Source organism: Synechococcus sp. RedBA-s (assembly GCF_024345495.1).
Lineage (GTDB): Bacteria > Cyanobacteriota > Cyanobacteriia > PCC-6307 > Cyanobiaceae > Regnicoccus_A.
In genome coordinates this window covers 1-53,974 of record NZ_JAGQBF010000017.1, presented here as the reverse complement: position 1 = coordinate 53,974, position 53,974 = coordinate 1, and the positions used below count along the sequence as shown (strand labels likewise).

Sequence of the window (53,974 nt, the reverse complement as noted above, 5' to 3'; positions counted from 1 at the left end):
TGGTACTGCTGGTCTGGTCCCTGATCAGTCTCAGCGGTGTGGTGGACCCCCTGTTCCTGCCCAGCCCGCTGGCGGTCTGGCGGGCGGCGGGCGAGCAGGTCCAGGCGGGAATCCTGGTGGCTGATGCGATCGCCAGCATCCGGCGGGTGTTCCTTGGCTTTGCGCTCTCGGCGGCGCTGGCTCTGCCCCTCGGCATTGCCATGGGCAGCAACCCGTTGATCTGCCGCCTGCTGGAGCCCCTGCTGGGGCTGATCCGTTACATGCCGGCGCCGGCCTTCATTCCCCTGCTGATCATCTATTTCGGCCTGGGGGAATTGCCGAAGGTGCTGCTGATCTTCATCGGCACCTTCTTCTTCAACACGTTGATGATCATGGATGCGGTGAAGTTCGTACCTCAGGAGTTGCTCGAAACCGCCCTCACCCTCGGCGGCAGGGGCCTGCCGATCCTCACCCGTGTGGTGGCCCCCTACATCGCCCCGCAGGCGATTGATGCCTACCGCATCAACATGGCCTCGGCCTGGAATCTGGTGATCGTGGCGGAGCTGGTGGCCGCCAACGAAGGCCTGGGCAAGCGCATCAGCCTAGCCCAGCGCTTTCTGCGCACCGATGAGATTTTCGTGGGGTTGATCGTGATCGGCCTGATCGGCCTGCTGATCGATCTGGGGTTCCGCGCCGTGCTGCGGCGTAGTTGTCGTTGGGCCAGCTGAGATGCATCTCTCCGTCAATGGCGTCAGCAAGAGCTTCGGTGACGGCCGTCAGGCCAAGTTGGTGCTCGACGACATCAGCTTTTCGATCAAGTCCGGCGAATTCGTGGCTTTGGTGGGCAGTTCCGGCTCGGGCAAGTCCACGGTGATGCGCCTGATCGCCGGCCTGGAGCGCCCCAGCGCCGGAGTGATTGCCCTCGATGGCAAGTCGGTGCACGGGCCCGGCTCCGATCGGGGCATGGTCTTCCAGAAATACAGCCTCTACCCCTGGATGACGGCGGCCCAGAACGTGGCCTTCGGCATGTCGCTGCAGGGGTTGCCCAGGGCCCTGGTGCGCGAGCGCACCGCCTACTTCCTGGAGGTGGTCGGTCTGCAGGATGCCGCCCGGCGCCTGCCGAAGGAACTCTCGGGGGGCATGCAGCAGCGGGTGGCGATCGCTCGCGCCCTGGCCGCCGACCCGAAGGTGGTGCTGCTGGATGAACCCTTCGGTGCCCTGGACCTGCAGATCCGCGAATCGATGCAGGAGTTCCTCTATCAGCTTTGGCAGCGCTCCGGCCTCACTGCTCTCTTGATCACCCACGACCTGGAGGAGGCGCTGCTGCTGGCCCAGCGGGTGCACATCATGGCGCCGCGTCCCGGGCGGATCGTGCGGACGGTGGAGGCCGATCTCGACCGCTCCAACCTGGCCCACCTGAGGGTGTCCCCGCCGTTCCTGGAGCTGCGGGAAGAGCTGGTCACCACTCTGCGCAATCTCGATGCCGCCGCCAGTTGATGGGATCGCGGCCGGGGGTTATGTGTTGGCCGAGTTCTGCTCCGGCTCCAGCAGGCTGGGTTGGATGCCCAGATACACCGCCTCACGGAAGAGGGCCTGGTGGGTCTGGGCGTCGCCGTTGGCGCGGGCTGCGGCCATGCGCTGGCGCAGGGACAGCACCAGGGCCTGCTGACGCGGTTCCAGGGTGGTGGGAGCCATGGTGGTCAATTCTGCGCCGGTCTTGACCGGGCCTTCTGACCCATCAGCCTATCGAGAGATGCAGCTGCTGGATGGATCCCATCGACAGCCCAGGGAGCGGTGAACCGCAGAGCCCCGACGACTTCTGGAGCGTGCCGGTGGTGCAGCGCAGCTGTGGCGTCGATGGCGGCGAGAACCCGGCGGTGTTGCTGCATGCGGGGGTGAACGCCAGCTTCGAGACGGGGTTCAGCAACCCGATCGATGGGGCGATCCGCGATGCGGCCCGTGCGATCGACCTCTCCGCCTGGCGCAAGCTCGACGAGATCCCCTTCGACTTCAACCGCAAGCGACTGAGCGTGCTGGCCTGTGCCGACGGCGCCCCGGTCCTGATCACCAAGGGGGTCTTCCTCAAGGAGCTGGCGGTGGCGGTGTGACGCTGGGATTCCGAGGCGACCCTGGTGCCCCGGGCGATCAGCCGGGCGGATGAAGCCGGTCTGGCGATGCTGGGCCTGCTGGCGCTCTCCGACCCGCTCCGCCCTGGGGTGCAGGTCACGGTGGCTGAGCTGGAGCGGCTGAATCCTTCGGCCTGGGCTGGCCGCCGGCGCGGGAACTCCGCTTCGAGGCCGGCAGTGGCCGGCGGCTGCCCTAACTCAGCTCTGTTTCCAGCTGCTCCAGCCAGGCCTGGGGCAGCTGCCAGTGGCGGGCTCCGCGCCGGATGGCCGCGGCGTAGCTGTCGCCGGCGCTTAGCCGCGGGTGGCACCAGGCGGGGGTGGGCACGTAGGTGAGGGCCTCGAAGGATTCGCCGGTGCTCGTGATCAGCTGGACCGGCTGGTGGCGGTAGTGACCAGCCGCCACTCCCTCGCAGCGATCGAGGCTGGCGCGATCCTTCGGGCTGTGGTGGTGCACCACCCCCCAGCAGTGGGCGCCGCTGCAGGGCACGAGTCCGGCGGCGCCTTCGCCCGGGGCGCGGCCCAGCCGCCGCTTGTTGATCCCCCAGCGCCAGCCCTCCAGCCGCGCCACCAGGCCGCTGCCATCCCAGCGGGGGCAGCGCTCCGCCAGCTGGGTGGGGCAGAGGTTCGAGCCGTAGCTGAACACCGGGGTGCTGCCCCAGTCGCCATAGGGCACCAGCGGCAGGCCGATCACCTGCTCGGGGCGGCCCAGGTAGACCCAGGCCCAGCTGCCGTCGCTCAACTGCCAGCGCTGGCGTTGATACTCGTTGGGCACATCTTCGAGCTGATCAAGCCGAGCCAGACCGCCCACCGTCAGCTCATGGAGCTCGCCATGGAGCAGGGCTGGCTGGATCAGAGCTGGCTCCGGTGCGGGCACCGCCATCGGGTAGGGGCCGAGGTCGTGCAGCCGGGCTCCCGCCAGCCGCCGCCGCCCGAGGAAGCGGCTGCCATCGAGCCAGGGGTGGTTGGGCTCCCCCCTCTTCAGGCTCCCGTAGACGAACACGTGATCCGGCATCGGGCGCTGGTCTGCTCTTTTGCCTCAGCCGGGGAGCGGCTCGGCGGGCTCGATGCCCCACTCCAGGCGGATCGCCGGGTTGCTCAGCTCCCAGGCATGCTCCTGGGCGGCCAGTGGCGCCGTGCGGTTGCCGTGCTCCAGACCACGACGCTCCAGTTCCCCGCGCACTTCAGCCTGGAAACAGCGGGTTTCGCGCAGGAGATCGGCCACCCGCTGCGGCCCCCCCAGCACCTTCTGCATCGACCCCTGGCCGCTGGAGAGCTGGAGGGTGGCGAGATGGTCCTCGAGCCAGGCCCATTCGTAGGGGAGCATGGCGTCGCTGCAGCTCTGCAGGCACTGGCGATAGCTCTGCAGATGCTCTTCGAGCACCCGTTCACTCAGGGGGCTGTAGGCAACAGAGGCCGGCTCGCGGCCGGATTCGCTTGCTCCGGAGCGCTCCCGCAGTCGGTGCATGATCTCGCGCAGATAGCTCATGGCGCCGCGATCGCTGGGCTCAGAGGTTAGGCGGGGGGGAGCTCATCGGGATCCAGCGGCAGCCCCCGCAGGGCGAGGGCCCCACGGCGGGCGGCCAGCAGCAGGGGGTAGAGCCTGCGGCTGCGTTTCTGTTCAGCGAACACCGCGCTGAGCAGAGCCAGCAGGGCGGAACTGGGCTGCAGCTGGGCGCAGAGCCGCTGCACCGCCTCGGCGCCATGCCAGCAGCGCTCGCCCTCGATCAGCACTGCTCCTTGGGCCAGATCGAAACCGCGTGCTTTGAGCTGCCGGCGCAGGGTGTGATCGGCGCGGCCATCGACGATCCGCAGCTGCGGCAGCCCGCCGCTCAGCTCACCCATGACGGCGAAGGCGCTGCAGAAGGGGCAGCCACCGTCGTACACCAGCTGGATGCTGCCTGGCTCAATGCTGCTGAGTTGGGTGCTGCCGGGCTCAGTGCTGTTGGGATCAGCGCTGGCGGGTGTCGTTGAAGCGGCTGAAATCAAGGCAGCGAAACTCGCTCTGATCGTCTCTGACGATATCGACGAAGGTCTCATCGAAGCGGATCTGGCTGCTGTTGTAGGCGGCTCGCTTGTACACCGGGCTGCGCACCGTTTCATCGACGCCCTCGAACGCCACCAGCACCTCCCCGTGGGCGGCGCGCAACTGGGCCTGGCCCAGGCCATGCATGGGGCTGTCGGGGTCGATCGGGTGCATCACCGTCCACATCAGCTGGAACAGGAAGGCCTGGCTGCGCACCAGCTCCAGCCGGTGCAGGCGGCGCATCCGCTCGCCCTCGGCACTGCGTTCGTCGATGGCCAGGTAGGCCTGCACCTCGGTGCTCACCAGGTTGTTGTGGTGCACGTTGGCGATGCGGAAGGTGAGGCAGGGCCTGCCGTCCCAGGGCTGGACCGTGGCCACCTCGCTGAAGCGGATCTCCGCACGGCTGCGGGAGAAGCGGGCGAACACCAGGCCGGTGGTCACGGCGGTGAACACCAGGCTCACGAAGGCCTGCAGGGTGACCAGTCCGTTCACCAGGGGCGAAACAGGGTGGAGCACGCCGTAGCCGATCGAGCCCAGGGTCTGAACGCTGAAGAAAAAGGCGTCGCTGAAACCCGCCACCTGGCCCTGGGGCAGGCCGCCGATGCCGGGAGCATCGAGCAGATAGAGCAGCGCGAAGGCGACGTTGGTGCCCAGGTAGGCCAGGGCGATCAGCAGCAGGAAGCCCGGCCAGGGCACCTTGAGCATCAGCCGGTAGGGCTCCCGCCACTGGCTGATCAGGCTGTCGATGTTGTCGGCGCGGTAGACGCCATCGAGCTTGAGCAGGCGCACGGGGCGCAGGCGGCTGGCGCGGGGTCGCAGCGGGCGGAAGGGACTCATGGTTTCGCTGCCGGTGAGGCAGGGGCGCGCTCCGCTGCCGACGGCACCCCCAGCAGATGATTGGCCCGCTCCGCCAGGGTTCTGATCTCGCGGATGGCGCCAACCACCTCCGGCTGGGTGTCACGGATCAGTCGGAGGGCTTCGGCGGTGGCCTCCTGGGCTTCGGCGCCGGTGCTCTCCAGCCGCTGGCCGGTGCGCTTGAACTCCTGCAGGGTGTCACGGGCGCTGGCGGCGGTGGTGCCTGATTCCTGCTCCACCCGGCGGCTGAGCCGGCTCATATCGCCGAGGGTGCCATTGAAGCCGGCGATCGCTCCGGGCAGATCCCGCTCGGCGATCGCCGCCGTGCCCTGCAGGGCGCGGTTCAGCACCAGCCGGGTCTCGCCGATCTGCACCAGCAGCTTGGCCAAGTCGGGCGATTCGTCGAAAGGGATCAACCGGTCGGTCTTCGCTGGGCTCTGGCCCGCTTTGACGGGGTCGGCGCTGAGGGCGATCAGGCTGCTGCCGATCAGACCCTCCTGGTAGCGGAGGGCGCGGCTGGCGGGCCCGATCAGGGGGCGGTAGCGCTCAGCGATGCGCAGGTCGACCGCCACGCTGCCATCCGGCCCCAGCTGCACCTGCTCCACCCTCCCAACGCGGTAGCCGGAAATCGTCACATGGACCCCCGGCCAGAGCCCGGTGGCATTGCTGGTGCGGAAGCGCAGGGCGAAGCTCGAGCTCAGCCAGGCCTGCTGGCGCAGGGCCTCCGTCACGATCCAGGTGCCGAAAACCAGGGCCCCGAGCAGCACCAGCCAGCTGAGGCCCTCACTGAGGCTGAGCTGCAGACGCTGGCCCACCGGCACGGCGGGCGGATCGGCTTGGTGGTCCGTCATCCGATAGGGGGAAGGTCGGGGGGAACGAGGATGAAGAGCAGCACCTCCATGCTGAGGATCACCAGGATCGCTTCCACAGTGGCCGCGGCGATGCGGCGGGGCAGGTCCTCGGAGCGATGGCGGCAGCGACGGCCCTGGCGGGCGCAGATCAGGGCGCTGATGGCCGTCAGCCCCGCTCCATGCAGGGCCATCCTGGCCATGGCTGCTGGGCTCAGCAACCCCAGCAGGGGCGGAAGCTGACGCAGGGGCTCGGGGACCGAGGTGGCCAGGGCGCCGGCCACCATGGCCGTGGCGAGGATATAGGGGAGGAGCAGGGTGGCGCAGATCGCCGCGCTGCCCATGGCCGTCGCCAGCTCGATGGGGGTCTGGCCCTGACGGACTGCCGCTTCCCCCACACGCTGCGGGGCGCAGGAGCTGATCCAGGTCAGGGTGACGGCCATGGGCGCCACCACGTTGATCAGCGCCACCAGCAAGGCCTCCAGGCTGAGGGAGGCGCGCTGGCTGAGCAGGTTCACCAGAAAGGTGATCAGCCCCGCCCCCACACCAGCGGCCAGCACCACAGTCAGAGGCATGGAGGCGAGCAGTTCGCGGCGGATCTGCTTCACCATCGCCAGCCGGGACAGCTCAGGTTAACCAGCGCTTTTGTCTCAGCCCAGCTCCAGGCAGGCCAGGCCGTAGATGTCCTGCAGGGGCAGCTCGGGAGGGGTGCCGCGGTACATGCGCACAGTGCGCCCGGCGATCTGGAAGCCGCGCTGCTCCAGGAGACGATGGGACCTGGGATTGGCCTCGGGGGCGTCGATCAGCACCGGTCCGCTGCGCTCCGAACAGAGTCGATCCAGTAGGGCGCCCGCCAGCAGGGGGGCATCCGCCAAAAGGGGCCCAAGCCGCCAGCCCACGGCGCCGCCGCCATCGGGCAGCAGGCAGGGCCTGATCCGTCCGAAGCCGCGGCAACAGCCCAGTTCATCGCGCACCAGCTCCACGGTGCCGTTGTCCTGGCGCAGCCATTGCCCCAGGAAGTGGGGGCGTGGTGTGGCTTCGTGACGGGCGTCGTAGCGGAGCACGAGTTCATTGGAGCCGGCATCGGCGCCGAGCTGCGCCGCCGCCACCACGGCATAGCCCGTTGGCAGCTGAGCGTCGCTGCAGCGGGCACGGCTGGCGGAGGGAAGGCGCCAGCGCAGGGTGTCGTAGGCCGCCTTGAAGCCCCAGTGGCCGTAGTCGATCAGCCGCTCGGGTGCCGCCTCCAGGCCGATGCAGGCCACCCCATCGAGGTGGGCGAGGGCCTGACGCCAGAGCGCCACCCCGTAGCCCCGTCCGCGGAAGGCGGGGCGCACAAGGAACAGGCCGATGAATCCATAGCGCTCGTCGTAACGAACTCCCGCCACACATCCCACCGGCTCCTCGCCCAGGACCCCCACCCAGAGGCCAGTGGCATCGGTCTGGCGGTACACACCGGCATCGCCCAGTCCGGGGCAGAAACCCTCCTGCCGGGCCCATTCCGTCACCAGGGGCAGGTGTGATTCGGCCATGGGCCGGATCGTGAAAGCAGGACTGGCGACCAACGCGGCGACCCCTGGGATGCCCGATCACCGACATCCTGACCGATTCGTTGTGCTCAGGCCCGGCTCTGGTGATGGCCCTCAAGTGGATGGCTGAGCCGCTGGTGAGTTGGTCACGCTTGAAGATCCAGCCTGACGCTGAGCCCACCCCTGGGAAAGCGTTGGGATGATGTGACCTTCCGTCAAGCGGCTTGCGGCTTGCATTCGGTCATCAGTTTGCGGGGGTTGTTGGGTTGAACTGGGGGCTGTTTGCTGGTCAAGGCATCTGTTCGATTGCTATGATTCGCCTGTTCTTAGAAACGAATGTCATGCTCACCGGACCTGACCTGCTCGCCAAGGTGAAGGAGATGGGTGATGCCTCCAAATCCGACCTGGTGCGCAGCTGCGGCTACGTGAGTTCGAAAAAAGACGGCAGCGAGCGGCTGAATTTCACGGCGTTCTACGAAGCGCTGCTGGAGGCCAAGGGTGTCAGCCTCGGCGTCGGTGGTGGCGGTGGTGCGGGCAAGAGTGGCCGCAAGCTCAGCTACGTCACCAAGGTTCAGTTCAATGGCAACCTGCTGATCGGCAAGGCCTACACCGCCCTGATCGACCTCAAGCCCGGCGATGAGTTCCAGATCAAGCTCGGCCGCAAGCAGATCCGCCTCGTGCCTGTCGGCAGCGACGACGAGGACGAGTGATCGCCTGAGTGCGGCGGCCTGCCATCGCCTTGCCGCAACTGGGGTTTAGTCCCTTTCATCACGTTGTAAAGAGCTGCTGCCTTCAGCCGAGGGTGGCAGCATTTTTGTGCCTCGTCTCAGCCTCTGCGTCGCCAGAGGCCGAGCCATTCGTTATCCCGGCTGGGCACTCTGTGCTCGGCAGGGCCCCACACTTCGGCTTCAAAGCCGGCGTCCTCCAGCAGCGCGCTCACCTGCTGCGGTTGAGCGCCGAAGGGTGGGCCGCCGCTGCGGCCGTGGCACCAGAACAGACCCAGCAACCAGCCGCCCGTTGCTACCAGGTGCGCCATGCTGCGGGCATAGGCGCCACGCAGGGCTGGATCGATCGCGCAGAAGCAGGTGTGCTCCACCACGCCGATCATGCTGGCTGCAGTCAATCCCGCCTGCTGGAGCGCCGTTGGAACGAGGGCATCCAGCTGCAGCCACTCAGTGGAGGCCTGGGGCTGATCCAGCCGGCGGGCTTCGCTCAGGGCTTCGGCGCTGATGTCGATTCCGGTCACCGAGAAGCCGAGCTGCGCGAGCAGCCGTGCGTCATGGCCGCGGCCGCAACCGGGCACCAGCACCCGCCCCGGTGGCTGCGGTGCCAGCGGATGCTCCTGCAGAAAGTGCGCCAATGGCGGGGCGGCCTGACCCAGGTCCCAGCCATCACGACCCTGCAGATAGCGTTGATCCCAGGCCAATGGCGTCAGCTCATTCCCTAGGTTCAAGTGATGACCACAGCTGAGCTCACCCTTCTCTACGACGGAGCCTGCCCACTCTGCAGGCGTGAGGTGGAGATTCTCCGCCGTCGTGATGGCGGCCGCAGAGCGATTCGCTTCGTCGATATTGATGATTCCCTCTATGATGCCGCCGCATTCCAGGGCATCAGCTACCGGGAGGCGATGGGCCGCGTCCATGGCATCAAGGCCGATGGCCAGGTGCTGCACGATCTGGCGGTGTTCCAGGACGCCTACCGGCTGGTGGGGCTCGGCTGGATCTACGCCCCGATCAACTGGCCGCTGATCGGCCCCCTGGCCCGTGCTCTCTATGGCCTCTGGGCCCGACTGCGGCTGCGCATCACCGGCCGCCCCGACCTCGACACGCTCTGCGCCGGGCGAGGCTGCAGCTGTGAGCTGACAACTGGTCAGTGAGGGACCTGGCTCAACGCGAGCTGGAGTGGGGGTGACGCATCAATATTGAATGTTGATCATTTTGCCGAAGCTGAAGGGAACTTTCTCTTCGGTTTTTTTGCCCAGTTGCTTGTTCAGCTTGATGCTCTCGGCTTCCACGTCGTAGCCCGTGGCCTGCGGGTCGCAGTTCTGGGTGCGCAGCACTTGGCGTTGCTGCTCAGACCTGGCCTCCAGGGTTTGGCTGGGGCCAGTGCCCAATTGCTTCAGGAGCTGCTCCGAAAGCCGAGTGCAGGCCAGGGTCTGTGCGGCCGCCGGCAGGCCCGAGGCTGCCACGGCGGCACTGACGATGAGCGCGATGGACTTCATGGATCGAGGACCAGTGATTGATTCATTTAAATGCGATGTGGATCTGACAGTTGGGGCTTCATCGCGATCAGGCAGGTCGAGATCAAGCCGCGACACCACCTCAGCGATCAGGATCTCTCGCTGACGGCAAAGCCTGGATTGCCCAATGGCCGAAAGCGAGCGCCTCGCGCTGCGAGTCAACGCTGCCTTCTTGAGCGGGCTCGATCAGATCTCACAGGCCGATGACCTCAGCCGGGCCCCCGCTGACGGAGATCCTCCTGAGCTCCGAGATGACGGCCATTGGCTGAGTCATGCGCGATGCCGGTTTCGAACCAGCGACATCCTGCTTGTAAGGCAGGCGCTCTACCGCTGAGCTAATCGCGCGCGGAGTCATTCTGCCTGAACACCAGCCGTCTGCATCCGCCATGGCCGATGGCCGCAGCCATGACCGCGCCACCTGGCTGCTGAGCCTGCCCTTCGCTCTGCTGTGGTGGCCGTGGCTGGGGCTGGCGGGGGTGGCGAGCGCCGCCGCGGGTTTTTTGCTGGGTGGTCTCTGGCTCTCTCCTGACCTCGACACCCGCTCCAATCCCAGTCGGCGCTGGGGTCCGCTCGCCTGGCTGTGGTGGCCCTACCGCCGCGGCCTGAGTCACCGCTCACTGTTCTCCCACAGCCCTCTGCTGGGCACGGCGCTGCGGCTGACCTATCTGGGGGTGATGGTGTTGGCGCTGAGTGCGCTGCTCGCTCCCCTGGGCGCTCCGGGTCCCGGGCGGCTGCTGGAGCTGGGCCGTGGGCTCTGGAGCCAGCAGCAGCCCCTGGTGCTGGCGCTGCTGCTGGGGGTGGAGGCCAGCAGCTGGCTGCACCTGCTCCAGGACGGTGATCCACTGCCGCGTCTGCCCCGGCTGCTGCGACGGAAGCGCAGACGGCGTTAGGACGGGGACCCTGCGGCCCAGTGGCCCGTGACCGGCCCCGACGCGTCCTTCGATCCCGCTGAGGCGGGCCCCACCCTGGAGGCCCTCGCCGGCCTGATCGCCGTGGTGGAGCAGCTGCGCGACCCCCAGGCCGGCTGCCCCTGGGACCTGGAGCAGACCCACGCCTCGCTGGTGCCCTATGTGCTGGAGGAAGCCCACGAGGTGGCGGATGCCATCCGCCATGGTGACGACCGGCACCTGGCCGAGGAGCTGGGCGACCTGTTGCTGCAGGTGTTGCTGCACGCCCAGATCGCCAGCGAGGCGGGCCGCTTCGATCTCGCCCAGATCAGCCGTGGCCTGCACGACAAGCTGGTACGGCGTCATCCCCACGTGTTTGCGGAGCCCGCGGCCCAGCCTGCCGCCAACCGGGGAGTGACCGGCGACAGCGCGGCGGTGAAAGCCAGCTGGGAAGCGATCAAGGCCGACGAGGCCCGCGCCCGTGACGGATCCAGCAGCCCCCTCAGCGATCGCCTCGCCGGCAAGGTGCGCGGCCAGCCCGCCCTGGCCGCCGCCATGACCATCTCGAGGAAGGCCGCCGCCGCCGGCTTCGAGTGGGAGTCGATCGAGGGGGTGTGGCAGAAGGTACAGGAGGAGTTCGATGAGCTCCAGCAGGCGGTGGCCAGCGGCGATCGGGCCCACGCCCAGGAGGAGCTGGGGGACGTGCTCTTCACCCTGGTGAACGTGGCCCGCTGGTGCGGCCTGGATCCGGAGGCCGGCCTGGCCGGCACCAACCACCGCTTTCTGGATCGCTTCTCCCGCGTCGAGGCGGCCCTGGGCGGCAGCCTGGAGGGGCGGAGCCTGCCGGAGCTGGAGACCCTCTGGCAGCAGGCCAAGGCCCAGATCCGCCGCACCCAGGAGCTCAGTCGTCGGGCAGGGGGGGGCGCGAGCGGCGCTGGCCCTTGATCGCACCCCGTTGCTTTTTGGTGCTCAGGCGCCGCTCCACCGAACCGCGGGTGGGCTTGGTGCGCCGGCGCGGCGGGGGAGGCGGTTCGATCGCGGCACGCAGCAGCTCCGCCAGCCGGCGCAGGGCGGCCTGACGGTTCTGCCACTGGGAGCGGTGCTCCGATGCGGTGAGCACCAGCGTGCCCTCCAGCAGCCGACCCTCCAGCCGGCGCAGGGCCCGGGCCTTGAGCAGGGGCGGCAGGGCCGTGGTGGCCGCCAGCTCGAACACCAGCTCCACCCTGGAATCGGTGGTGTTCACCCCCTGGCCGCCCGGCCCTGAGGAGCGGGAGAAGCGCCAGCTCAGCTCGGCCGCCGGGATCACCAGCCGTTCGTTCAGGGGCAGGTCAGGCATCGATGGTTCCCTGGCCGCTCACAGCAACGTCACCGCACCGCTGGCGATGTCGAAGCAGGCGGGCTGGATGCGCAGCCGCGCGGCGCCCACGGCCTCTCTCAGCAGGCTGCTGCGCCGGCTCAGTTCCCGGGCGGAGTGGCTGGCGTTGTGGCGGATCGCCAGGTTGAGGTCGTCGCCCGGCTGCAGTGCCGCGCGGATCGGTGTCACCAGCTGCTCCAGCAGAGGCGTCAGCGGCGCCGCGGCCATGGCGGCAGTGACGGCGCCGCAGCCGCTGTGACCCATCACCAGGATCAGGGGCACCGCCAGCTCCACTACCGCGTACTCCAGCGAGGCGACGCCGTCGTCGAAGGCGGTGTTGCCGGCGCAGCGCACATCGAACAGCTCCCCCGCCCCCGACACGAAGATCCACTCCGGCGACACCCGCGAATCGGCGCAGCTCAGCAGGGCCGCCCAGGGTCGCTGGCCGCTGGCCATGGCGCTGGGGTCCACCTGACAGGTGCTCTGCCAGAGGGCATTCATCAGCTCCGTGCGCTCCTCGGCGCTGCCGGCGGCGGCGGCGGCCTGCCAGGCGCGGCTGAACTGGCCATTGCGGCGCAGCAGGCTGCCGAGCGGATCGTCATGGGGAGAGCAGGCCGCCAGGCTCTGCTCCAGCTCCGGCGTGAGCGCGCCGGCCTCCGCCCGATCCGCGCCCACCAGCTGCGGCCAGGCCAGGGCGCCCGCCGCCAGGCCCGCGCCCTGCAGCCACTCCCGTCGGGTCAGCGTCATCGGCTCAAACTCATGGATGGTGGTGGACCGGGGAGGCCTGGGTGACAGGCTGCTCCCCTGAAGGCTTAGCTAGGGCGGCTCCGGGAGTCAGCAGCGATGGATCCAACCCCTCACTGGGTCGATGAAATTCACCAGGGTGTGCGCTACGGCCTCGAAGCCCGGGTGCTGCTGGAGCAGGACAGCCCCTACCAGCGGGTCACGATTATCGACAGCCAGCGCTACGGCAAGGGGCTGTTGATCGATGGCTGCTGGATGACGGCCGAGCGTCAGGAGCGCCACTACCACGAGTCGCTGGTGCATCCGGCCCTCTGCGCCGCTGCTTCCATCGAGCGGGTGCTGGTGATCGGCGGCGGCGACGGCGGCACGGCCCGGGAGTGCCTGCGCCACCCCGGCGTACGCCAGCTCGATCTGGTGGAGATCGATGGGCTGGTGGTGGAGTGTGCCCAGCGTTATCTGCCCACCCTCGGCGGCGGCTGCTGGGACGATCCCCGCTTTCAGCTCACCGTGGGCGATGGCATCGCCTGGGTGTCGGCGGCGGCCACTGCCAGCTACGACGTGGTGATCGTGGATGGCTCCGATCCCGCCGGCCCCGCCGAGGGCCTGTTCAACCGGGCCTTTTTTGAGCAGTGCCGCCGCCTGCTGCGGCCCGGTGGCGTCTTCGCCACCCAGAGCGAATCCCCGGAAAGCTTCCGCGAGGTGCACCTGGCCACGGTGCGGCTGCTGCGCGAGGTGTTCGGCCACGCCGATCCGCTCTATGGCTGGGTGCCGATGTACCCCAGCGGCTGGTGGAGCTGGACCTTCGCGGCTGTCGATGGCCCGCGCTATCTGCAGCCCAGGCCGGAGCGGGCGGAGGTGGTGGCGGCGGGCTGTGAGATTTGGTCACCCCGCTGGCAGCGGGGTGCCTTCGAGGCCATCCCGGCCGCCATCGAGCGGGCCCTTGACCACCCCCAGCCCTGAGCCGACGAGCGTGTCCCCAGCCCCTGCACCCCTGGACCCTGACCTGTTCGATCGCGACGGTGCCATCTTCATGGGATCGCGGCGCGAGCCCGAGGGGTGCCGCGTGGGCCTGTTCGGGGTGCCCTACGACGGCACCACCTCCTTCCGGCCGGGCACCCGCTTCGGGCCCTCGGCGATCCGGGAGGTGAGCAGCGGCCTGGAAACCTATGACCCCCAGCTGGATCTCGATCTCGACGACCTGGCCTTCGCTGATCTGGGGGCGGTGGCCATTCCCTTCGGTGCGCCCGAGCCGGTGCTGGCCGCCGTGGGTGAGGCCACCCGCGCCGTGCTGGAGCTGGGGCTGCGGCCGCTGATGCTCGGCGGTGAGCATTCGATCAGCAGTGGCGCCGTGGCGGCCGTGGCCGCCCGCCACCCCGACCTGGCCCTGGTGCAGCTCGATGCCCACGCCGACCTGCGCCAGAGCTGGCTCGGGACCAGCCACAGCCATGCCTGTGCCATGCGCCGCTGCCTGGAGGTGCTCCCCTCCGGCGACCTGCTGCAGGTGGCGATCCGCAGCGGCACCCGCGAGGAGTTCGAGGAGCTGCGCCGTAGCGGCCGGCTGGTGGGGCAGGGCCCAGGGCTTTCGCTGCAGCCCGAGCGGCTGCAGGCGGAGCTGGTGGCGGCCCTGGCCCCCCTGCGCGGCCGGCCGATCTATCTCACCGTCGACCTCGACTGGTTCGATCCCGCTGTGATGCCCGGCACCGGTACCCCCGAGCCCGGTGGTTACCACTGGGGCCACTTCGCGGGGCTGCTGGAGGAGCTGCGCCAGCACCGGTTGGTGGCGGCCGATGTGGTGGAGCTCGCCCCCGGGCTTGATCCCAGTGGCGTCAGCGCCGTGCTGGCGGCGAAGGTGACCCGTAGCCTGCTGCTGTTGCTGGGCCAGGGTCAGTAGGCGGCAAGGCTCAGTAGGAGTAGGAGCCGCTGGAGCGCTGCTCCCGCAGGCGTTCGTGCTGCTGCCCGATCAACACCACGGCCAGGGTGGGGTGGTTGTGCAGCAAGTTGAGGAAGTTCAGGCGATCCAGTTTCACCAGCTCCACCGGGGTGCGGGCGATGGCCTCATTGCGGAAGTAGCCGCCGCGCCAGGCGATGTCTTCGTAACTGAACAGTTCGCCGTGGCGATAGCAGAGGCGATTTCTCGAGGTGTCGATCAGTTCGACGATGCCCTTGCGGACTCCGTAAATGACGCGGGCGAGATCACCTGGATGAAAGACAGGAGAGCCGGTGGGCAGGGTGAGGGTTTCACCGTCCACCTGGGAAGCCATCAGTTCAACCGCCGTTGTGGGTGCGAGTGCAACCATTCACCTACCTCCACTCGTTGATCAGGACACTCAGCATGACGCCTGTTGAGCCTTTTAGCTGGCGAAAGGCTCAGCTGGCAGCCACCAGCAGGTCAGTGAGGGCCAGCTGATGGTTGGCGGGCACCGGCATCGCCAGCGGGGATTGATCGATGCTGGGCAGGCTGGGCGGACGGGGGGTCCAGTGGTGACACCACAGGTCACCAACCAGGTCGGCATGGATGGCCAGACGTCGCATCTGGCACCAGCTCTGCTCGGCGCTGCCGAAGGAGGCCTCGGGTGACTTGCAGTGGTTGCAGCTACGACAGTTCGGGCGCTGGCCCATGGGCGCGACCCATTCAGGGCACCTAAGGTAATGACCTTCGCGGTATCACACCAGGGGAAAGACCGAACCTGCTGGAAGTCTTCGGTATTGCCCGGTGGCCGTCTGCTGGGCCGGGCTCAGCTGGGCCGGCGTTCATAGGATCGCCGCCAGCAGTCGCGACAGCCCATTCCATGGCGGATTCCCTGAAGCGAACTCCTCTGCATGGGGCCTGCCTTGAGGCCGGCGCCCGCCTGGTGCCCTTCGAGGGCTGGGAGATGCCCGTGCAGTTCCAGGGGCTGGTGCAGGAACACAGAGCTGTGCGCGAGCGCTGCGGCGTCTTTGACATCTCCCACATGGGGGTGCTGCGCCTGCGGGGCGATGGCGCCAAGGACGCCCTGCAGGCCCTGGTGCCCAGCGATCTGTTCCGGATCGGCCCGGGTGAGGCCACCTACACCGTGCTGCTCAACGAGGCCGGCGGTATCCGCGACGACCTGATCGTCTACGACCTTGGTCGGCCACAGGACAACGAAGCGCCAGCCAGCGGTGCCGCTACCGGCGAAGGCCCAGCCGATGAACTGCTGCTGATCATCAACGCCGGCTGCGCCGAGGCCGATACCGCCTGGCTGCGCAGTCAGCTGGAGCCCACGGGCCTGGTGATCAGCGACCGCAAGGGCGATGGCGTGCTGCTGGCCCTGCAGGGCCCCGAGGCGATCGCCCGGCTGGAGGCCCTGGCGGGGGTGGATCTGGGCGGCCTGCCCCGCTTCGCTCACCGCAGCATCCAGCTGGCCGGCACCGCGGCGGCGGCAGCCGCCGGTGCCACGGCCTTCGTGGCCCGCACCGGCTACACCGGCGAAGACGGCGTTGAGCTGCTGCTGGATCGCTTCGCCGGTGGCGCCCTCTGGGCCCAGCTGCTGGCGGAGGGGGTCACCCCCTGCGGCCTCGGTGCCCGCGACACCCTGCGCCTGGAGGCGGCCATGCACCTCTATGGCAGCGAGATGGACAGTGCCACCACCCCGCTGGAGGCCTCCCTGGGCTGGTTGGTGCACCTGGAGATGCCGGCGGCGTTCATCGGCCGGGAGGTGCTGGAGCGCCAGAGCGCTGAGGGGGTGAGCCGGCGTCTGGTGGGCCTCAAGCTCCAGGGCCGGGCGATCGCCCGCCACGGCTATCCGGTGCTGCGCGCTGGTGAGGTGGTGGGCGAGGTCACCAGCGGTACCTGGTCGCCCACCCTTGGGGAGGCGATCGCCCTGGCCTATGTTCCGGCCGACGCCACCCGGGTCGGCACCGAGCTGGCGGTGGAGATCCGCGGCAAGGCCGAGCCCGCTGTGGTGGTGAAGCGGCCCTTCTATCGGCGCCATGGGACACTCGCGGATTGAGTTCCTTTCCCCATGCGCAGCCACGGGTGCGGCGATCTGCGCAGCAGCAGCGTCAATCAGGGTGTTGAGCTGAGCGGCTGGGTGGACCGCCGCCGCGACCACGGCGGGGTGATTTTCGTGGACCTGCGCGACCGCAGCGGCACCGTTCAGATCACCGTTGATCCCGACCTGGGGCCCGAGGCCTTCGCGGTGGCGGAACACCTGCGTAATGAAACGGTGGTGCAGGTGCAGGGCCGGGTGCGCCTGCGGCCCCAGGAGTCGCTCAACACCCGCCTGGCCACCGGTGAGGTGGAGGTGCTGGCCAGCCAGCTCACGGTGCTCAATGCCGTGCGCAAGCCCCTGCCCTTCCCCGTGTCGGTGCACGACGAGGAGAACACCCGCGAGGAGCTGCGCCTGCGCTACCGCTACCTCGACCTGCGCCGCGAGCGCATGAACGGCAACCTGCGCCTGCGGGCCCGCACGATCCAGGCCGCCCGCCGCTTCCTCGAAGAGCAGGGCTTTATCGAGGTGGAAACTCCTGTGCTCACCCGCTCCACCCCCGAGGGCGCCCGCGACTACCTGGTGCCCAGCCGGGTGTGCGGCGGCGAGTGGTTTGCCCTGCCCCAGTCGCCGCAGCTGTTCAAGCAGCTGCTGATGGTGGGCGGCATCGAGCGTTACTACCAGGTGGCCCGCTGCTTCCGCGACGAAGACCTCCGGGCCGACCGCCAGCCGGAGTTCACCCAGCTGGACATCGAGATGAGCTTCATGGGCCAGGAGGAGATCCTCGAGCTCAACGAAGCGCTGATCGCCAGCATCTGGAAGTCCGTCAAGGGCATCGAGCTGCCCCGGCCCTTCCCGCGCCTCACCTGGCACGAGGCCATGGAGCGCTTCGGCACCGACCGGCCCGACACCCGCTACGGCATGGAGCTCACCAACGTGAGCGACCTGGTGGCCGGCATGGGCTTCAAGGTGTTTTCAGGCGCCGTGGCCGGCGGCGGCTCGGTGAAGTGCATCGCTGTGCCCGGCGGCAATGAGGCCCTCTCCAACGTGCGCATTAAGCCCGGTGGCGACGTGTTCAGCGAGGCCCAGGCGGCCGGCGCCGGCGGTCTGGCCTTCATCCGCGTGCGCGAGGGCGGCGAGATCGACACGATCGGCGCCATCAAGGACAACCTCTCCGCTGCCACCAAGGCCGAGCTGATTGAGCGCACCGGCGCGGTGCCCGGCACCCTGCTGCTGTTTGGCGCCGGTGACACCGCCACGGTGAACAAGGCCCTCGACCGGGTGCGCCAGTACCTGGCGCGCGAGCTGGGGCTGGTAAAGCCTGAGCGCGAGAACGATGGCTGGAACTTCCTCTGGGTGGTGGATTTCCCGATGTTCGAGTTCAACGCTGGCGAGAACCGCTTCGAGGCGCTGCACCACCCCTTTTGTGCTCCCAATGCCGATGATCTCGGCACGGATCCAGCCCAGTGGGAGGCCACCCTGCCCGCCGCCCGCGCCCAGGCCTACGACCTGGTGCTCAACGGCCTGGAGTTGGGCGGCGGCTCTCTGCGCATCCACGATTCAGCCCTGCAGCGCCAGGTGCTGCAGACGGTCGGCCTGCCCCCGGAGGAGGCCGAGCGCCAGTTCGGGTTCCTGATGGAGGCCCTCGACCTCGGTGCCCCACCCCACGGCGGCCTGGCCTTCGGCATCGACCGCATGGTGATGCTGCTGGCCGGTGAGGAGTCGATCCGCGACACCATCGCCTTCCCCAAGACCCAGCAGGCCCGCTGCCTGCTCACCCAGGCCCCCGCCGATGTGGCCCCTCAGCAACTGAGCGACCTGCATGTGGCCAGCACCTGGGTGGCGCCGGAATGAGCGATACGAGACACAGCTGATCCTGAAGAGAAACCTTCTGTTTCGTGCTGCTTCTATGCGGCAACCCGATGGTGAAGGAACTTCAGATCAGGGTTCGTGTCCTCAGGGTCAATACCAGTGCTTCAAGGCTGCCCCGAACCCGAGGTAGAGGTCGATCTCGAGCCGGTCCCGACAGCGGCACGGCTTCCTCCAGCCGGGCCGTCCGGGGCCGCTCCCCCCTGCCCAGCCGCGCCAGTGCCGATCTGGTGCGGCTCTACCTCCAGGACATCGGCCGGGTGGACATGCTCAGCCAGGAGGAGGAGCTGCTCCTGGCCCGTCAGGTGCAGGCCCGTGAGGTGCTGCTGAGCCAGCGGCTGGAGCAGGCCACTGAGCTGCCGATCCTGCAGGCCATGGTCGATCTGGAAGTGGTGCGCCAGCGGCTGGCCAGCCGCCTCACCCACCAGCCCTCCCATGGCCAGTGGGCGGAAGCCTGCGACCTGCCCGTGGCCGAGTTGCGCCGCCTCCTGCAGGAGGGCCACAGCACCTGGGCCGCTTGCCTGGATCTCAGCCTCAGCGACCTCCAGCGACGACTGCTGCGTGGCCGCCGGGCCCGCGACCACATGATCCAGGCCAACCTGCGCCTGGTGGTGGCGGTGGCCAAGAAGTATCAGAAGCGGGGCGTGGAACTGCTCGATCTGGTTCAGGAGGGCACCCTCGGCCTGGAGCGGGCGGTGGAGAAGTATGACCCCACCCGGGGCTTCCGCTTCAGCACCTATGCCTACTGGTGGATTCGCCAGGGCGTCACCCGGGCGATCGCCACCCAGAGCCGCACGATCCGCCTGCCGGTGCACGTCAGCGAGAAGCTGAATCGGATCAGGAAGGCCCAGCGCCAGTTCGCCAGTGACCATGGCCGTACCGCCAGTCTCGCCGAGTTGGCTGAAGCCCTGCAGTGGAGCGAGGAGGGCGTGCGTCTCACCCTGCTGCGGGTGCCCCGCTCGATCTCCCTGGAGGCCAGGGTGGGCCGCGACCAGGACACCCCCCTGGGGGACCTGCTGGAGTCCACCAGCGACACCCCCGAGCAGAGCTTCACCCGCCAGCAGTTGCACAGTGACCTCGAGGCCCTGCTCGACGAACTCAGCGAGCGGGAGGCCGAGGTGATTCGCCTGCGCTACGGCCTCAGCGACGACACCCCCCGCACCCTGGCCCAGATCGGCGAGGGGATGCAGCTCTCACGGGAGCGGGTGCGCCAGATCGAAACCCAGGCTCTGCATAAGTTGCGCCAGCCCGCCCGCCGCTGCCGCGTTCACGACTACCTCGCCAGCCTCGACGGCTGAAGCAATCCGCCCGCACGCTCTACGGCAAGCCCCCCTGGACGCCTGCCCCGGCGTTGGGCTAAACCGAAATGACTCCGCTCTGGTTCCGTGAGCAACGTCCCCGCCATCACCGCCCCTCCGATCGACATCGGCATATCCGATGACCAGCGCCAGCAGATCGCGGCCGGTCTCGGCCGGCTGCTGGCCGACAGCTACGTGCTCTACGGCAAGACCCACGGCTTCCACTGGAACGTGACCGGGCCGATGTTCAACACGCTGCACCTGATGTTCATGGAGCAGTACACCGAGCTCTGGATGGCCCTCGATGTGATCGCCGAGCGGATCCGGGCCCTGGGCTGCCCGGCCCCCTTCGGTGGCTCCCGCTTCGCGGCCCTCTCCTCGATCGCTGAAACCCAGGGTCATCCCCCGGCTCTGGAGATGGTGCATGAGCTGGTGAAAGGCCATGAGGCGGTGGCCCGCACCGCCCGCAGCCTCTACCCCCTGGTGGCGGAGGCCAGTGATGAGCCCACCGCCGACCTGCTCACCCAGCGGCTGCAGATCCACGAGAAGACCGCCTGGATGCTGCGCAGCCTGCTCGAAGCCTGAGCCGGGAGCCTGCAGCCGTAGCCGAGGCGCGATCAGGGGAGGGCAGGCTCGATAGATTGATGTGTCCGCCCATGCCCGCCCTCCGCCCATGGCGAAATTCGTCTTCGTCACCGGCGGTGTGGTCTCGAGCATCGGCAAGGGGATTGTGGCGGCGAGCCTGGGGCGGCTGCTCAAATCCAGGGGCTACAGCGTCTCGATCCTCAAGCTCGATCCATACCTCAACGTGGATCCGGGCACGATGAGCCCGTACCAGCACGGTGAGGTGTTCGTCACCCAGGACGGCGCGGAGACCGACCTCGACCTGGGCCACTACGAGCGCTTCACCGACACCGCCATGTCGCGCCTGAACAGCGTGACCACCGGCTCGATCTACCAGGCGGTGATCAACAAGGAGCGACGCGGCGACTACAACGGCGGCACCGTGCAGGTGATCCCCCACATCACCGGTGAGATCCGCGAGCGCATCCACCGGGTGGCCGCCGACAGCGGCGTGGACGTGGTGATCACCGAGATCGGCGGCACGGTGGGTGACATCGAATCGCTGCCCTTCCTGGAGGCCATCCGTGAGTTCCGCGGTGATGTGGGCCGCCGTGATCTGGCCTACGTGCACGTCACCCTGCTGCCCTACATCGGCACCTCCGGGGAGATCAAGACCAAGCCCACCCAGCACTCGGTCAAGGAGCTGCGCTCGATCGGCATCCAGCCCGATCTGCTGGTCTGCCGCTGCGACCGGCCGATCAGCGAGGAGCTCAAGGCCAAGATCGGTGGCTTCTGTGGCGTCCACCGCGAGGCGGTGATCCCCGCCCGCGATGCCGACAGCATCTATGCGGTGCCCATCGCCCTGGAGCAGGAGGGCCTCTGCCGCCAGGTGCTGGAGGTGCTGGGCCTGGAGGATCGCGACAGCGACATGCAGCGCTGGGAGGGCCTGGTGCAGAAGCTGCGCAACCCCGGCGCGGCGGTGAAGGTGGCGCTGGTGGGCAAGTACGTGCAGCTCAACGACGCCTACCTCTCGGTGGTGGAGGCCCTGCGCCATGCCTGCATCGACCGGGATGCCTGCCTCGACCTGCACTGGGTCTCCGCCGAGCAGATTGAGATCCAGGGGGCCGAAGCGCTGTTGAGGGGTATGGATGCGGTGGTGGTGCCGGGCGGCTTCGGCCATCGGGGGGTGGACGGCAAGGTGGCGGCGATCCGCTGGGCCCGCGAGGAGCGGGTGCCCTTCCTGGGGCTCTGCCTGGGCATGCAGTGCGCTGTGATCGAGTGGGCACGCAACCTCGCCGGTCTGGCGGGTGCCACCAGCGCCGAGCTCGACCCCGACAGCCTCCACCCCGTGATTCATCTGCTGCCGGAGCAGCAGGATGTGATCGATCTGGGCGGCACGATGCGCCTCGGGGTCTACCCCTGCCGGCTGACAGCGGGCACCATGGCCGCCAGCCTGTATGGGGAGGAGGTGGTCTACGAGCGGCACCGCCACCGCTATGAGTTCAACAATGCCTACCGCAACCTCTTCCAGGCAGGCGGCTACACCATCAGCGGTACCTCACCCGATGGCCGGCTGGTGGAGCTGATCGAGCGGGAGGATCACCCCTTCTTCGCCGCCTGCCAGTACCACCCGGAATTCCTGTCGCGGCCAGGTAAGCCCCATCCCCTCTTCCGCGGGCTGATCGCGGCGGCCCAGCGACGGGAGGCGGAAGCCGTGTCCCAGGAGATACCCGTGCGGGCGTAGCCGCTGCGTGAACCGCCTGATTGGCGAGGGTCAACCCGCTTGCTGGCTGCCCAGTAAGCTGGGTAGCCAGCAAGCAAGGAGGAAGGGTGAAAACGACTTTGGACCTGCCGGACCATCTTGTGCGCCAGGCCAAGCAGCGCGCCCTGCAGCAGGGCCTCACGCTCAAGGAGCTAGTGGCTGACTACATCCGTCAGGGGCTCCATGGCGGCGCATCAGGGTCTGTGCCCCCCACCAGCGATGGGGTGACAGTGGATGGAATGGGACTTCCGGTGTTCCGCTGTGAGCCCTCCGTCGGCAAAGCGGGGATCGATCTGGCAGCGTCATTGCAACTTGAGCAGGATTGCCTGGAGCAGGAGGACCGCCGCCGTGCCGGCCTCCCTGCTTGATGTGAATGTGTGGCTGGCGGCGGCCTTCGAAGCCCATCCAGCCCATCGCACCGCCCAGGCGGTGCTGCTTGAGGCCACGCCCGCTACACCAGTCCTGCTCTGCCGTGCCACCCAGCAGAGTTTTCTGCGGCTGGCGTCCACCCCAGCGATCTTCACGGCCTACCAGAGCGCGGCGATCACGAACCTGGATGCTCTGGCTGCCCTTCAGTCTTTTCAGGCCCTGCCTCAGGTGGACCTGGTGGACGAGCCGATCGGAATAGAATCGCTCTGGTGGCGCTTGGCGGGGCTCGCTGAGGCCGCACCAAAAAGGTGGATGGATGCCTACCTGGCGGCTTTCGCGATCACCGGCTCCACCCGGATGGTCACGCTGGATCAGGATTTCCGGCAGTTCCTCGGGGCGGGGCTCGATCTGGAGCTCCTGCAGGCCGACGTCCGCAGCGGGGGTTGAGCGGAGCTGCTGTCTCGATCAGATCAAGGCTGCTGTCGGCGGTACAGCCTTGCGTTGTGCCGCTGAGCGTCCGGTCTCCGCTTCCTAAAGTCATGTGTTGTCGTGCCGTGGCCGTGCCCCCAGCCGGACTCCCGGTGGTGGAAACCTTCCACTCCCTACAGGGCGAGGGAGTTCACGCTGGACGCAGCGCCTTCTTCATCCGGCTGGCCGGCTGCTCGGTGGGCTGCAGCTGGTGTGACACCAAGCACTCCTGGCCGGCGGACGCCCATCCCCACCGCCACCTCCAGGATCTGGCGGCGAGCGCCGCCTTGGCGGCAGCCGAGGGTGCTGCCTTCGTGGTGATCACCGGTGGTGAACCCCTGCATCACAACCTCGATCCGCTCTGTGAGGCCCTGCGGCAAGGATCCGGCGCCGGCCCCTCGCCGCTCCCCCTGCACCTGGAAACCAGCGGCGTCGACCCGCTCAGCGGCCGCTTCGAATGGATCACCCTCTCGCCCAAGCGCCACCGGCCGCCCACCGCCGAGCTGCTGGCCGCCTGCCATGAGCTCAAGGTGGTGATCCACGAGATCGCTGATCTGGCCTTCGCTGAGACGATGGCTGCCGCCGTGTGCTCCGCCCGCCCGGTGGAGGGAGCGCTGCCCCAGCTGTTGCTGCAACCTTCCTGGGGGAGCGCGGCGGGTCAGGAACTGGCGGTCCGGCACGTGCGGCGCAATCCAGCCTGGCGCCTCAGCCTGCAGAGCCACAAATGGCTGGGCGTTCGCTGAAGGCCGGCCTCAGCGATCCCGCAAACTGTGAGCCAGTGAGAAGCGTGGGCGTGGAGAAGCTGCAGAGCCTTCGGGGCATGGTGGATCTGCTGCCGGAGCAGATGCCCCTGTGGCAGCTGATCGAAGCGACGTTCCGCTCCCAGTTCGAGCGTGCCGCCCTGCGGGAGATCCGCACGCCGTTGCTGGAGGTCACCGAGCTGTTTGCCCGCGGCATCGGCGAGGCCACCGATGTGGTGGGCAAGGAGATGTACACCTTCCAGGACCGTGGGGAGCGCAGCTGCACCCTGCGGCCCGAGGGCACCGCCTCGGTGGTGCGTGCCGCCTTGCAGCACAGCCTGCTGGGCCAGGGGCCCCAGCGGCTCTGGTACACCGGGCCAATGTTTCGCTATGAACGCCCCCAGGCCGGGCGCCAGCGCCAGTTCCACCAGGTGGGGATCGAGCTGCTCGGCTTCGCCGACCCCCGTAGCGATGCCGAAGCGATTGCCATCGCCTGGGACCTGCTCAGCGCCCTGGGGGTGGGCGGGCTGTCGCTGGAGCTCAATTCGCTGGGTGATCCCAGCGATCGCGCCGCCTACCGCACCACCCTGGTGGACTGGTTGCAGCAGCGCCAGGAGCAGCTCGATGCCGATTCCAGGGAGCGGATCAGCACCAACCCCCTGCGCATCCTCGATAGCAAGAACGCCGGGACCCAGGCCTTGCTGGCTGATGCCCCCCAGCTGATCGACAGCCTCAGCGACGCCAGCCGTGAGCGCTTCGGTGCCGTGCGCCGCTGCCTCGATGCCCTGGACATCCCTTACCAGATCAACCCCCGCCTGGTGCGCGGCCTCGACTACTACACCCACACGGCCTTCGAGATCACCAGCACTCAGCTCGGCGCCCAGGCCACCGTCTGTGGCGGTGGCCGCTACGACGGCCTGATCGAGCAACTGGGCGGTGCGTCCACGGCGGCCGTGGGCTGGGCGATCGGCCTGGAGCGCCTGGTGTTGCTGCTGGCCCAGGCCCAGGCCGCCAGCACGGTGGCCCTGGGCGCCCCCGCCCCGGACCTGTACCTGGTGAGCCGAGGCGAGCAGGCGGAATGCCAGGCGCTGGTGCTGGCTCGTCAGTGGCGCCAGGCCGGCCGCAGCGTTGAGCTCGATCTCACCGGCGCCGCTTTCGCCAAGCAGCTCAAACGCGCCGACCGCTCCGGCGCCCCCTGGGCGGTGGTGATTGGCGAGGAGGAGGCCCAGCAGGGGGTGGTGCTGCTCAAGAACCTGCGCCGCAGCGCTGATTCGCCTGAAGAGGAACGGTTGCAGCCAGAAGAACTTCTCAGACGACTGCGTGATCCATCGATATGAGATGCTCCTCAAGTCCGAGTTCCACCCCACGTTCTGCCCCGTGATGACAGTCCGGACGATTTGCTGTATCGGCGCGGGCTATGTGGGTGGACCCACCATGGCGGTGATCGCCGATCGCTGCCCGCAGATCCAGGTCACTCTCGTTGATCTCAATGCGGAGAGGATTGCCGCCTGGAATGATGCCGATCTGGGCCGGCTCCCTGTCTATGAGCCGGGACTGGCGGATGTGGTGGCTCGCTGCCGTGGCCGCAATCTCCACTTCACCACCGAGGTGGATGGGGCGATTGCGGCGGCCGATATGGTCTTCCTCTCGGTGAATACTCCCACGAAGAGAAAGGGCCTCGGGGCCGGTCAGGCGTCCGATTTGCGCTGGATCGAGGCCTCCGCCCGCCAGGTGGCCGCCCAGGCCCGAGGGCACACGATCGTTGTGGAGAAGAGCACCCTGCCGGTGCGCACCGCTGAAACGATTCAGGCCATTCTCTCTGCCGCCCAGCAAGGCACTGAGGGCGACACGAAATCATTTTCGGTGCTCTCCAACCCTGAGTTTTTGGCGGAGGGAACGGCCATCTCCGATCTGGAGAACCCTGACCGTGTCCTGATCGGCGGCGATGATCCGGGCTCCATCGATGCTCTGGCTGAGATCTACTCCAATTGGGTCAATCCTGAGCGGATTCTGCGCACCAACCTCTGGAGTAGTGAACTGTCCAAGCTCACGGCCAATGCCTTCCTGGCCCAGAGAATATCCTCGATCAATGCCATCGGGGCCCTCTGTGAGGCCACCGGCGCTGATGTCAAGGAGGTGGCCCGGGCCATTGGCTCTGATTCTCGCCTTGGATCGAAATTTCTCGCGGCCGGTCCTGGTTTCGGCGGCAGTTGCTTCCGCAAGGACATCCTCAACCTCGTCTATCTCTGCCGTCACTACGGCCTGGAGCCGGCGGCCCAGTACTGGGAGCAGGTGGTGGAACTCAACAGCTGGCAGCAGCAGCGCATCGCCCGGCTGGTGGTGAGTCGGCTGTTCGGCACCGTCAGCGGCAAGCGCCTGGCGGTGCTGGGGTTCGCCTTCAAGGCCGACACCAACGACACCCGCGAATCACCGGCCATCAGCATCTGCCGCGATCTGCTCGAAGAAGGGGCGCATCTGGCAATTCATGACCCGAAGGTGGGAGTCGATCAGATCACCAGCGACCTGGGTCAGGGGGCCAGTGCCTCCGGCCTTGGCCTGGCTGATGAGGGCAGCTGGCAGCCTGCGGCCAGTGTGCTGGAGGCCGTGGAGGGTGCCGACGCGGTGATCGTGCTCACGGAATGGGGCCAGTACGCGCAACTCGACTGGCCGGCGATCGCCGCACGCATGCGCCGGCCCGCCTGGTTGTTTGATGTGCGCGCTGTGACCGATGCTGAGGCGGCCCGGGTGGCGGGTCTTAGGGTCTGGCTGGTGGGAGAAGGTTGAATCCATGGCTCTACCCTCCTTGCGTCATCTCGTCACCGGCGGCGCCGGTTTTGTGGGATCTACCCTCGTTGATCGGCTGATGGAGGCCGGCGAGGAGGTGATCTGCCTCGATAACTACTTCACCGGACGCAAGGGCAATGTGGCCCGCTGGATCGGCCATCCCCACTTTGAGCTGATTCGCCACGACGTCACCGAGCCGATTCGTCTGGAGGTTGATCGGATCTGGCATCTGGCCTGTCCGGCCTCACCGCGGCACTACCAGTCGAACCCGATCAAGACTGCGAAGACGAGCTTTCTGGGCACCTACAACATGCTCGGGCTGGCCAGCCGGGTGGGGGCAAGGCTGTTGCTGGCCAGCACCAGTGAAGTGTATGGCGATCCGGAGGTGCATCCCCAGCCTGAAAGCTATCGCGGCAGTGTGAATACCATCGGAATTCGCTCCTGCTACGACGAGGGCAAGCGCATCGCTGAAGCTCTCTGCTTCGATTACATGCGCATGCATGGCACGGAGATTCGCGTGGCCAGAATCTTCAACACTTATGGTCCGCGCATGGCCCCTGATGATGGGCGTGTGGTCAGCAATTTCATCGTGCAGGCTCTGCGCGGCCAGCCCTTGACCCTCTATGGCGATGGCAGCCAGACCCGCAGTTTCTGCTACGTGGATGATCTGGTGGAGGGGCTGATCCGGCTGATGAACGGCCACCACACGGGCCCGATCAACATCGGCAACCCTGGTGAATTCACGATCCGCCAACTGGCGGAGCAGGTGCTGGAACGTATCAACCCTGAGTTGCCCCTGACTTATCTGCCCCTGCCCCAGGATGACCCCCTCCAGCGCCAACCTGTGATCGATCTGGCCCGCGCTGAGCTGGGCTGGGAACCACAGGTGCCCCTTGAAGCGGGGCTCGCTCCCACGATTGCCCATTTCCGCTCCGTGCTGGGTCTCGAGTAGCCATGACATGACGGTGCCGAGGACAGTGCTGGTGACCGGCGCAGCCGGTTTTGTCGGAGCTGCGGTCACCGAGGCGCTCCTGCGGCGTGGCGAGCGCGTGGTGGGTCTCGACAACCTCAACGCCTACTACGATCCTGCGCTGAAGCAAGCTCGGCTCAGCCGCTTGCAGAGCATGCCGGCCTCGGATCAGGGGAGAGGTTTCCGCTTCCGGGAGCTTGATCTTGAGGACGGGACCGCCATGGCGGAGGTATTCGAGAGCGAACGCCCCCGCGCCGTGACCCACCTGGCCGCCCAGGCGGGGGTGCGCTATTCGATCGAGAATCCGGCGGCCTATATCCAGAGCAACCTTGTGGGATTTGGCCACATCCTCGAGGGTTGCCGCCGCCATGGCGTGGAGCATCTGGTCTATGCCTCCAGCAGTTCGGTGTATGGCGGCAACCGCCTGATGCCCTTTTCGGAGCAACATCCGGTGAACCATCCGGTGAGCCTCTATGCCGCCACCAAGAAGGCCAATGAACTGATGGCCCACACCTACAGCCACCTCTACGGGCTGCCAGCTACGGGTCTGCGCTTCTTCACCGTCTATGGCCCCTGGGGTCGTCCGGATATGGCACCGATGCTGTTTGCCAAAGCGATCCTCGCGGGAGAACCGATCCGGGTGTTCAACCATGGCCGCATGCAGCGTGACTTCACCTACATCGACGACATCGTGGAGGGGGTGATCCGCTGCCTCGACAAGCCGGCCACCCCGGATCCTTCCTTCGATCCGCTGGATCCGAACCCCGCCACTGCCGCCGCTCCCCACCGGCTGTTCAACATCGGCAACAGCCAGCCCACTCCCCTGCTGCGGTTCATCGAGGTGCTCGAAGACGCCCTGGGCGTCAAGGCTATCCGTCAGTTCGAGCCGATGCAACCCGGTGATGTGGCCGCCACCGCCGCCGACACGTCAGCCCTGGAGGCCTGGGTGGGCTTCGCGCCCCACACCCAGCTCCAGCTGGGGATCGGCCATTTCGCCCGCTGGTATCGCGAGTACTACCGGGTCTGAGCGCGTCGCGTGCTGTGGTCTGTCAGCCTGACCAGCACCGCATAAAAAAAGGGCCCAGAGGGGCCCTTCGTTCATGTCTGCTTCGCTACCTGAACTCAGGCCGAACCGACGCCCACGTAGGAGCCGTAGAAGAACAGGCCCACCACGAAGATGACGGCGATGCCGCCGGCGGTGGCCACGAGCCAGAGGGGGAGAACCCCTTCGGTCCAGCGGCTCTTCCAGGCCACCGCGGGTCGGCCATCGGGAAGGCGGTCGGGAAGTCGACCGTCTGGTAAACCGGATTTCTTGCCGCTCATGGCTGTGTCTCCCGATCAGTTGAAGAAATAGCTGGTGAACAGCACACCGATGACGAACACGAACAGCAGGCCCAGATAAAGGCTGGTGCGGTTCAGTTCGACCGGAAGGTTGTTCGGGTTGGGATTGCGCTGCATGGCGGAATTCAGCGACGGACGAACTGCATGGCCGCCAGGGCACCCAGGAAAAAGACCGTGGGGATCCCCAGCGCATGCAACGACAACCACCGGACCGTGAAGATCGGATAGTTGCGGGGCGTGGTGCTCGGTGACTGGGTCATGGCTTACTGCAAGCGCAGGTCGAGCTGGCTCTTGCCTTCGTAGCGCTTGCTCACCACGGGTGCCTTGGCTTCCTGGGCCTGGAAGTAGGCATCGGGGCGAGGCGTACCGAAGGCGTCGTAAGCCAGACCGGTGGAGACGAACAAGAAGCCCGCCAAGAAAATCGCCGGCAAGGTGACGGCGTGGATCACCCAGTAACGGATGCTCGTAATAATCTCGAAGAACGGACGTTCTCCGGTGGAGCCGGCAGCCATAGCAGCGGGCAATTCAGCTCGTTGATCTTAGGCCTTGGCGGTGGGGCGGAGCGGGCGCTCCGCCTGGTTGGTTACACAGGGATGCAGTCAGCCCACCCAGCGCAGCAGGTTGCCCCGCTCCCCCAGCAGGAAGCCCTTGCCATCGCCGTTGAAGACGATCCGGGTGAAGTTGGTGGGCTGGGAGCCCGCCAGGGGATCCCGCTTCCAGCTGGAGCCTCCGTCTTCGCTCACCAGCAGGGTGCCGCTGCCGCCGCCGGCCCAGATCGCGCCGTTGGGATCCCAGGCCATGTCGAGGTAGCCGTAGCCGTTGGTGATCGGGATCACCGGCTTGCTCCAGGCCTCCACATCGGCGGCATCGGCGTTGAAGCGCAGCTGGGCGCCGCGAGTGACCATCCAGAGGTTGCCGTCGGGCTGGAAGCCCATGCTCTGCAGCCGTTGGCTGCTGATGCGCTGGTGGGGCTCCCAGGTGGCCTGGCCCGGTCCCCAGGTGGCGAAGAAGTTGCCCAGGCTCGAGACGCTCACGTAGCGGCCATCGGCGGCGCGGCGCAGGTCGCGCACGGCGCCGGCGGCATCGCTCACCTCGGCCTGCCAGCTGCCGCCACCATCACTGGTGCGGTAGATGGCGCCCACGGTGGTGGCCAGCTCAGCCTTGCCCTTCTCCAGGGCCGTGATCAGGTAAGGATCACCGGGCAGCTTGGTGTCGAGCAGCAGGCGCTCCCAGTTCTGGCCCCCGTCGGTGCTGTGCAGCAGTAGGCCCGGCTGGCCGGCGATCCAGCCCTCCTTGCCGCTGAAGTCGATGCTGAGCAGGCGGAAGTTTTCGTCTTCCGGCAGAGCGAGGGCGCGGGCCTCCCAGCTGACGCCTCCATCCTCGGTTTCGAGGATCAGACGGTTGCTGCCCACCAAGAATCCGTGCCTGTCGTCGGTGAAGGCCAGGTCGAGGGGATTGGAGCGGGTCTCGAGGGCGACGGGCTGCCAGGGGCTGCTGGCTGCCAGGGGTAGGCCGGTGGTGACGCAGCCGCCGAGGCCGAAGGCCAGGCCCACGGCCAGCACCAGGCCGAGCAGGGAAGGGAACAGGCGTTTCACAGGACTCAACGGAGGGAATACAGAGAGAGGAAGAAGGCGAAGGCCAGGGCGAAGCCCCCGAAGATCAGCACGTTCTTCTGGCCGGGAGTGAGCTTGTTCACGCCGAGGCCGAAGTTGAGGTTCTCCTCGAAGCCACTGGGCTTGTTGCGCGGGCCAATGTCACGGAAGGCGCCGACGCGGCTGCGGCAGACCGGGCAGCGAAAGCCGATCGGATCCAGCTCCGTGAACGGAACCCCCGGGGCGATGGCCAGTTTGCGGATGCCCTCTTCGGGGTCGTAGACGAAGCCGCAGCTGCGGCACTCGTAGCGGTGGGTGTCGGGATCGCTCTCCGCCACAGCTGTTGTTGCCACCGCGGAGGCCTCGGCAGCTTGTTCGTCGTTGCCGTCGTGCCCGTTGGCCATGGCGCTGGTCCCACTGCCGTCAGATCGGACTCTATCCAGGCGATCTCTGCCCGCGGATGCCAGACTGCGCCGCAGGTTGGGCCCGTTCATGTTCGTGCTTCCCGGCTACGACGCCTTTCTGGGATTTCTGCTGATCGCAGCGGCTGTTCCTGTGCTGGCTCTGGTCACCAACAAGCTGGTGGCACCCAAATCGAGGGCTGGCGAGCGCCGCCTCACCTACGAATCGGGGATGGAGCCGATCGGGGGCGCCTGGATCCAGTTCAACATTCGTTATTACATGTTCGCTCTGGTCTTCGTCATCTTCGACGTCGAGACCGTCTTCCTTTATCCCTGGGCCGTGGCGTTCCATCGCCTGGGCCTGCTGGCCTTCATCGAAGCCCTCATCTTCATCTCGATTCTCGTGGTGGCCCTCGCCTACGCCTGGCGCAAGGGTGCCCTCGAGTGGAGCTGAACCCCAGCCATCCGGACCCCCGACCAGCCGAACGATGACCCTCACACCGACCAGCCCCGGCAGCAGCGAGGCCCCCTCGATCGAGGCCCTGCGCGATCTGCGCGCCTCCACCTGCAACCCAGTGGGCGCCCCCACGGTCACCTCGGATCTCTCCGAGAACGTGATCCTCACCAGCCTCGATGACCTGCACAACTGGGCGCGGCTCAGCAGCCTCTGGCCCCTGCTCTACGGCACGGCCTGCTGTTTCATCGAGTTCGCGGCCCTGCTGGGCTCCCGCTTCGACTTCGACCGTTTCGGCCTGGTGCCCCGCTCCAGCCCGCGCCAGGCGGATCTGCTGATCACCGCCGGCACCGTGACGATGAAGATGGCGCCGGCTCTGGTGCGGCTCTATGAGCAGATGCCCGAGCCCAAGTACGTGATCGCCATGGGCGCCTGCACGATCACCGGCGGCATGTTCTCCGCCGACTCCACCACCGCCGTGCGCGGCGTCGACAAGCTGATCCCGGTGGACCTCTACATCCCCGGTTGCCCGCCTCGGCCCGAAGCCATTTTTGATGCGGTGATCAAGCTGCGCAAGAAGGTGGGTAACGAGGCCCTGGCTGAACGCGGCAACCTGCTGCCCACCCACCGCTACCTCACGATTGAGCACGCCATGAAGGCGGTGGAGCCGATCGTGACCGGCGCCTATCTGCGGGCGGAGTCCCAGAAGGCCGCCTTTGCCGCCGGTGCCGGCCTGCCCCTGGCCACCCCCGAACCCGAAGCCCTCGAAGCCACCCGCGTCTCCAGCGATGCCTGATCCCACCACCGAGCTCAGCCCCGCCCCGATCGGCGCCGTCAGCCAGTGGCTGACAAGCCAGGGCTTCGACCACCAGCCCTTGCCCGCCGACCACCTCGGGGTCGAGATCATCGGCGTGGAGCCGTTGTTCCTGCCGGTGGTGGCGGCGGCCCTCAAGGCTTCGGGCTTCGACTATCTGCAGTGCCAGGGCGGCTACGATGAAGGCCCGGGCGGGCGTCTGGTCAGCTTTTATCACCTGGTCAAGCTGGCGGCGGCGCTGGAGCAGGGCCCATCCCCCTCGAAGCCCCCTGAAGAAGTGCGCCTGAAGGTGTTCCTGGAGCGCACCAGCGCCCTCACCATCCCTACCCTCTACGGCCTCTTCCGTGGTGCCGACTGGCAGGAGCGCGAAACCTTCGACATGTTCGGCATCATCTATTCAGGCCACCCCCATCCCAAGCGCCTGCTGATGCCCGAAGACTGGAAGGGCTATCCCCTGCGCAAGGACTACGTCCAGCCGGATTTCTACGAGATGCAGGACGCCTACTGAGCTGGGCACCATTCAGCCTTGCTCACTGAGCTTTGCTGCTGAGCCAGTCGAGATCGGGGCTGGATTTCTGGCCCTTGGATTTGCGGTAGAAGCGCATCACGGCGTGGGCGAGGCCGCGGGAATCGTGACGGAGGGTGTCGTTAGGCCGTGAGCCCTGCAGGGGGGCGAGGGTCACGTCGTAGCCGGCCGCCCGCAGCTGCCGTTGGTCGCAGAGCACCGGTTCCGCTCCCCGGGCGCGGTAGTGCTCCAGCAGGGCGAGGTCCTGGAGCGGTTCCTGGGCGAGCACCGCCGGAAACAGCCGCCTGTGCACCCCGAGGCTGGCCAGCTGGGCTTCGATCGCCCTCAGGTGCCCGCCCACATCCAGCCGGTCGGTTTCTCCGGGCTGAGTCATCAGGTTGCAGATGTAGAGCTTCGGCGCCTTGGAGAGGATGATCGCCTTCACCAGCTCAGGCACCAGCAGGTTGGGGAGCAGTGAGGTGTAGAGGCTGCCGGGCCCGAGGATGATCAGCTCGGCATTGGCGATGGCCTCGATCGCCCGGGGCAGGGCCGGCGGTCGCTCGGGGATGCAGCCCAGGCGCACGATCGGGCTGGTGGAGTGGCCGATCTTCGATTCGCCCTCGATGCGCTCGCCGTTTGCCAGCTCCGCCCAGAGGCGCACGTCGGCGTTGGTGGCCGGCACCACCTGGCCCTGCACCGCCAGCACCCGGCTGCTGGCGGTGATCGCCGACTCCAGGCTGCCGGTGATGGCCGTGAGCGCCGAGATGAAGAGGTTGCCGAAGCTGTGGCCCTCCAGCCCATTGCCCGCCTTGAAGCGGTACTGGAACAGGCGGGTGAGCAGCGGTTCCTCCCGGGCCAGGGCCGCCAGACAGTTGCGGATGTCGCCCGGCGGCTGCACCCCCAGCTCGCGGCGGAGCACACCGCTGCTGCCGCCGTCATCAGCAACGGTGACGATGGCTGTGATGTTGCTGCTATAGCGCTTGATGCCGCTGAGCAGGGTGGAGAGGCCGGTGCCACCGCCGATCGCCACGATGTTCGGGCCACGGTTGAGCCGCCGCTGGGCCAGCAGGGCATCCACCAGCACCGTGTCCTTCTCGGGTGCCAGGGCCTGCTGGATCGAGTCGAAGCTGCGGCTCTGGCCCCAGATCACCAGGGCTCCCCCCGCGATCAGCACCAGCGGACCGGTGAAGCCCCGCGGCAGCACCCGCGCCACGTTGGTGATCAGCCAGGTGAGCGACTCCAGCATCCAGTAGATGGGCTTGAGATCGGCCAAGATGGCGGCTCCCAGCAGCGCCAGCACCAGCCCGAGGCCCGATGTGAGCACCCAGCGCTTCACCACCAGCCCTGGTTGCAGCCAGCGCACGGCCCGCTTCGAGCGGCTCACCAGGTCCTGCTGGCGCAGGTCGCCGCGGCCCATCCAGCCGGGACGCTTGACCTGCCGGCGCGGGCGACGGGGGGGCTTGGAGGGGCGCTGGGAGGTCAAGCCGTTGGGGCGTTTCGCCAAAGCACAGAGCAACTGGAACTGTACGGAGGAAATGCCGGGATGAACCGATCCCCTGCCCACGCACCCGCCGACGGTCCTGACGCGCCCGTACTGGAGCTCGATGGCGTGGGCATGCGCTGGGGCAACAACCGGGTGCTCGATGGCCTCAGCCTCAGCCTGGGGCGGGGGGAGAGGCTGGCGGTGGTGGGCCCCTCGGGCACGGGCAAATCGACGGTGCTGCGCATCCTCGCCGGCCTGCTGCTGCCGACGGCGGGGGAGCTGCGGCTGCACGGCGCCCCCCAGCGCTATCTGCGGCTCGACCAGCTGCGTCCGCCGGATGTGCGCCTGGTGTTTCAGAACCCGGCCCTGCTGGGTTCGCTGACCGTGCGCGAAAACGTGGGTTTTCTGCTCTACCGCCACAGCAAGCTGCGGGAGTCCGAGATCCGCTACCGGGTCGGCCGGGCCCTGGAGGCCGTGGGGCTCTCGGGCATCGAGGAGCGGCTGCCCGGCGAGCTCAGCGGCGGCATGCAGAAACGGGTGAGCTTCGCCCGCGCCCTGATCGAGGACCCTGGCCAGCCGGCCGGGCAGCATCCGATCCTGCTGTTCGATGAACCCACGGCCGGGCTTGATCCGGTGGCCTGCACCCGCATCGAGGACCTGATCGTGACCACCACCCAGGTGGCGGCGGGCTGCTCGGTGGTGGTCAGCCATGTGATGAGCACAATCGTGCGATCAGCCGAGCAGGTGGCGATGCTTTACGAGGGGCATTTGCAGTGGCTGGGTTCCGTGCAGGACTTCGGCCACACCGAGAATCCCTATGTGGTCCAGTTTCGAACCGGTAGCCTGAGCGGACCGATGCAACCGGCGGAGATCTAGAGCCCCATGCGTCGCAGTGTGCGAGAGGCCATCGTTGGATTTTCGCTGCTGGCGGCCGTGGTGGGAGGAGCGGGTTTCTGGTTCTGGCTCCGGGGCATCTCCCTCAGCCAGAACAACTGGATGCTGAAGGTGAGCTTCCAGGATGCCGCCGGCCTGGCGGATCGATCAGCGGTGATCTTCCGCGGCGTGCAGGTGGGCAGCGTGCGCAAGATCAGGACCACCTCCGCGGCGGTGCTGGCCGAACTGGAGATCAGCGACCCCACCCTGCGCCTGGCGCGCCCCACCCTGGCCCAGGTGCAGACCGGCTCTCTGCTGGGCGGTGATGCCCAGGTGTCGCTGATCAGCACCGGCAATCCCCTGCCAGAGGATGGCCCCTTGCCGCGGGCCAAGGACTGCGACAACACGGTGATGGTCTGCGCCGGCAGTGAGCTCAAGGGCGTCACCGCCGCCAGCCTCAACAGCGTGACCGAGCTGATGCAGCGCCTGCTGGCCCAGGTGGACGAGAAGCAGATCGTGGAGGAGATGGCCCGCACCACCCGCAGCTTCGATGCCACCTCCAAGGAGGCCACCCAGTTTCTTCAGCGGGCCCAGGTGCTGGTGGCCGAGCTGAAGCGCTCGGTGGGCAAGGCCGATCCCATCCTGGCCAACCTCAATGTCGCCACGGCCGAAGCGGCGGCGGCCAGCCGCCATGTGCGCAATGTCACGGCCGCGCTCGACAACCCCAAGACCCTGGCCCAGCTCAAGACCACCGTGGGCAACGCCGAGCGGCTCACAGCCCGCATTGATGCCGTCGGTGGGGATGTGAACAAGCTCACCAGCGATGCCGTGTTCATGGACGGCGTGCGCAGCGTGGCCGTCGGCCTTGGCCAGCTCTTTGATGAGCTCTACCCTGCCCAGACGGGCCTGGCCAAGGACAAGGCCGACGCCGAGGCGAAGAAGGCGGCGGCGCCTAAGCCCCGTTGAGGGCGTCGAGGGCGATGGCGGCGATCGCCTGATCACTGGCCTTGGGCAGCTGCACGTACTTGCCGCCGGCCGCCTGGGCCAGGTCCTTGCCCATGCCGCTGCCGATGAACTTGCGCTCGGTGTCGATCACCAGCAGCTTGATGCCCAGGGCCCGGTAGCGGCCGGCCACCTGGATCACCTCCTCCTTGAGGTCGACGGGCTCGTCGCCCTCCAGTTGCGGCTGGCCCAGGGAGCGGGAGAGGGGCACGTTGCCGCGGCCATCGGTGATCGCCACCACCACCACCTGGCCGAGATCGCCGGTGGCCAGGGCGTTGGCGGCCACGCGGGCTGCCTGGGTGAGGCCGTGGGCCAGGGGGGAGCCGCCGCCGCAGGGCATCTGCTCCAGCCGGCGGCGGGCGGCGGTGATCGAGCGGGTGGGGGGGAGAAGCACCTCGGCCTGCTCGCCGCGGAAGGGGATCAGGGCGACTTCGTCGCGGTTCTCGTAGGCCTCGGTGAGCAGGCGGATCACGGCCCCCTTGGCGCTCTGCATGCGGTTGAGGGCCATCGAGCCGCTGGCATCCACCAGGAAGATCACCAGGGAGCCGGCCTTGCGCTGCAGCTGCTTGGCCCGCAGGTCGCCCTCCTCCACAATCACGGTGCGGTGGGGTTCGCGGGCGCGGCGCGCTTTCTGATAGGGGGCGGCGGCCCGCAGGGTGGCGTCCACGGCGATGCGGCGCACGGGGCCGCGGGGCAGCATCGGCTTGACGTAACGGCCGCGGGTGTCGGAGAGCACCACCGAGCGCTTGCCGCTGCCGCCGCTGCGGGATTTGGCGGCGGCGAAGAGCAGCAGGTCGGGATCGATGGCGATCGCCTCAGGATCGAGCAGAAACTCCTCGGGCACCTGGGGCGGGGCCTGGTCTTCGGGGTTGTCGTCTTCGTTGTCGTCTTCGGCGTCGGGCTCGTCGCTGTCGGGCTCCGGTGGTTCCTGCTCGGGCGGCTCGGGGCTCTCCGGCTCGGGCGGCTGCTCCCCCTGGGGCGGTGGCGGCGGCGGTGGTGGCTCCAGCGGTTGCTCGGGATCGGGCGGCGGCAGCTGCAGCGCCCGCGGGGCGATCACCAGGCGCACGGCCACCTGCAGGTCGTCGGCATCCACGGCATCGCGGCCGCTGAGGGCGGCATGGGCCCGCGCCACCCGTACGGCGTAGAGCTCGGAGCGGTGGCCCTCAACGCCGCCGCGCAGGGCCTCCTGCACCAGGTAGACGATCTGCTCGCGGGCGATCGTCACATCGGGCAGCCACTGGCGGGCCAGCAGCAGCTGGGTGGCGAGGGCGTCGGTTTCCTCCTGCCAGCGGGCGCGGAAGCCTTCGCTGGAGCTGCCGTGGTCGAGGGCGGAGTTGGTGATTGCCACCCGCTGCTCGATCTCCAGCAGCTGGTTGGCCGAGAGGGCGATGGCGAAGCGATCGAGCAGGTGGTCGCGCACCGCCCCCTCTTCGGGGTTGTAGGTGGCGATCAGCAGGGTGCGGCAGGGGTGGGAGAGGCTGAGCCCTTCGCGCTCGATCCTGTTTTCTCCTGAGCCCACCGCCGCCAGCAGCAGGTTGGTGATGCCGTCGTCGAGCAGGTTGAGCTCATCGACGTAGAGCACGCCCCGGTGGGCTTCGGCCAGCAGGCCGGGCTGGAACACCGGCGCACCGGCGGCGAGGGAGGCGGTCACATCCACCGAGCCCACCAGCCGGTCTTCGGTGACACCGAGGGGCACCTGGATGAAGGGGGCGGGAATTACCGCGGTGGGCAGCAGCGCCGTGGGGTCGGCTCCGGTGGGATCACCGCCCAGTTGGGTGATGCGGCTGTGAATGGTGGCGTCCCAGTCGTCGGGCCGCTGGGGATCGACGTTGAGGCGGCGGCAGGCCTCACCGAGCGCCAGCACATCGATCGGCGGCAGCAGGGCATGCAGGCCCCGGGCCAGCACCGATTTGCCGGTGCCGCGGCCGCCGGCGATCACGACGCCGCCCAGGCCCGGATCCACGGCCGCCAGCAGCAGGGCCAGCTTGAGGGTGCCGTGGCCGGTGATGGCCGCCAAGGGGAAAGAGCTGGTGCCCGCCGCTCTGGCACCCGCTGGGGAGGATGCAGACCCGCTGACGACCATGGGGGCGGATGCCTGGAAAGTGGAGAGGGTCAGTTTGGCTGATGGGCCGCCTGGGCCCTAGAAGCGCGACATCGCCTTGATCTTGGAGAGTTTGTCGGCGTCAAGGCCGTCCAGTTCCTGGAGTTCCAGCAGGTTGTCTTTCACCAGGCTGGCGAACACGAAAAGGATGCCATCGAGGCGGAAATCGAAGCGCCCTTCCATGACGTGGCGCTGGGTGCTGAGATAATCGTGCAGGCGCCAGAGGGCCTCGGCTGTACTGATGGAATCGGCCTCGCTCCGCACGGTGCCGATCACCGACTGAACGGCACGGCCGTAGGCGCAACTGAAGGCCGCTTCCGCGATGGCCTGTTCGCTGTCGCTCCAGGTGATCAGTGCCGACTCAACCATGATGTCTTCTTTGATACAGGACTTTATCGCGGCAGGACCAGCGGCGCGAGCTGCATGGATTGCGCGGAGAAGGATGGGCGATACCGGCGCATCCCAGGCAGCTGGAACCAGGCGCTGGTGGGGAACTCGTGGTGCTCCCAGTGATAGCCGAAATGGAAACAGGCCAACAGGGAAAGCCATACCGGTAACTCCAGGCTGCGGGCCTGGTGGTGATGGCTCTGGCCTTCTCCCTGGCGGTGGGGCAGGTAGGTCCCGAAGACGAACAACTGCAGGGAACTGATCAGCAGCGGCAGGGTGCAGACCAGCAGCACCGACACCGGAGCCATGGCACCGGAGGGTGCGGCCATCAGGGCGAGCAGGGTCCAGCCCCCCAGCAGGCGCAGCATCTGGCCGATGGAGAGATAGCTGGCCATGAAGTGGATGTACCAGCGCAGCACACCACCGCCCTGAAGGGGCTGGTGGTCGGGATCGCGGACGCTGCCCGGAGCCTGGTGGTGGCGCAGGTGGTTGATGCGGCAGGCGCCGTAGGGAAGGCCGGCATAGAGCCAGAGGGCCCACTGGCCCAGCTGGTGGTTGATCCGGGGCTGGCCGGGCAGCAGTAGGCCGTGCATGGCGTCGTGGCCGACGATGAAGAGTCCGGTGTGAAGCACCGAGCGGATCACCACGGCCAGCAGCAGGAGCGGCAGGGGCAGATGGGCCGGATCAGCCTGGAGCAGGAGCACCAGGCTGACCATCCAGGCCAGCAGGAGGCCACCGGCCAGCAGCAGGCCCTTGCCGGTGGCAGGGGCCGTGGCTGTGGCGAGGCTCAACGGGCGAACTTGAGCAGCTCGGCGGGCGAGGCCAGGAGATCGATGGCCACGAAGTAGATCTTGCCGTCGGGATTGAGCAGGAAGCGCCAGGCCACATTCATGCCCACGCCGGCACCGAACCAGGGGGTCTGAACCTTGCCGGTGACCTTGATCTGGGTGAATTCGCCGTCGGCAGGCTCGGCAATGCCCGATTCAGGCAGAAGCTTCAGATTCTGGCAATCTTCGCGGAAGAAACGCAGGATGGCTTCTTTGCCCACGATCGGCTTCTGGAAGGGAGGCTGCAGCGCCCCATCCGGCAGGAACAGTTCAATCAGATTGTCGAAATCGTTGGCGTTGAGCTGATCCATGTAGGCGCTCACCGTGGCGTTGTCGATACCGGCGATCGACACCTTCTGGCGTTGGGACTCAGGGGTGGGAGTCACCACGGGCTCCATGACGCGCTGGGCCTCGCCCTTGGCGGGGTCGTAGCCCATGTCGACCACGAAGTTGCGCAGCAGGGTGATCTGCTGGCCCTGCTCGACGCTCTTGAGGGAGCTGAGCACGGAGGAGGCGTTAGCCGAGAGCTGGTAGCCCTGGGGTATCGGAGCCACGATGCCGGCGGCCATCCACTCGCCCAGCTGGTACCAGAAGCCAAGCTTGATGTTCACCGACCAACCGGAGTAGGTGCGGCCGATCGTTGTGTCGGTGCTGTTGGCCAGATCGCACATCACCTGGCTCTGCTGGGCAAAGCTCATGCCTTTGAGCTCGTTGAGCACCCATTCGGCGAACTGCATACGGGCCGCGCCTGGGGCTGCAATGGTGATGGTCTTGCCCATCTCGAGGTAGGCGTACCAGATCAGTGCCAGCTGGTCCTCGGCGCTGAGCAGCTTGTAGCGGGCCGTGATGGCGGGCACGACATCCGCTGAAAGGGTGTCGGGGAAGATCTGGGTGGCTTTTTCGAGCGTGAACATATGCGGTTGATCCTTTTTGTTAAGGAGGTTTGCGGATTCTAATCGACAGGCGCGGAAGCTGGTAAGAATTCCCGCTTGGTGCCTGCTCGCTTCTGGCTGGTCGGGCCCCTGGCCAGGGTTGATTGGCCAAGCAAAGCCTGCCAACCAAGTTTCGGATCTACGCCAGACTGGAGAAATGCTGCGCTTTGTTCTTAACGTCCTCTGGTTCGTACTCGGGGGCTTCCTGATGGGCCTGGGCTGGTGGCTGGCCGGTCTGGTGGCCGCGATCACGATTGTGGGTCTGCCCTGGGCGCGGGCTTGCTTCGTGATCGGCAATTTCTCCTTCTGGCCGTTCGGGCAGGAGGCGATCAGCCGCCGTGAGCTCACCGGCCGCAACGACTTCGGCACCGGCCCCCTGGGGCTGGTGGGCAACGTGATCTGGTTCCTGCTGGCGGGCTGGTGGCTGGCAATCGGCCACCTCACCTCGGCCTTGGCCTGCTTCGTGACGATCATCGGCATCCCCTTCGGGATCCAGCACGTCAAGTTGGCACTCATTGCCCTGGCGCCCATAGGCCTGAAGGTGGTTCCCACGGGAAGCCTGCCCCGCTCTCTGAGCTGAAGCGACAGCGCAGCAGCGCCAAGGCCTCATCGGGCAGCCCCAGGAAACGGTCGAGCCAGGCCTCGCCGCTGGGCTCGATCGTGGCCACCCCCACCAGCTGGGCCGTGCCATCGGCGCCCAGGGGCTGGCCGCAGCACCGGTGCCGTTGGCTGCGCACCTCGCCTGTCACCAGCTCGGTGGACACCAACAGCGGTGGTGCCCTGTAGAGCGAGCCCACGGCAAAGACAAAGTGCGCCTGGAAGCTCAGGGCCAGGGAGCCGCTGGCGGGATCGACAACGCCCTCCAGCCGCTGGGGCTCGATGCTGATGCTCAGTCCCGGTGGTAGGGGTACTCCCAGCAGGCGGGTGCTACGCCAGTCCAGCGGCGGGATCTGCAGCTCCTGGGGTGGGAATTGCAGCGGCCAGGTGCCGTCGCTGGAGGCTGGCCCCAGCCGGGCGCTGCCGCCGCCGCCGCGGGCGTCGTAGCGGAACCGGGGGTAGCCGGCGATGGTCAGGCCGCAACCCGCCAGGGTGCTCAGCTGCAGTGCGGCCTCCGGAGCGCTCATCCCTGGCGCAGGGCTTCCAGTTCGCCGCGACCGTGGCACTGGGCCAGTTCGTCGTAGCCGCCGATCAGTTCCCCATCAACGAACACCTGGGGTACGGGCCCCTCGGCGGCGGGCTCGATCAGCCGGTGGGGAATGCCCAGGGTGCGCAGCATGCGCAGGGCGCGCCGGGAGAAGGGGCAACCGGAGCGCACGGCGATCGTCACCCGGGGCTCACTGGGTTCAGCAGGTTCACTGAGATCAGCGGGTTCACTGAGCTCACCGGCGCTGGGCTGGGCCGTTGCCAATGGCGACGTGTCGATCAGCCCCACCAGCAGATCGGCGCCTTTGAGCACCCGCGAGCCCGGCTCGAGGTGGCCGCCCCAGACGCGGCAGTCGCCATCGGAGAGGCTGAGGTGCAGGTGGACGCCCTCGGGGGAGATGGTGCCCTGCAGGGTGATGATTTCGAGCTCACCGCGCAGCACGGTGGGGCCGATCTTGCCGGGGCACTGGAAGGCCGCCTGGGCCAGGTTGCCCACCACGCCGAGCACGAAACCTGAGGCGTTCTGCTCCTGCGCCAGCTGCTCCAGCGACCGGCGCAGGTCGCTGCCGGGCTCGAGGTGGAGCGGCAGGGAACGCATGGCAGCTGGAACCAGGGGGCGCGGCAAGGTTAGGAGGGTGGCAGCGGACCAGTTTCTGGGCTGAGCTGGAGCCCCAGCTCCCGCAGACGGCGGTTCGAGAGTTTGCGGGGAGGCGTCGGCTCAGCGGCAGGGCCGGCGGGTGCCCCCTCGGCGCCGGCGCCGTTGGCGCCCTCTCAGATCACCGGCGCAAGGCCGGCGGCGTGGCAGCAGCGGTCGATCAGCTCGCGCACGCTGATCGGTTCGTCGTCCACCAGGTTGATCAGTCCATCGAAGCCCTGCTCCACCGGCCAGGCCAGGGCCTCCCTGAGCTGATCGGGGTCGGCGGCATCCAGCAGTTGCACCGCATCGGCCAGGGGGGCCAGCTCCGCGAGCCTCTCGCCGCGGGTGGTGGTGACCCGCAGCCAGTGCCGAGCCCACATAGCCGCCGCCAACGATCGTGATCCTCATCAGGACTGAGCTGGCAGGCGAAAAGCTAGGGCGCCTTCAGCAGAGTGACGCCATCCCCAGCGCCTCTCCTGTTGCCATGACCGGCCACGACCGCCAGTGGGACCTCAACCGGCTCAACTTCGAGGGCCGCTGGTGTGGCACGAGCCGCTGGTATGAGCGCGATGCCGACGGACTGCTCGATCTCAGCAGCCCCGTTGCGGTGATTGAGGACACCTGTTATGCCATCAGCTTTTCTGATCCCGACACCGGGCTGTGGGACGGCAGCGGTCTGCGCTTCGTGCCGGACGGTCGCCGCCGGCTGCCCCTCGCCCGTGCCACCTACAACAGCGGCGGTCAGTGCTGGCAGTTCCGCGGCGCCGCCGGCCAGTCGAGCCTGGTGCTGGACAGCCGGCAGCCCCGCTTCGGCCATGAAGTGAACCTGTTCCGGGGCCGCTCCCGCTCGATGCTGGTGCTGCTTTATGCCCCGGCGACGGACCTCAGCTGGCGGCTGCAGAGCCTGGGGGTGGTGCCCTTCCGCTGCAGCCTGGCGGCCGAGCCGGATCCAGCGCGCCCCGCGGCCAGCGACTGGCGGGCCCTGCTGGCGGAGCAGGAGGGCTGGCCCGGTGAGCTGGAGCGCCTGGAGCCCCAGCGCTGGCCTGCCGCTGATCCAGAGCCGCAGCCGTGCGACCCCTTCCGCAGCCGCCAGTTCAGTGGCAATGGGATCAGCGTCGATCCCAGCGCCTGCATCACCGCCGGTTTTGCCGATGGCCTGATTTGCTCGCTGCCGGAGGTTCTGCCGCAGGGGGCCTTCGCGCTGCAGGTGGGCTGCCGCCTCGATGCCGATCACTTCCAGCAGGTGAGCTTCCACTACGACAGCCAGCAGCGGCTGACGGCCTGGGAGCTGCGGCGCTTCCGCAGGCCCTGAGCCGGAAGCCCCCGTTCAGCCCAGCAGGCTGGCCTCGACGCTGAGGCCGGGCCCGAAGGCCAGGGCCACCCAGGGGCGCGGAGCGGCTGTGCGGCGCAGGCGCTCGAGGATGAACAGGATCGTGGCCGACGACATGTTGCCGAACTGGCGCAGCACGGCCGCCGAGGGCTCCACCTGGCTGGGGCTCAGCTCAGCGGCGGCGGCCACGGCCGTGAGGATGCGTGGCCCGCCGGGGTGCAGGGCCCAGGATCCGATCGAGGCAACGCTCTGGCCACGGGCGCTGAGCCAGCGCTCCAGCCAGGGCCGCAGGTGGGCGGCAATGGTGTCGGGCACCCGGGAGGAGAGGGTCATCTCGAAGCCGTGGTCGGTGATGGTCCACGACATCAGATCGCTGCTGCCGGGGATGAGCGTGGAGCCGGAGCCCAGCACCCGCAGGGGGGAGGCGTCTGTGGCAGGACCGCCGGCCACCAGGGCGCCGGCGCCGTCGGCGAAGAGGGAGTTGGCCACCACCTTCTCAGGATCCCAGCCGTAGTGCATGTGCAGGCTGCAGAGTTCCACCGAGCAGAGCAGGACGCAGGCGCTCGGATCGGCTTCGACGAAGGCCCGCGCCACCCGCAGGCCGTTGAGGCTGCCGTGGCAGCCCATGAAGCCCACATGGGTGCGCTCCACATCAGGGTTCAGGGGCAGCTGGCCCATCAAGGCGAGATCGAAACCCGGCGCCTGGAAGCCCGTGCAGCTCACCGTCACCAGGTGGGTGATCCGCTCCGGGCCCAGGCCCGCGTCGGCCAGGGCGAGGCGGGCCACCTCCAGCGCCAGGGGTGCGGCATGGGTCTCAAAGCGCCGGATCCGCTCGCCCGTGGAGGGGCTGCTGCCTCCATAAAAGGGCAGGCGGCCCTCAATGCCGTCTCCGTGCTCGGCTGCTTCCAGCAGCACGCTGTGGCGCACGTTCACACCGGAGCGCCGCTGGATGCGTGCCAGCAGGGCGCCCCGCTCCGGCGTGGAGGCGGAGATGCGCTGGGCCATGGCCGCCGATTCCGCCTGGCTGATCTGGTGGCGGGGAACTGCGGTGCCGATGCCGAGGATGGTCATGGGCATGGCATCAGGCTCTGCGGCAGGGAGGGGAGGCGCTCTGCGGCCCAGAACAGGCCCCGGGCGCTGGCGGGATGGCGCAGGGCCAGGGCCAGGCTGCGGCAGAGCAGCTGACGGCGGCCGATCCGCTGGCGGTGGGTGTGGATCCAGCGGCGTTCGAGCGCCGGCTGCCAGGGGCCGACCCCCGCCAGCGCCAGCGGCGTGACGGCGGCGGCGGCGGCCAGGGCCCAGCCCATGCCTTCCCCCGTGAAGGGCTCCACATAGCCGGCGGCATCCCCGAGCACCAGGAAGCGATTGCCGGCCAGGGGAGTGCTGCGGCGGCTGAGGGCGGCCGTGCTCTGCCAATCGGCGGCGGCCAGCTGGGGCAGGGCGGGGAAGCCGGCCTCCGCCAGCACCTGAGCGGCGGCGGCGGCGGCGCTGCCGGTCTCCTGCAAGAGGGCGCGATCAAAGGCGGCGGCCAGGTTGAGGCTGCCGTCTTCCACCCGCACCAGCCCCACATAGCCCCGGCGGCCCACCGCCATGTGGATGCTGCCCTCCTCCCAGTGCTGATGCGCCTGCTGGTCGGCCGCCGCCAGCACACAGCCGGCCCCCAGGCGCGAGCGGGGGTTGATGTGGGTGTGAGCGCCGGGCTCGTGCTCCAGGCAGCGGTGGGCCAGCCCCGCCGCCACCAGCACCACGGCCGCCTGCACCTGCTGCTGCCGCCGCCCCTGACGCAGGTGGACGCAGCGGGCGTGGCTGCTGGCTGCACCCAGCTGCGCCGTGGTTTCAGGGCGGAACACGGCACCGGCGCCGATGGCGGCCTCCACCAGGGCCTGATCGAAGCGGTGGCGGGAGACGGCCCAGCCCGGTGGCAGGGCGCAGCTGGCCTGGCGACCGCCCAGGCCCAGGCGCAGCCGCCGCAGTCGCAGCCCGCCGAGGCTCTCGAGCAGATGACCCTGACCCACGGAGGCCAGTGCCGCCTGGGCCTGGCCGTTGAAACAGGCACCGCACACCTTCCAGCGCGGGAAGGAGCGCTTCTCCACCAGCAGCACCCGCAGGCCGCGGCGGGCCAGATCAAGGCTGGCGAGGGCGCCGGCAGGACCGGCTCCGATCACCACCACGTCAAAGGAGTCTTCGGGGATGGTCTCAGCCACGGCACCAGCTCAACAGGTAACGCTCCGGCCAGCAGCGCTGGAGCCTGGCGCCCTGCAGCCCGGCCCGCTCGGTCATGGCGGCCACCTCGGCGAGCTGGAAGGCCCCCTGAACCGAGAGCGGTCCATCGGTGTGGACCACCCAGGAGCGGCTGAGCAGCCGGGTGCCGGCCCAGGCCAGCCCGTAGCCCAGGGGACTGCGGATCAGGTCGTTCACGAGCACCAGCTGGTGGGCCCGCCTGGTCATCAGGGCCAGCAGCAGCTCGGCGTCGGCGTTGTCGAGGTGGTGCAGGAACAGGGAGGTGAGCACCACGTCGTAGCCGTCGGGGGCGGCGCCATCCGGGCCCGACGGCAGCGGATCGACGAGGGCATCGGCCCTGAAGAAGCGCACATCGGCGCCGCGGCGCTCGGCATTGGCGCGGGCGATCGCCACGGCGCTGGAGCTGATATCGCAGCCTTCGAGGATCAACGGGATGGCGCTGCGCCGGGCCATCAGGGTCAGGTCGATGGCGGTGTCACCGCCGCCGCAGGCCAGATCCAGCACCCGCAGGGGGGTGCCCTGGTGGCGGGCCGCCAGCTGGCGGATCGGCGCGAACAGGCTGGCGGAGCAGCGGCTGAGGGCATTGATGCGACGTAGCCCGGCCAGGGCCAGGGCGTGCTCGCCGGGGTCGAGGCCCGGCTGATCCATCACTTCAGCCAGTCGCTCCCGGCGACTCAGGGATTTCAGACTCGGCATGGCTTCATCATCCCCGCCGCCGCCGTGAAGCGGGTGTGCCCAGGCTGATGGGACCAAGACCGAGCCATCACAGTGACCCTGGTCGGAAGGCGGGTTCTGCGGCCGGGGCCACCTCGAGCATCAACCCGCAGGAGAAGGTGGCCTACCGGCGCCTTGTGGAGGGTCTCGGTCTTGGGGAGGCTCAGAATGGACTACGAGGCTTGCTCTCGCGTCACTTCGGCTTTCTGGTGCCCTGAGCGCGACTCCGGCCGGCGGAAATGGCCCCCGCTCCCATCGGCTGACCTTGGCGAAAAACTCATGTTGCCGATCTGGGACGGATGGCCGTGTGGCCTGAGCAGCGGGTGTAGTAGTGCTGGGCAGCACGATCGTGCGGATTGAGCTCCAAAACAGCCAGGAAGAGATTCCCGGCCTCGAACCACTGTTCCGCGCCGTAGAGGTTCACGGCCCGATTGAACAGCTCCCGGGTGGCACCTTTCAGTTGCTTCTGGCTGGGATAATCCGTTTCATACACATCGAAGATGCCGATCTTCGAGGAAGTTCCCCGCACCGACAGGGGACCCAGAAAACGGCTCTGGAACTGGTGTGGATCCGTGAGGTCGTTGAAGGTGGCCGAGGTGATGGCGATGGGGGTGCCGTAGATTTTTGTGAGGCCTTCCACGCGATCGGCAACATTCACAACATCTGAGATCACCGTGCTTTCCATGCGCTCGTTCTCACCCACCACCCCCAGCATCAGGTCACCGGTGTGAATGCCGATGCCGATCTTGATCGGCTGAAGGCCTTTCATCTCTTCTTGGAAATTATAGGCCTCGACAGCTTTCTGTAGGCTGATCGCCGCATTGACTGCATCATCTGCGCCCTGGGGAAAGAGTGCCATTACGGCATCGCCAATAAATTTGTCAATGAATCCATTGTGTTGGCGGATCACTGGACCAACGTGGCTCAGATACCGATTGAGGAAGTCGAAGCTCTCTTTGGGTGTCAGTTTTTCCGAGAGGGAGGAGAAGTTGCGGATGTCGGCAAACATCACGCTCATCCGCTTGAGCACCTGGTCCCCGAGGCTCACGTCAAGGATGGTGTCTCGATCCAGAAACTCGAGAAACTCATGGGGAATGAATCTGCCATAGGCCCGGTTATAAGCTGCCTGCTCTGAGTAGAGGCCTGCATTCTCCAGGGAGATAGCCAGCTGGGAGCTGAGAATGGCAATGGTTTCCATCCGTTGAGGGTTAAACACATCAGTCGAAAGATTGTTCTCGAGATACACCACGCCCACCAGTTTTCCCTGGCTGATCAGGGGCAGACATAGCAGCGATTTCAACTGCTGCGCACTGATGCAGGGGTCGTGGATGAAGGCTCCATCCTGAGAGGCATTGTTAAGAAGCACATGCTGGCTGGTGGTGAGCACATAGTTGATCACCTGCAGTGGCAGGTTCTGTGCCTCCGCCAGAGGGATGGCTTGGAGAATCTTGACCTCGTTATGATCGCAACGGCCTTCAGCTTCCACGCAAGGCTGGCCCCTGTTTTCGAGAATCAGGGCGACCCGCTGGGCGCCAGCGTTCTCCAGCAGGATATGGACGATCCGGGCCAGAAGCTTTTCCAAAAGAATTTCACTGGACAGCGCCTGGGTGGCCTTGATCACGCTGTTGAAATCCAGATTCTCCGAAGTTGTCGCCATGCCGGCGGGCGGAAGATGGGATCGGGATGGCGCATGGGTGTCCATGGACGGCTCCTGAAAGCGTGAGATCCATGGATATTGTTTCACCATCAGAGAGACTTTGAGAAGGGCTCCCCACTGGAGATAGGCCTGTCGTGCCTCCAATCGATAGGCTCTGGCAATCACATCAAAGCCGCGGTCCTGATAAAAATCGGCAGCTCTCTCATGGGCGATGGCAATGCTGTTCTGCAGGGTCGACTCATTCGCTTGAAGAATCGCCTGTTGGAAGAGCTTTTCAGCTTCGTAGGGTTGGTTCTGGAGGCGTGCTAGCTCCGCTTCGATCAGGGTGGCTTTATGGCGAAAATTCTGTGGACTGTTCCTACCCCATTCCCGCAATTGCCGTCCGTTGCCCCGCAACTGCTGGATCAGCAGTCCCCGCCGGGCAGGATCCGGTTCCACTCCTGCCTTGATAGCCAGGCAAAGCGAGAGGTGAAAGCAGGTTTCGGTGACACGGATCAGCCCGGCGGCCGACTCCCTGCTCTGGTGGGCGGCCTCCGCCATCCTGAGAGCAGTGTCAAAGTCGTCGGCGAGAAAGTACAGCAGTGTTTTACAGACGTAGTACCAGTTCAGACAGCCCAACAGCTCAGGGCGGCTGGCGAGGTCGGCGAAGCGGGAGGCTTCATCGAAGTCGTCGTCGCTGAGATCGGTAGCAGCCTTTGTTTTTCCCTGGAGTGCACGACAGGTTTGTCTTGTGATGAAATGGAAGTGAGGCGTATACTGCTCACCGACGCCAAGAGCGAATGTGAGATATTTCTGGCTTTCCGCTTCTGTTTCGTTCACGTTCCTGGCCAGAAACAGCAGCCTCATGCAGGCCACGTTGTTGGCATAGCAGGCCCAGATCAGATCTCCAGCTTCCACACCGGCCTGATGGGCTGATTTCAGATAGGCCAGTGATTCATGTGCTGGTCGAGTCCACGGCTGGATGAAGCCCCCATAGAGGAAGTGTGCCTTGCACTTGAGTGCCTTGCTGTTCAGGATGTCCACAAGCTTCAGGGCGAGCTCGCCGAAGGCCTGACGGCGCTTGTAGTTTCCATGGACTTCTCCAAAGTATCTTCCTAGGCCAAGATAGGCAACAGAGGAGAGTGGCATGGTGCCATGCTGCATGGATGCTGAGGCCATCTTCAGATAGAAGAGTGTGCTCATCTCCATGTCTGTGTAATACAGAACAGGGATCATCTGAGCCATCAGATTCAGGCGAGCCTGCTGGAGGCGGTCCTGGAGAACAGGTTGGTGGATCAGACTTTCAATGCTGGTTTTCCAGAGCAGCATCTGGATCTGTAGAAACTCTCTCCTGATGGCCCACTTCACCTTTCGAGGTGTGCGAGGCATCGTCCAGCCCAGCTGCTGAAGGCCCTCCCGGCCAAGCTTCAATACCGAGGCGAAGTCATAAAGGGTGGTGTCGAGAATGATCTTTATCCCGTAGATCTCGGCGGTATCCACAAGGTTGCCAGAGTGATCAACAAGAATTTGAAATGACTTCTGGGCCGCATCGAACTGTTTGCAGAGATATTGGCACTCCAGCCTTTCCTTATGCAGAGAATAGGCAAGCCTGTAATGCTGTTTCCAGCCGTCAAGGGGAAGCAGTGCCACCCCCTGATCCAGAAAACGGAGGGCGGTGGTATAGGCCACAGATGCCTTCACGTCGGCGGCCGCCTGCAGATTCAGTTCGGCCAGTTGGATGCGTTCTTCCGGGGAGTGGATCAGCGTCACCGCTTCGTTGAGGTGGGTGACCAGCTCAAGCAGTCTGCTGTCCTGATCCGGGTTCGACTTCTGATTGGCCAGCAGCAGATTTCCGATCCTCAGATGGGTCATCGTCCGCTGGCGATCATCTTTTAGTGCTGAATAGGCGGCCTGCTGAATGCGATCGTGCTGGAAGCGATAACCAGCAACGGGTTGTCCCAGTTCTGCATATTCCTGTGCGTCAAGGTACTTAACGATATCGTGGCCACCATCCGTCGGTAGAATCAGACTTTCCGTGATCGCCACATCAAGGTGCACGGCCACGTTCACCGGTTCTACTCCGCTGATCAGGGAGAGGGTGGAGAGGTCAAACTGGTTGCCGATGCAGGCCGCCAGCAATAGGCAGGACCGCTGATCGGGCGTCAGCCTGCCCATCTCCCCCAGCACCAGATCCACCACATCGCCGGGAATCTCAGCCTGGCGGATGCGCTCCAGATCCCAGTCCCAGCCATTGCCATTGAAGTGGATCAGCTCTTTGCTCACCAAGCTGGAGATCAGACGGTTCATGAAAAAGGGATTGCCGTCGGTCTTGCGATGCAGTTGCTCAGCCAGCGCGTGGCAGTCCTGTGGGCGGCCAAGCCGTGTGTCCACCAGGAACCCCGTGACATTGTTCAAGCTCAAGGGCTGCAGTTCCATCTGCGCCACTCTGTAGTCCTGGTGGCGAAGGCCATCCAGCATCAGCCGAAAGGGATGCTCCTGGCTGACTTCAGCATCGCGGAATGCACCGATGACCAGGAGGTGGCGAACCTCCGGGGAATCAAGAATAGCTTTCAGCAACTGCATTGAGGCAGAGTCGGCCCACTGGAGATCGTCGAGGAAGATCACCATCGGATGCTCCGGCTCGGCAAACACTCCGATGAATCTCAGGAAGGTCTGGGTGAAGCGGTTCTGCGCCTCCACGGGTAGCAGAGGTTCCAGGGGGGGCTGGGCAGCGACGATCAGCTCCAGTTCTGGCAGCATTTCTGTGATCACGGCACCATTCCCCCCAAGGGCCGTCGTAAGTTTGTTGCGTAGGGCGCTCAGTTCTGTTCGATCCATGCAGAGCAGTTGTTGCACCAGGGATCGAAAGGCCGTGATCAGGGAGGCATAGGGAACATCTCTTCGCAGTTGATCAAACTTGCCGGATAGAAAATATCCGTGCTGTTCCAGAATCGGCTCCTGGGCTTCCCGGATCAGGACTGATTTGCCGATGCCCGCTGGTCCGCTGACCAGAAGCAGTTGCAGGGGGTCGCTTCCGATGCGACGACAACACCTCAGCAGCTGTTCGCGTTCGGCCTCACGCCCGTAGAGCTTCTGGGGAATCACCAGTCGGCTGGCGGTGTTCTCCCGAGCGAGGGGGAAGGGCTCCACCGTTCTCCGCTTCTGCCATTCCAGCCTGCAGTGCCTGAAATCCTCGATCAGGCCGTGGCAGCTCCGGTAGCGGTCTTCGGCTGATTTACTGAGCAATTTGACAACGATGTCATTGATGCCGACGGGGATCTGGTCGTTGATCTCGATGGGAGGCGCGGGCAGACGGGCGATGTGGCTGTGCAGCAATTCCAGGGCATCCTCTGCCTGGAACGGAGTCTGTCCCGTCAACACGTGGTAGAGGGTGGCGCCCAGGGAGTAGAAATCCGTTCGATGGTCAACCAGGCGATTGATGCGTCCTGTTTGCTCCGGGGAGCGGTAGTTGAGGTTGCCATCGAGGAGAGAGGCCAGGCTGGCCTCCTGACGCTGGGTGGGCAGCCTGATGGCCGAGCCGAAATCGATCAGTCTGGTGAGATCGGTTACCGGATTGACGAGAATGTTTTCCGGTTCAAGGCCGCCGTGAACGATGTTGCATTCATGCAGCTGACGGAGGCACTGACAGATGCTTATGGTGAGATCAAGAAATCTGCCAATATCCTGTTTCAGGATATTGGCAACAGTGCCAAGCTGAACTCCTTGAATATCTTCGATTACTAGGAATGGCAGTCTTCTCTGGTTTTCCAGTCGTAGAATCCTGGCGCTCGGCGACCCCTTGATCGACTTGCAGATTTCATATTCATGCCGGAGGCGAGTGATGCTTCTTGGGCTGGGATAGAGATCTCTTGGCGCTTTGATGATCACTGATGCATCCAGTGATGCATCATGGGCGCGGAACACGATGGATTCTTTGCCCTCGTAGAGTTTCTCCTGAATGTCCAGGCCGTGAAAGGTAAGGTCTGTTGTCGTCATCATCTTGGTGGCCCATGGGCTTGATGGGTCAGGGTCACTGGGTGTGGAGCCATCGTGACGTCTTCAGCTCCAGTGAAGCCATCCTGGCCGCAGTGCTCGATCAGATGTTGGCTTCAGCCTGAGCCTTGTCCCAGGCGGGATAGACCTGCTCCTCAAACAGGGCCTGCACCTCGGCGCCTGCCTTGGCCACAAGATCCTGATAATCATCACGGATCGGGATCCGATAGGTGGCCTCGCGGGGGTTCACCTGAGCCATCCAGCAGGTGTGCACGGTGTACCCCGGCTGGAAGCTGGGATGGGCGAGCTTGCAGAGCGGACCCGCGGCCAGATCGGCGGCATCAAAGATCCAGAGTTCCTTGCTGTGTTCCCCAATCACGGTGCACACCAGATAGCCGTTGACGTCCGGATCGAGATCGGCCTTGTCCTCCCGAGGGATGAACTGAGGGGAATTGGCGACAAGGGTATCGCTCCTGGCGGAAGAGGAATTGCCGAGCGGAAAGTCGTAGGCGTCCGCGATGGTCATGGTGCGTGTATCCCAGCGCATCAGGCTGCTGGGACGCTCCTGATTGGCCTCCGGCGGGTTGAGAATGTCGTCAAGGGGAACCGAGCGATGGGGATACTCCTCGTAGAGGCGATAGATGAATTCAGGCAGAAGATCTCTCCAGAATCCCAGCGACAGAAAGTAGATCGAACCAATTGATCTCGTCTGACCAGAGTTCTGCTCCAGGGCCGGGCAGCTGTAGAGCCCCAGTCCCCAGGTGCGCCGTCGATCCTCCAGCACCTGTCCATGCCTGAGCTGGCCGGTGCTGGCGTCCACCACATAGCGGCCCAGCCGGCCCACATCCATGGCCCCCACCGCAATCATTCCCTCCAGGGAGGTGTTCATCGGCTGGTGGTTCTTCACGGTCTGGTCGTAACTGCGGATCCACTCCGACACATCACTGGCGCATTCGTGGGCCAGATACAGGGTGATGTCGTCGTCGGCCTCGGCCTGATCCACCAGGAAATGGCCGGTCTCCAGCGGGATGGTGAGCTGCCGCACCGTCACGTTCGGGATGTCGTCGCCGATGGAGGGAACCAGATCTTTCTTGGCCACGAAGTACAGGGTGGTGGAGGCGCTCTGGGGCCTGGTCAACAGCAGGCGCAGGATCCGGCTGATCGACGGGCTCCCCGGGATGGGGAAGCCCAGGATCTGCTCCAGGCCAAACTTCAAGGAGGTGTCCATCAGGACCACATGGTGGCGGCTGGCGCCCACCTGGTGCATGGTCTGCTCGATGCGCAAAGGCTGGCCCTGCTGATCCACCAGGGCCCAGCGCTCGAAGGCCCCTTCCCCATCCCAGCGGATCAGGTGCACGAAATCAGCCACGCCGGTGATTCGGCTCAGCAGCCCCTGCACCGGTTTGAGCAGAGCTCCCAGCAGGCGAGCGATCGGTGCCCATGGTCCAGGAGCGGGTCCCGGCCTGGAGAACCAGGAGGCGATCACCTCCAGGGCCCGCTCGATCTCGGCGGGAATTTCGCTCAGGTTGTAGAGGCAGGGGATCGTGGTGAGGAAGTTCACCATTGAGCGGCCGTAGTTCACCGTGTAGAGCGTCCTCTCCACCGGATCGAACACCGGATGGGCGGTGCTCAACACAGCTTCAAACGGCATGTTCAGCTCAATGCCGGGGCGCCATTCCCGGTTGCGGCCCACCGGAGTGATCAGCTTGAGGCTGTGGGGGTCGAGCTCGAACGGACGGCCGCCATCAAAGGTGATCAGCAGTCTTGGGGTGGCCTGCCGATCCACCGGCATCGGAATCAGGGCAGTGTTGGCCAGGTTGCGCATTCCCAGGGAGAGGGAGAAGCGGGCCATGCCGAAATCGTGGAAGCGCAGCTTCTCATGGGGCGATCCGGGGACAGTGGCGGTGTCGGCGTAGAAACAGGGGGTCTTGGCCAGGCGGGTGGTGAGGCGCACTCGGCCCGGCTGGTCGAAATCGAAGCGGAACACCAGTCCGTTGCCATTCCACACATGGGCCCCGCTCGGGTTGGGCAGCCCGTTGGAGGTGACCGAACCGACCGGCGCCACCATGAAAAGGTGACCAGCCAGATCCGGTGGCAGCGTTCCCGTCACCACCTGCAGGTCCAGATCGCTCACCTCGGCCGCACTGGCCCGCATCATCGAAGCGGGAAAAGTTGCCCAGGGACGTGAAGCACCGGGGGGGTCGGGCTGGGGC

Annotated in this window: 61 protein-coding genes and 1 tRNA gene (1 of these 62 cut by a window edge); 28 read left to right on the top strand and 34 right to left on the bottom strand. The window is 66.7% G+C overall.

The features are described from left to right. Positions 1–707 carry the 3' portion of an ABC transporter permease gene (locus KBY67_RS08815; protein ID WP_255110657.1) on the top strand. Its footprint begins 64 nt before the window's first position, so the window shows 707 of its 771 coding nt (coding positions 65–771); its start codon lies off the left edge, out of view; its stop codon occupies positions 705–707. Between the two features lies 1 nt (position 708). Then, positions 709–1,476 carry an ABC transporter ATP-binding protein gene (locus KBY67_RS08810; protein WP_255110656.1) on the top strand — a complete coding sequence of 256 codons (768 nt, stop codon included), beginning with the start codon at positions 709–711 and terminating at the stop codon, positions 1,474–1,476. Between the two features lie 18 nt (positions 1,477–1,494). On the opposite strand, the gene KBY67_RS08805 is transcribed toward KBY67_RS08810, so the two are convergent. Beyond that, positions 1,495–1,674, bottom strand: coding sequence for a hypothetical protein (locus KBY67_RS08805; protein WP_255110655.1), 180 nt, complete (start codon positions 1,672–1,674; stop codon positions 1,495–1,497). Positions 1,675–1,745: 71 nt separating this feature from the next. Here KBY67_RS08805 and KBY67_RS08800 point away from each other — a divergent pair, with 71 nt between their 5' ends. Then, a complete protein-coding gene (locus KBY67_RS08800; RefSeq protein WP_255110654.1) occupies positions 1,746–2,087 on the top strand; it encodes a hypothetical protein in 342 nt (113 codons plus the stop codon). A 211-nt stretch (positions 2,088–2,298) separates the two neighbouring features. Here the strand turns inward: KBY67_RS08800 and KBY67_RS08795 are convergent, their stop codons facing one another. From KBY67_RS08795 to KBY67_RS08765, 7 genes are read right to left on the bottom strand one after another with little or no spacing between them, the layout of a single operon-like run. Continuing rightward, positions 2,299–3,117 (bottom strand): gamma-glutamylcyclotransferase, encoded by an 819-nt coding sequence (locus KBY67_RS08795; protein WP_255110653.1) that lies wholly within the window; start codon positions 3,115–3,117, stop codon positions 2,299–2,301. Positions 3,118–3,141: 24 nt separating this feature from the next. Beyond that, positions 3,142–3,591: a hypothetical protein gene (locus KBY67_RS08790; RefSeq protein ID WP_255110652.1), complete on the bottom strand. Its 450-nt coding sequence runs from the start codon at positions 3,589–3,591 to the stop codon at positions 3,142–3,144. A 26-nt stretch (positions 3,592–3,617) separates the two neighbouring features. Next, entirely contained in the window at positions 3,618–4,091 is a 474-nt protein-coding gene (locus KBY67_RS08785; protein ID WP_399214193.1) for a DCC1-like thiol-disulfide oxidoreductase family protein, read from the bottom strand. Next, the gene (locus KBY67_RS08780) at positions 4,054–4,965 is read right to left on the bottom strand and encodes an ion channel (protein ID WP_255110651.1); all 912 of its coding nucleotides are present in this window, start codon (positions 4,963–4,965) and stop codon (positions 4,054–4,056) included. Before KBY67_RS08780 ends, KBY67_RS08785 begins: the two co-directional genes overlap by 38 nt. Beyond that, positions 4,962–5,834, bottom strand: a complete 873-nt coding sequence (locus tag KBY67_RS08775) for an MlaD family protein (protein WP_255110650.1) — start codon at positions 5,832–5,834, stop codon at positions 4,962–4,964. The genes KBY67_RS08780 and KBY67_RS08775 overlap by 4 nt, the downstream gene beginning before the upstream one ends. Beyond that, a complete protein-coding gene (locus tag KBY67_RS08770) occupies positions 5,831–6,442 on the bottom strand; it encodes a hypothetical protein (RefSeq protein WP_255110649.1) in 612 nt (203 codons plus the stop codon). The genes KBY67_RS08775 and KBY67_RS08770 overlap by 4 nt, the downstream gene beginning before the upstream one ends. 39 nt (positions 6,443–6,481) lie before the next feature. Next, on the bottom strand, positions 6,482–7,360 hold the full coding sequence (locus tag KBY67_RS08765; protein ID WP_255110648.1) for a GNAT family N-acetyltransferase: 879 nt from the start codon (positions 7,358–7,360) through the stop codon (positions 6,482–6,484). A 338-nt stretch (positions 7,361–7,698) separates the two neighbouring features. Here KBY67_RS08765 and KBY67_RS08760 point away from each other — a divergent pair, with 338 nt between their 5' ends. Next, the gene (locus KBY67_RS08760; protein WP_255110672.1) at positions 7,699–8,067 is read left to right on the top strand and encodes an AbrB family transcriptional regulator; all 369 of its coding nucleotides are present in this window, start codon (positions 7,699–7,701) and stop codon (positions 8,065–8,067) included. A gap of 116 nt (positions 8,068–8,183) precedes the next feature. Here the strand turns inward: KBY67_RS08760 and KBY67_RS08755 are convergent, their stop codons facing one another. After that, entirely contained in the window at positions 8,184–8,783 is a 600-nt protein-coding gene (locus tag KBY67_RS08755) for a methyltransferase domain-containing protein (protein ID WP_255110647.1), read from the bottom strand. A 30-nt stretch (positions 8,784–8,813) separates the two neighbouring features. Between KBY67_RS08755 and KBY67_RS08750 the strand changes: the two genes are divergently transcribed. Continuing rightward, complete coding sequence (locus KBY67_RS08750; protein ID WP_255110646.1) at positions 8,814–9,233, top strand: thiol-disulfide oxidoreductase DCC family protein; 420 nt, start codon at positions 8,814–8,816, stop codon at positions 9,231–9,233. A 39-nt stretch (positions 9,234–9,272) separates the two neighbouring features. Here the strand turns inward: KBY67_RS08750 and KBY67_RS08745 are convergent, their stop codons facing one another. Together KBY67_RS08745 and KBY67_RS08740 are read right to left on the bottom strand one after the other, a co-directional pair. After that, positions 9,273–9,674, bottom strand: a complete 402-nt coding sequence (locus KBY67_RS08745) for a hypothetical protein (protein WP_255110645.1) — start codon at positions 9,672–9,674, stop codon at positions 9,273–9,275. Between the two features lie 195 nt (positions 9,675–9,869). Beyond that, a tRNA-Val gene (locus tag KBY67_RS08740) sits at positions 9,870–9,941 on the bottom strand. A gap of 41 nt (positions 9,942–9,982) precedes the next feature. Here KBY67_RS08740 and KBY67_RS08735 point away from each other — a divergent pair. Beyond that, the gene (locus KBY67_RS08735; protein ID WP_255110644.1) at positions 9,983–10,486 is read left to right on the top strand and encodes a metal-binding protein; all 504 of its coding nucleotides are present in this window, start codon (positions 9,983–9,985) and stop codon (positions 10,484–10,486) included. A gap of 27 nt (positions 10,487–10,513) precedes the next feature. Beyond that, positions 10,514–11,428 carry a nucleoside triphosphate pyrophosphohydrolase gene (mazG, locus tag KBY67_RS08730; RefSeq protein ID WP_399214188.1) on the top strand — a complete coding sequence of 305 codons (915 nt, stop codon included), beginning with the start codon at positions 10,514–10,516 and terminating at the stop codon, positions 11,426–11,428. On the opposite strand, the gene arfB is transcribed toward mazG, so the two are convergent. Beyond that, a complete protein-coding gene (gene arfB / locus KBY67_RS08725) occupies positions 11,385–11,819 on the bottom strand; it encodes an alternative ribosome rescue aminoacyl-tRNA hydrolase ArfB (RefSeq protein WP_255110643.1) in 435 nt (144 codons plus the stop codon). The two genes, mazG and arfB, sit on opposite strands and share 44 nt — an antisense overlap. An 18-nt stretch (positions 11,820–11,837) precedes the next feature. Further along, positions 11,838–12,584 (bottom strand): carbonic anhydrase, encoded by a 747-nt coding sequence (locus KBY67_RS08720; RefSeq protein WP_255110642.1) that lies wholly within the window; start codon positions 12,582–12,584, stop codon positions 11,838–11,840. A 96-nt stretch (positions 12,585–12,680) separates the two neighbouring features. Between KBY67_RS08720 and speE the strand changes: the two genes are divergently transcribed. Next, the gene (speE, locus tag KBY67_RS08715; protein ID WP_255110641.1) at positions 12,681–13,541 is read left to right on the top strand and encodes a polyamine aminopropyltransferase; all 861 of its coding nucleotides are present in this window, start codon (positions 12,681–12,683) and stop codon (positions 13,539–13,541) included. A gap of 70 nt (positions 13,542–13,611) precedes the next feature. Then, on the top strand, positions 13,612–14,472 hold the full coding sequence (speB, locus tag KBY67_RS08710; RefSeq protein ID WP_255110670.1) for an agmatinase: 861 nt from the start codon (positions 13,612–13,614) through the stop codon (positions 14,470–14,472). 10 nt (positions 14,473–14,482) lie between these two features. On the opposite strand, the gene KBY67_RS08705 is transcribed toward speB, so the two are convergent. Both KBY67_RS08705 and KBY67_RS08700 read right to left on the bottom strand, forming a co-directional pair. After that, positions 14,483–14,842: a cyclic nucleotide-binding domain-containing protein gene (locus KBY67_RS08705; RefSeq protein ID WP_255110640.1), complete on the bottom strand. Its 360-nt coding sequence runs from the start codon at positions 14,840–14,842 to the stop codon at positions 14,483–14,485. Between the two features lie 106 nt (positions 14,843–14,948). Beyond that, entirely contained in the window at positions 14,949–15,200 is a 252-nt protein-coding gene (locus KBY67_RS08700; protein ID WP_255110639.1) for a hypothetical protein, read from the bottom strand. A 170-nt stretch (positions 15,201–15,370) separates the two neighbouring features. On the opposite strand from KBY67_RS08700, the gene gcvT reads away from it, so the two are divergent. From gcvT to KBY67_RS08640, 12 genes are all read left to right on the top strand, one after another. Next, complete coding sequence (gene gcvT, locus KBY67_RS08695) at positions 15,371–16,552, top strand: glycine cleavage system aminomethyltransferase GcvT (protein ID WP_255110638.1); 1,182 nt, start codon at positions 15,371–15,373, stop codon at positions 16,550–16,552. Between the two features lie 12 nt (positions 16,553–16,564). Beyond that, positions 16,565–18,385, top strand: coding sequence for an aspartate--tRNA ligase (gene aspS, locus KBY67_RS08690; protein WP_255110637.1), 1,821 nt, complete (start codon positions 16,565–16,567; stop codon positions 18,383–18,385). 68 nt (positions 18,386–18,453) lie between these two features. Then, on the top strand, positions 18,454–19,698 hold the full coding sequence (locus KBY67_RS08685; RefSeq protein WP_255110636.1) for an RNA polymerase sigma factor, RpoD/SigA family: 1,245 nt from the start codon (positions 18,454–18,456) through the stop codon (positions 19,696–19,698). A gap of 87 nt (positions 19,699–19,785) precedes the next feature. Continuing rightward, complete coding sequence (locus KBY67_RS08680; RefSeq protein WP_315855571.1) at positions 19,786–20,283, top strand: Dps family protein; 498 nt, start codon at positions 19,786–19,788, stop codon at positions 20,281–20,283. An 88-nt stretch (positions 20,284–20,371) separates the two neighbouring features. Further along, positions 20,372–22,006 (top strand): CTP synthase, encoded by a 1,635-nt coding sequence (locus KBY67_RS08675; protein WP_255110635.1) that lies wholly within the window; start codon positions 20,372–20,374, stop codon positions 22,004–22,006. Positions 22,007–22,092: 86 nt separating this feature from the next. Beyond that, complete coding sequence (locus KBY67_RS08670; protein WP_255110634.1) at positions 22,093–22,392, top strand: hypothetical protein; 300 nt, start codon at positions 22,093–22,095, stop codon at positions 22,390–22,392. Beyond that, entirely contained in the window at positions 22,373–22,840 is a 468-nt protein-coding gene (locus KBY67_RS08665; RefSeq protein WP_255110633.1) for a TA system VapC family ribonuclease toxin, read from the top strand. The genes KBY67_RS08670 and KBY67_RS08665 overlap by 20 nt, the downstream gene beginning before the upstream one ends. A gap of 107 nt (positions 22,841–22,947) precedes the next feature. Then, complete coding sequence (locus KBY67_RS08660; protein ID WP_255110632.1) at positions 22,948–23,604, top strand: 7-carboxy-7-deazaguanine synthase QueE; 657 nt, start codon at positions 22,948–22,950, stop codon at positions 23,602–23,604. Positions 23,605–23,654: 50 nt separating this feature from the next. Further along, positions 23,655–24,938 (top strand): histidine--tRNA ligase, encoded by a 1,284-nt coding sequence (hisS, locus tag KBY67_RS08655; RefSeq protein ID WP_255110631.1) that lies wholly within the window; start codon positions 23,655–23,657, stop codon positions 24,936–24,938. A gap of 43 nt (positions 24,939–24,981) precedes the next feature. Beyond that, positions 24,982–26,385, top strand: a complete 1,404-nt coding sequence (locus tag KBY67_RS08650; RefSeq protein WP_255110668.1) for a nucleotide sugar dehydrogenase — start codon at positions 24,982–24,984, stop codon at positions 26,383–26,385. Positions 26,386–26,389: 4 nt separating this feature from the next. Continuing rightward, on the top strand, positions 26,390–27,337 hold the full coding sequence (locus KBY67_RS08645; RefSeq protein WP_255110630.1) for a UDP-glucuronic acid decarboxylase family protein: 948 nt from the start codon (positions 26,390–26,392) through the stop codon (positions 27,335–27,337). Positions 27,338–27,344: 7 nt separating this feature from the next. Continuing rightward, positions 27,345–28,382, top strand: coding sequence for an NAD-dependent epimerase (locus KBY67_RS08640; RefSeq protein ID WP_255110629.1), 1,038 nt, complete (start codon positions 27,345–27,347; stop codon positions 28,380–28,382). 95 nt (positions 28,383–28,477) lie between these two features. Here KBY67_RS08640 and KBY67_RS08635 read toward each other — a convergent pair whose 3' ends face one another. The 6 genes from KBY67_RS08635 to KBY67_RS08610 form a co-directional block, all read right to left on the bottom strand. Next, positions 28,478–28,678: a photosystem II reaction center protein J gene (locus tag KBY67_RS08635; RefSeq protein WP_006173007.1), complete on the bottom strand. Its 201-nt coding sequence runs from the start codon at positions 28,676–28,678 to the stop codon at positions 28,478–28,480. Between the two features lie 15 nt (positions 28,679–28,693). Then, complete coding sequence (locus tag KBY67_RS08630; protein WP_006173008.1) at positions 28,694–28,813, bottom strand: photosystem II reaction center protein L; 120 nt, start codon at positions 28,811–28,813, stop codon at positions 28,694–28,696. A gap of 8 nt (positions 28,814–28,821) precedes the next feature. After that, positions 28,822–28,956 carry a cytochrome b559 subunit beta gene (gene psbF, locus KBY67_RS08625; RefSeq protein WP_006173009.1) on the bottom strand — a complete coding sequence of 45 codons (135 nt, stop codon included), beginning with the start codon at positions 28,954–28,956 and terminating at the stop codon, positions 28,822–28,824. Between the two features lie 3 nt (positions 28,957–28,959). Further along, complete coding sequence (psbE, locus tag KBY67_RS08620) at positions 28,960–29,208, bottom strand: cytochrome b559 subunit alpha (protein ID WP_006173010.1); 249 nt, start codon at positions 29,206–29,208, stop codon at positions 28,960–28,962. An 87-nt stretch (positions 29,209–29,295) separates the two neighbouring features. Next, complete coding sequence (locus tag KBY67_RS08615) at positions 29,296–30,291, bottom strand: photosynthesis system II assembly factor Ycf48 (RefSeq protein WP_255110667.1); 996 nt, start codon at positions 30,289–30,291, stop codon at positions 29,296–29,298. 5 nt (positions 30,292–30,296) lie between these two features. Then, the gene (locus tag KBY67_RS08610) at positions 30,297–30,692 is read right to left on the bottom strand and encodes a rubredoxin (protein ID WP_255110628.1); all 396 of its coding nucleotides are present in this window, start codon (positions 30,690–30,692) and stop codon (positions 30,297–30,299) included. A gap of 88 nt (positions 30,693–30,780) precedes the next feature. On the opposite strand from KBY67_RS08610, the gene KBY67_RS08605 reads away from it, so the two are divergent. The 3 genes from KBY67_RS08605 to KBY67_RS08595 are packed head-to-tail and all read left to right on the top strand — an operon-like array spanning position 30,781 to position 32,465. After that, the gene (locus tag KBY67_RS08605; protein ID WP_255110627.1) at positions 30,781–31,143 is read left to right on the top strand and encodes an NAD(P)H-quinone oxidoreductase subunit 3; all 363 of its coding nucleotides are present in this window, start codon (positions 30,781–30,783) and stop codon (positions 31,141–31,143) included. 34 nt (positions 31,144–31,177) lie between these two features. Continuing rightward, entirely contained in the window at positions 31,178–31,939 is a 762-nt protein-coding gene (gene nuoB, locus KBY67_RS08600; RefSeq protein ID WP_255110626.1) for an NADH-quinone oxidoreductase subunit NuoB, read from the top strand. Then, a complete protein-coding gene (locus tag KBY67_RS08595; RefSeq protein ID WP_255110625.1) occupies positions 31,932–32,465 on the top strand; it encodes an NAD(P)H-quinone oxidoreductase subunit J in 534 nt (177 codons plus the stop codon). Before nuoB ends, KBY67_RS08595 begins: the two co-directional genes overlap by 8 nt. Positions 32,466–32,487: 22 nt before the next feature. On the opposite strand, the gene yvcK is transcribed toward KBY67_RS08595, so the two are convergent. Further along, a complete protein-coding gene (yvcK, locus tag KBY67_RS08590; protein WP_255110666.1) occupies positions 32,488–33,879 on the bottom strand; it encodes a gluconeogenesis factor YvcK family protein in 1,392 nt (463 codons plus the stop codon). A gap of 126 nt (positions 33,880–34,005) precedes the next feature. On the opposite strand from yvcK, the gene KBY67_RS08585 reads away from it, so the two are divergent. Both KBY67_RS08585 and KBY67_RS08580 read left to right on the top strand, forming a co-directional pair. Then, positions 34,006–34,821, top strand: a complete 816-nt coding sequence (locus KBY67_RS08585) for an ABC transporter ATP-binding protein (RefSeq protein WP_255110624.1) — start codon at positions 34,006–34,008, stop codon at positions 34,819–34,821. 6 nt (positions 34,822–34,827) lie between these two features. Continuing rightward, a complete protein-coding gene (locus tag KBY67_RS08580) occupies positions 34,828–35,784 on the top strand; it encodes an MlaD family protein (protein WP_255110623.1) in 957 nt (318 codons plus the stop codon). Here KBY67_RS08580 and bchD read toward each other — a convergent pair. From bchD to KBY67_RS08560, 4 genes are read right to left on the bottom strand one after another with little or no spacing between them, the layout of a single operon-like run. Next, complete coding sequence (gene bchD / locus KBY67_RS08575) at positions 35,771–37,903, bottom strand: magnesium chelatase ATPase subunit D (RefSeq protein WP_255110622.1); 2,133 nt, start codon at positions 37,901–37,903, stop codon at positions 35,771–35,773. The genes KBY67_RS08580 and bchD overlap by 14 nt on opposite strands. Before the next feature lie 57 nt (positions 37,904–37,960). Beyond that, complete coding sequence (locus KBY67_RS08570) at positions 37,961–38,290, bottom strand: hypothetical protein (protein WP_255110621.1); 330 nt, start codon at positions 38,288–38,290, stop codon at positions 37,961–37,963. Positions 38,291–38,313: 23 nt separating this feature from the next. Further along, complete coding sequence (locus KBY67_RS08565; protein WP_255110620.1) at positions 38,314–39,099, bottom strand: fatty acid desaturase; 786 nt, start codon at positions 39,097–39,099, stop codon at positions 38,314–38,316. Beyond that, entirely contained in the window at positions 39,096–40,049 is a 954-nt protein-coding gene (locus KBY67_RS08560) for an orange carotenoid-binding protein (RefSeq protein WP_255110619.1), read from the bottom strand. The genes KBY67_RS08565 and KBY67_RS08560 overlap by 4 nt, the downstream gene beginning before the upstream one ends. Before the next feature lie 175 nt (positions 40,050–40,224). Here KBY67_RS08560 and KBY67_RS08555 point away from each other — a divergent pair, with 175 nt between their 5' ends. Beyond that, entirely contained in the window at positions 40,225–40,647 is a 423-nt protein-coding gene (locus KBY67_RS08555) for a YccF domain-containing protein (protein WP_255110618.1), read from the top strand. On the opposite strand, the gene KBY67_RS08550 is transcribed toward KBY67_RS08555, so the two are convergent. From KBY67_RS08550 to KBY67_RS08540, 3 genes are all read right to left on the bottom strand, one after another. Then, complete coding sequence (locus KBY67_RS08550; protein WP_255110617.1) at positions 40,580–41,191, bottom strand: hypothetical protein; 612 nt, start codon at positions 41,189–41,191, stop codon at positions 40,580–40,582. The two genes, KBY67_RS08555 and KBY67_RS08550, sit on opposite strands and share 68 nt — an antisense overlap. Next, complete coding sequence (locus tag KBY67_RS08545) at positions 41,188–41,808, bottom strand: PCC domain-containing protein (RefSeq protein ID WP_255110616.1); 621 nt, start codon at positions 41,806–41,808, stop codon at positions 41,188–41,190. Before KBY67_RS08545 ends, KBY67_RS08550 begins: the two co-directional genes overlap by 4 nt. A gap of 173 nt (positions 41,809–41,981) precedes the next feature. Next, positions 41,982–42,239, bottom strand: coding sequence for a hypothetical protein (locus KBY67_RS08540; protein ID WP_255110615.1), 258 nt, complete (start codon positions 42,237–42,239; stop codon positions 41,982–41,984). A gap of 92 nt (positions 42,240–42,331) precedes the next feature. Here KBY67_RS08540 and KBY67_RS08535 point away from each other — a divergent pair, with 92 nt between their 5' ends. Next, positions 42,332–43,159, top strand: a complete 828-nt coding sequence (locus KBY67_RS08535; RefSeq protein WP_255110614.1) for a hypothetical protein — start codon at positions 42,332–42,334, stop codon at positions 43,157–43,159. Positions 43,160–43,174: 15 nt separating this feature from the next. Here the strand turns inward: KBY67_RS08535 and KBY67_RS08530 are convergent, their stop codons facing one another. The 5 genes from KBY67_RS08530 to KBY67_RS08510 all read right to left on the bottom strand — a co-directional run. Further along, a complete protein-coding gene (locus tag KBY67_RS08530) occupies positions 43,175–44,254 on the bottom strand; it encodes a type III polyketide synthase (protein WP_255110613.1) in 1,080 nt (359 codons plus the stop codon). After that, positions 44,245–45,381 (bottom strand): FAD-dependent oxidoreductase, encoded by a 1,137-nt coding sequence (locus KBY67_RS08525; protein WP_255110612.1) that lies wholly within the window; start codon positions 45,379–45,381, stop codon positions 44,245–44,247. Before KBY67_RS08525 ends, KBY67_RS08530 begins: the two co-directional genes overlap by 10 nt. After that, complete coding sequence (locus tag KBY67_RS08520) at positions 45,374–46,114, bottom strand: methyltransferase domain-containing protein (protein WP_255110611.1); 741 nt, start codon at positions 46,112–46,114, stop codon at positions 45,374–45,376. The genes KBY67_RS08525 and KBY67_RS08520 overlap by 8 nt, the downstream gene beginning before the upstream one ends. Before the next feature lie 295 nt (positions 46,115–46,409). Continuing rightward, positions 46,410–51,764, bottom strand: coding sequence for an AAA family ATPase (locus KBY67_RS08515; protein ID WP_255110610.1), 5,355 nt, complete (start codon positions 51,762–51,764; stop codon positions 46,410–46,412). Positions 51,765–51,864: 100 nt separating this feature from the next. Further along, a partial coding sequence (locus KBY67_RS08510) for a carotenoid oxygenase family protein (RefSeq protein WP_255110609.1) occupies positions 51,865–53,974 on the bottom strand: 2,110 nt, incomplete at its 5' end.

What these genes read in the sequence shown, in the direction of transcription:
- KBY67_RS08810 (WP_255110656.1), top strand. Translation starts at nt 709, where the DNA reads ATGCATCTCTCCGTCAATGGCGTCAGCAAGAGCTTCGGTGACGGCCGT.
- KBY67_RS08805 (WP_255110655.1), bottom strand. Translation starts at nt 1,674, where the DNA reads ATGGCTCCCACCACCCTGGAACCGCGTCAGCAGGCCCTGGTGCTGTCC.
- KBY67_RS08800 (WP_255110654.1), top strand. Translation starts at nt 1,746, where the DNA reads ATGGATCCCATCGACAGCCCAGGGAGCGGTGAACCGCAGAGCCCCGAC.
- KBY67_RS08795 (WP_255110653.1), bottom strand. Translation starts at nt 3,117, where the DNA reads ATGCCGGATCACGTGTTCGTCTACGGGAGCCTGAAGAGGGGGGAGCCC.
- KBY67_RS08790 (WP_255110652.1), bottom strand. Translation starts at nt 3,591, where the DNA reads ATGAGCTATCTGCGCGAGATCATGCACCGACTGCGGGAGCGCTCCGGA.
- KBY67_RS08780 (WP_255110651.1), bottom strand. Translation starts at nt 4,965, where the DNA reads ATGAGTCCCTTCCGCCCGCTGCGACCCCGCGCCAGCCGCCTGCGCCCC.
- KBY67_RS08775 (WP_255110650.1), bottom strand. Translation starts at nt 5,834, where the DNA reads ATGACGGACCACCAAGCCGATCCGCCCGCCGTGCCGGTGGGCCAGCGT.
- KBY67_RS08770 (WP_255110649.1), bottom strand. Translation starts at nt 6,442, where the DNA reads ATGGTGAAGCAGATCCGCCGCGAACTGCTCGCCTCCATGCCTCTGACT.
- KBY67_RS08765 (WP_255110648.1), bottom strand. Translation starts at nt 7,360, where the DNA reads ATGGCCGAATCACACCTGCCCCTGGTGACGGAATGGGCCCGGCAGGAG.
- KBY67_RS08760 (WP_255110672.1), top strand. Translation starts at nt 7,699, where the DNA reads ATGCTCACCGGACCTGACCTGCTCGCCAAGGTGAAGGAGATGGGTGAT.
- KBY67_RS08750 (WP_255110646.1), top strand. Translation starts at nt 8,814, where the DNA reads ATGACCACAGCTGAGCTCACCCTTCTCTACGACGGAGCCTGCCCACTC.
- KBY67_RS08735 (WP_255110644.1), top strand. Translation starts at nt 9,983, where the DNA reads ATGGCCGATGGCCGCAGCCATGACCGCGCCACCTGGCTGCTGAGCCTG.
- arfB (WP_255110643.1), bottom strand. Translation starts at nt 11,819, where the DNA reads ATGCCTGACCTGCCCCTGAACGAACGGCTGGTGATCCCGGCGGCCGAG.
- KBY67_RS08720 (WP_255110642.1), bottom strand. Translation starts at nt 12,584, where the DNA reads ATGACGCTGACCCGACGGGAGTGGCTGCAGGGCGCGGGCCTGGCGGCG.
- speE (WP_255110641.1), top strand. Translation starts at nt 12,681, where the DNA reads ATGGATCCAACCCCTCACTGGGTCGATGAAATTCACCAGGGTGTGCGC.
- speB (WP_255110670.1), top strand. Translation starts at nt 13,612, where the DNA reads ATGGGATCGCGGCGCGAGCCCGAGGGGTGCCGCGTGGGCCTGTTCGGG.
- KBY67_RS08705 (WP_255110640.1), bottom strand. Translation starts at nt 14,842, where the DNA reads ATGGCTTCCCAGGTGGACGGTGAAACCCTCACCCTGCCCACCGGCTCT.
- KBY67_RS08700 (WP_255110639.1), bottom strand. Translation starts at nt 15,200, where the DNA reads ATGGGCCAGCGCCCGAACTGTCGTAGCTGCAACCACTGCAAGTCACCC.
- gcvT (WP_255110638.1), top strand. Translation starts at nt 15,371, where the DNA reads ATGGCGGATTCCCTGAAGCGAACTCCTCTGCATGGGGCCTGCCTTGAG.
- aspS (WP_255110637.1), top strand. Translation starts at nt 16,565, where the DNA reads ATGCGCAGCCACGGGTGCGGCGATCTGCGCAGCAGCAGCGTCAATCAG.
- KBY67_RS08685 (WP_255110636.1), top strand. Translation starts at nt 18,454, where the DNA reads ATGGTGAAGGAACTTCAGATCAGGGTTCGTGTCCTCAGGGTCAATACC.
- KBY67_RS08675 (WP_255110635.1), top strand. Translation starts at nt 20,372, where the DNA reads ATGGCGAAATTCGTCTTCGTCACCGGCGGTGTGGTCTCGAGCATCGGC.
- KBY67_RS08650 (WP_255110668.1), top strand. Translation starts at nt 24,982, where the DNA reads ATGACAGTCCGGACGATTTGCTGTATCGGCGCGGGCTATGTGGGTGGA.
- KBY67_RS08645 (WP_255110630.1), top strand. Translation starts at nt 26,390, where the DNA reads ATGGCTCTACCCTCCTTGCGTCATCTCGTCACCGGCGGCGCCGGTTTT.
- KBY67_RS08640 (WP_255110629.1), top strand. Translation starts at nt 27,345, where the DNA reads ATGACGGTGCCGAGGACAGTGCTGGTGACCGGCGCAGCCGGTTTTGTC.
- KBY67_RS08635 (WP_006173007.1), bottom strand. Translation starts at nt 28,678, where the DNA reads ATGAGCGGCAAGAAATCCGGTTTACCAGACGGTCGACTTCCCGACCGC.
- KBY67_RS08630 (WP_006173008.1), bottom strand. Translation starts at nt 28,813, where the DNA reads ATGCAGCGCAATCCCAACCCGAACAACCTTCCGGTCGAACTGAACCGC.
- psbF (WP_006173009.1), bottom strand. Translation starts at nt 28,956, where the DNA reads ATGACCCAGTCACCGAGCACCACGCCCCGCAACTATCCGATCTTCACG.
- psbE (WP_006173010.1), bottom strand. Translation starts at nt 29,208, where the DNA reads ATGGCTGCCGGCTCCACCGGAGAACGTCCGTTCTTCGAGATTATTACG.
- KBY67_RS08610 (WP_255110628.1), bottom strand. Translation starts at nt 30,692, where the DNA reads ATGGCCAACGGGCACGACGGCAACGACGAACAAGCTGCCGAGGCCTCC.
- KBY67_RS08605 (WP_255110627.1), top strand. Translation starts at nt 30,781, where the DNA reads ATGTTCGTGCTTCCCGGCTACGACGCCTTTCTGGGATTTCTGCTGATC.
- nuoB (WP_255110626.1), top strand. Translation starts at nt 31,178, where the DNA reads ATGACCCTCACACCGACCAGCCCCGGCAGCAGCGAGGCCCCCTCGATC.
- KBY67_RS08595 (WP_255110625.1), top strand. Translation starts at nt 31,932, where the DNA reads ATGCCTGATCCCACCACCGAGCTCAGCCCCGCCCCGATCGGCGCCGTC.
- yvcK (WP_255110666.1), bottom strand. Translation starts at nt 33,879, where the DNA reads ATGGGCCGCGGCGACCTGCGCCAGCAGGACCTGGTGAGCCGCTCGAAG.
- KBY67_RS08585 (WP_255110624.1), top strand. Translation starts at nt 34,006, where the DNA reads ATGAACCGATCCCCTGCCCACGCACCCGCCGACGGTCCTGACGCGCCC.
- KBY67_RS08580 (WP_255110623.1), top strand. Translation starts at nt 34,828, where the DNA reads ATGCGTCGCAGTGTGCGAGAGGCCATCGTTGGATTTTCGCTGCTGGCG.
- bchD (WP_255110622.1), bottom strand. Translation starts at nt 37,903, where the DNA reads ATGGTCGTCAGCGGGTCTGCATCCTCCCCAGCGGGTGCCAGAGCGGCG.
- KBY67_RS08570 (WP_255110621.1), bottom strand. Translation starts at nt 38,290, where the DNA reads ATGGTTGAGTCGGCACTGATCACCTGGAGCGACAGCGAACAGGCCATC.
- KBY67_RS08560 (WP_255110619.1), bottom strand. Translation starts at nt 40,049, where the DNA reads ATGTTCACGCTCGAAAAAGCCACCCAGATCTTCCCCGACACCCTTTCA.
- KBY67_RS08555 (WP_255110618.1), top strand. Translation starts at nt 40,225, where the DNA reads ATGCTGCGCTTTGTTCTTAACGTCCTCTGGTTCGTACTCGGGGGCTTC.
- KBY67_RS08550 (WP_255110617.1), bottom strand. Translation starts at nt 41,191, where the DNA reads ATGAGCGCTCCGGAGGCCGCACTGCAGCTGAGCACCCTGGCGGGTTGC.
- KBY67_RS08545 (WP_255110616.1), bottom strand. Translation starts at nt 41,808, where the DNA reads ATGCGTTCCCTGCCGCTCCACCTCGAGCCCGGCAGCGACCTGCGCCGG.
- KBY67_RS08535 (WP_255110614.1), top strand. Translation starts at nt 42,332, where the DNA reads ATGACCGGCCACGACCGCCAGTGGGACCTCAACCGGCTCAACTTCGAG.
- KBY67_RS08530 (WP_255110613.1), bottom strand. Translation starts at nt 44,254, where the DNA reads ATGCCCATGACCATCCTCGGCATCGGCACCGCAGTTCCCCGCCACCAG.
- KBY67_RS08520 (WP_255110611.1), bottom strand. Translation starts at nt 46,114, where the DNA reads ATGCCGAGTCTGAAATCCCTGAGTCGCCGGGAGCGACTGGCTGAAGTG.
- KBY67_RS08515 (WP_255110610.1), bottom strand. Translation starts at nt 51,764, where the DNA reads ATGACGACAACAGACCTTACCTTTCACGGCCTGGACATTCAGGAGAAA.